The 56,870-nt window shown below is 72.7% G+C and carries 50 protein-coding genes, 1 pseudogene and 1 riboswitch (2 of these 52 only partly in view); of the genes and pseudogenes, 18 read left to right on the top strand and 33 right to left on the bottom strand.

Annotation, left to right across the window (positions count from 1 at the left end):
• From ACIF80_RS07650 to rsmH, 10 genes are all read right to left on the bottom strand, one after another.
• Window positions 1-306, bottom strand: the 5' end (the start) of a protein-coding gene (locus ACIF80_RS07650) for a cell division protein FtsQ/DivIB (RefSeq protein WP_399800627.1). 492 nt of this gene lie to the left of the window's left edge; only the first 306 of its 798 coding nucleotides appear in the window; its start codon is at window positions 304-306; its stop codon lies off the left edge, out of view.
• Between the two features lie 140 nt (window positions 307-446).
• A complete protein-coding gene (gene murG, locus ACIF80_RS07645) occupies window positions 447-1,538 on the bottom strand; it encodes an undecaprenyldiphospho-muramoylpentapeptide beta-N-acetylglucosaminyltransferase (RefSeq protein ID WP_399800625.1) in 1,092 nt (363 codons plus the stop codon).
• Window positions 1,539-1,544: 6 nt separating this feature from the next.
• On the bottom strand, window positions 1,545-2,897 hold the full coding sequence (gene ftsW / locus ACIF80_RS07640; RefSeq protein WP_399800622.1) for a putative lipid II flippase FtsW: 1,353 nt from the start codon (window positions 2,895-2,897) through the stop codon (window positions 1,545-1,547).
• Window positions 2,898-2,978: 81 nt separating this feature from the next.
• Window positions 2,979-4,436 carry a UDP-N-acetylmuramoyl-L-alanine--D-glutamate ligase gene (murD, locus tag ACIF80_RS07635; protein ID WP_399800619.1) on the bottom strand — a complete coding sequence of 486 codons (1,458 nt, stop codon included), beginning with the start codon at window positions 4,434-4,436 and terminating at the stop codon, window positions 2,979-2,981.
• Entirely contained in the window at window positions 4,418-5,509 is a 1,092-nt protein-coding gene (gene mraY / locus ACIF80_RS07630) for a phospho-N-acetylmuramoyl-pentapeptide-transferase (RefSeq protein ID WP_399801239.1), read from the bottom strand. Before mraY ends, murD begins: the two co-directional genes overlap by 19 nt.
• Complete coding sequence (murF, locus tag ACIF80_RS07625; protein WP_399800616.1) at window positions 5,509-6,915, bottom strand: UDP-N-acetylmuramoyl-tripeptide--D-alanyl-D-alanine ligase; 1,407 nt, start codon at window positions 6,913-6,915, stop codon at window positions 5,509-5,511. The genes mraY and murF overlap by 1 nt, the downstream gene beginning before the upstream one ends.
• A gap of 4 nt (window positions 6,916-6,919) precedes the next feature.
• Window positions 6,920-8,497: a UDP-N-acetylmuramoyl-L-alanyl-D-glutamate--2,6-diaminopimelate ligase gene (locus tag ACIF80_RS07620; RefSeq protein ID WP_399800614.1), complete on the bottom strand. Its 1,578-nt coding sequence runs from the start codon at window positions 8,495-8,497 to the stop codon at window positions 6,920-6,922.
• Window positions 8,498-8,765: 268 nt separating this feature from the next.
• Window positions 8,766-10,751: a peptidoglycan D,D-transpeptidase FtsI family protein gene (locus ACIF80_RS07615; RefSeq protein WP_399800612.1), complete on the bottom strand. Its 1,986-nt coding sequence runs from the start codon at window positions 10,749-10,751 to the stop codon at window positions 8,766-8,768.
• A gap of 5 nt (window positions 10,752-10,756) precedes the next feature.
• Window positions 10,757-11,257, bottom strand: coding sequence for a septum formation initiator family protein (locus tag ACIF80_RS07610; protein WP_399800609.1), 501 nt, complete (start codon window positions 11,255-11,257; stop codon window positions 10,757-10,759).
• Between the two features lie 56 nt (window positions 11,258-11,313).
• A complete protein-coding gene (gene rsmH / locus ACIF80_RS07605) occupies window positions 11,314-12,297 on the bottom strand; it encodes a 16S rRNA (cytosine(1402)-N(4))-methyltransferase RsmH (RefSeq protein ID WP_399800608.1) in 984 nt (327 codons plus the stop codon).
• 436 nt (window positions 12,298-12,733) lie between these two features.
• On the opposite strand from rsmH, the gene ACIF80_RS07600 reads away from it, so the two are divergent.
• The 4 genes from ACIF80_RS07600 to ACIF80_RS07585 all read left to right on the top strand — a co-directional run bounded on the left by ACIF80_RS07600 (window position 12,734) and on the right by ACIF80_RS07585 (window position 18,365).
• Entirely contained in the window at window positions 12,734-13,282 is a 549-nt protein-coding gene (locus ACIF80_RS07600) for a beta-class carbonic anhydrase (RefSeq protein ID WP_399800605.1), read from the top strand.
• Window positions 13,283-13,579: 297 nt separating this feature from the next.
• Window positions 13,580-14,617 carry an AAA family ATPase gene (locus ACIF80_RS07595; protein ID WP_399800603.1) on the top strand — a complete coding sequence of 346 codons (1,038 nt, stop codon included), beginning with the start codon at window positions 13,580-13,582 and terminating at the stop codon, window positions 14,615-14,617.
• Entirely contained in the window at window positions 14,617-15,981 is a 1,365-nt protein-coding gene (locus ACIF80_RS07590) for a DUF58 domain-containing protein (RefSeq protein WP_399800600.1), read from the top strand. The genes ACIF80_RS07595 and ACIF80_RS07590 overlap by 1 nt, the downstream gene beginning before the upstream one ends.
• Complete coding sequence (locus tag ACIF80_RS07585; protein WP_399800597.1) at window positions 15,978-18,365, top strand: DUF3488 and DUF4129 domain-containing transglutaminase family protein; 2,388 nt, start codon at window positions 15,978-15,980, stop codon at window positions 18,363-18,365. Before ACIF80_RS07590 ends, ACIF80_RS07585 begins: the two co-directional genes overlap by 4 nt.
• A 295-nt stretch (window positions 18,366-18,660) precedes the next feature.
• On the opposite strand, the gene ACIF80_RS07580 is transcribed toward ACIF80_RS07585, so the two are convergent.
• The 3 genes from ACIF80_RS07580 to ACIF80_RS07570 all read right to left on the bottom strand — a co-directional run bounded on the left by ACIF80_RS07580 (window position 18,661) and on the right by ACIF80_RS07570 (window position 20,948).
• Window positions 18,661-19,083 carry a DUF3040 domain-containing protein gene (locus ACIF80_RS07580; RefSeq protein WP_399800595.1) on the bottom strand — a complete coding sequence of 141 codons (423 nt, stop codon included), beginning with the start codon at window positions 19,081-19,083 and terminating at the stop codon, window positions 18,661-18,663.
• A gap of 292 nt (window positions 19,084-19,375) precedes the next feature.
• Window positions 19,376-20,146: a methyltransferase gene (locus ACIF80_RS07575; protein WP_399800592.1), complete on the bottom strand. Its 771-nt coding sequence runs from the start codon at window positions 20,144-20,146 to the stop codon at window positions 19,376-19,378.
• A gap of 187 nt (window positions 20,147-20,333) precedes the next feature.
• Window positions 20,334-20,948, bottom strand: coding sequence for an SAV_6107 family HEPN domain-containing protein (locus tag ACIF80_RS07570; RefSeq protein WP_399800589.1), 615 nt, complete (start codon window positions 20,946-20,948; stop codon window positions 20,334-20,336).
• A 180-nt stretch (window positions 20,949-21,128) separates the two neighbouring features.
• On the opposite strand from ACIF80_RS07570, the gene ACIF80_RS07565 reads away from it, so the two are divergent.
• Together ACIF80_RS07565 and ACIF80_RS07560 are read left to right on the top strand one after the other, a co-directional pair.
• Complete coding sequence (locus tag ACIF80_RS07565) at window positions 21,129-21,758, top strand: TetR/AcrR family transcriptional regulator (protein WP_399800587.1); 630 nt, start codon at window positions 21,129-21,131, stop codon at window positions 21,756-21,758.
• 471 nt (window positions 21,759-22,229) lie between these two features.
• The gene (locus ACIF80_RS07560) at window positions 22,230-23,765 is read left to right on the top strand and encodes a phytoene desaturase family protein (RefSeq protein WP_399800584.1); all 1,536 of its coding nucleotides are present in this window, start codon (window positions 22,230-22,232) and stop codon (window positions 23,763-23,765) included.
• A 97-nt stretch (window positions 23,766-23,862) separates the two neighbouring features.
• Here ACIF80_RS07560 and ACIF80_RS07555 read toward each other — a convergent pair whose 3' ends face one another.
• The 6 genes from ACIF80_RS07555 to ACIF80_RS07530 all read right to left on the bottom strand — a co-directional run bounded on the left by ACIF80_RS07555 (window position 23,863) and on the right by ACIF80_RS07530 (window position 29,156).
• Window positions 23,863-24,843, bottom strand: a complete 981-nt coding sequence (locus ACIF80_RS07555; protein WP_399800581.1) for a hypothetical protein — start codon at window positions 24,841-24,843, stop codon at window positions 23,863-23,865.
• A gap of 56 nt (window positions 24,844-24,899) precedes the next feature.
• Entirely contained in the window at window positions 24,900-25,823 is a 924-nt protein-coding gene (gene metF, locus ACIF80_RS07550) for a methylenetetrahydrofolate reductase [NAD(P)H] (protein ID WP_399800578.1), read from the bottom strand.
• 193 nt (window positions 25,824-26,016) lie between these two features.
• On the bottom strand, window positions 26,017-26,697 hold the full coding sequence (thiE, locus tag ACIF80_RS07545) for a thiamine phosphate synthase (RefSeq protein WP_399800575.1): 681 nt from the start codon (window positions 26,695-26,697) through the stop codon (window positions 26,017-26,019).
• A gap of 310 nt (window positions 26,698-27,007) precedes the next feature.
• Window positions 27,008-27,373, bottom strand: coding sequence for an Rv2175c family DNA-binding protein (locus ACIF80_RS07540; protein ID WP_109377886.1), 366 nt, complete (start codon window positions 27,371-27,373; stop codon window positions 27,008-27,010).
• A gap of 158 nt (window positions 27,374-27,531) precedes the next feature.
• Window positions 27,532-28,773, bottom strand: a complete 1,242-nt coding sequence (locus ACIF80_RS07535; RefSeq protein ID WP_399800572.1) for an NAD(P)/FAD-dependent oxidoreductase — start codon at window positions 28,771-28,773, stop codon at window positions 27,532-27,534.
• Between the two features lie 32 nt (window positions 28,774-28,805).
• Window positions 28,806-29,156: a hypothetical protein gene (locus ACIF80_RS07530; RefSeq protein ID WP_399800570.1), complete on the bottom strand. Its 351-nt coding sequence runs from the start codon at window positions 29,154-29,156 to the stop codon at window positions 28,806-28,808.
• A 49-nt stretch (window positions 29,157-29,205) separates the two neighbouring features.
• Window positions 29,206-29,317, top strand: a riboswitch (TPP riboswitch).
• Between ACIF80_RS07530 and thiO the strand changes: the two genes are divergently transcribed.
• The 5 genes from thiO to ACIF80_RS07505 all read left to right on the top strand — a co-directional run bounded on the left by thiO (window position 29,315) and on the right by ACIF80_RS07505 (window position 34,686).
• Window positions 29,315-30,493, top strand: a complete 1,179-nt coding sequence (thiO, locus tag ACIF80_RS07525) for a glycine oxidase ThiO (protein ID WP_399800568.1) — start codon at window positions 29,315-29,317, stop codon at window positions 30,491-30,493. It overlaps the preceding riboswitch by 3 nt.
• Complete coding sequence (thiS, locus tag ACIF80_RS07520) at window positions 30,490-30,726, top strand: sulfur carrier protein ThiS (protein WP_399800565.1); 237 nt, start codon at window positions 30,490-30,492, stop codon at window positions 30,724-30,726. The genes thiO and thiS overlap by 4 nt, the downstream gene beginning before the upstream one ends.
• 2 nt (window positions 30,727-30,728) lie before the next feature.
• Entirely contained in the window at window positions 30,729-31,523 is a 795-nt protein-coding gene (locus ACIF80_RS07515; RefSeq protein ID WP_399800562.1) for a thiazole synthase, read from the top strand.
• A 201-nt stretch (window positions 31,524-31,724) separates the two neighbouring features.
• Complete coding sequence (pknB, locus tag ACIF80_RS07510; RefSeq protein ID WP_399800560.1) at window positions 31,725-33,722, top strand: Stk1 family PASTA domain-containing Ser/Thr kinase; 1,998 nt, start codon at window positions 31,725-31,727, stop codon at window positions 33,720-33,722.
• Window positions 33,723-33,804: 82 nt separating this feature from the next.
• Window positions 33,805-34,686, top strand: a complete 882-nt coding sequence (locus ACIF80_RS07505) for a deoxyribonuclease IV (protein ID WP_399800557.1) — start codon at window positions 33,805-33,807, stop codon at window positions 34,684-34,686.
• A gap of 37 nt (window positions 34,687-34,723) precedes the next feature.
• Here ACIF80_RS07505 and ACIF80_RS07500 read toward each other — a convergent pair whose 3' ends face one another.
• Entirely contained in the window at window positions 34,724-35,371 is a 648-nt protein-coding gene (locus tag ACIF80_RS07500) for a sulfite oxidase-like oxidoreductase (RefSeq protein WP_399800554.1), read from the bottom strand.
• A gap of 184 nt (window positions 35,372-35,555) precedes the next feature.
• Between ACIF80_RS07500 and bfr the strand changes: the two genes are divergently transcribed.
• A complete protein-coding gene (gene bfr / locus ACIF80_RS07495; protein WP_399800551.1) occupies window positions 35,556-36,074 on the top strand; it encodes a bacterioferritin in 519 nt (172 codons plus the stop codon).
• A 12-nt stretch (window positions 36,075-36,086) separates the two neighbouring features.
• Here the strand turns inward: bfr and ACIF80_RS07490 are convergent, their stop codons facing one another.
• A complete protein-coding gene (locus ACIF80_RS07490) occupies window positions 36,087-36,323 on the bottom strand; it encodes a (2Fe-2S)-binding protein (protein ID WP_351120421.1) in 237 nt (78 codons plus the stop codon).
• A 185-nt stretch (window positions 36,324-36,508) separates the two neighbouring features.
• The gene (locus ACIF80_RS07485; protein ID WP_399800548.1) at window positions 36,509-37,861 is read right to left on the bottom strand and encodes a class II 3-deoxy-7-phosphoheptulonate synthase; all 1,353 of its coding nucleotides are present in this window, start codon (window positions 37,859-37,861) and stop codon (window positions 36,509-36,511) included.
• 343 nt (window positions 37,862-38,204) lie between these two features.
• Here ACIF80_RS07485 and ACIF80_RS07480 point away from each other — a divergent pair, with 343 nt between their 5' ends.
• Window positions 38,205-40,226: an anthranilate synthase family protein gene (locus ACIF80_RS07480; RefSeq protein WP_399800546.1), complete on the top strand. Its 2,022-nt coding sequence runs from the start codon at window positions 38,205-38,207 to the stop codon at window positions 40,224-40,226.
• Here ACIF80_RS07480 and ACIF80_RS07475 read toward each other — a convergent pair.
• The 4 genes from ACIF80_RS07475 to ACIF80_RS07460 form a co-directional block, all read right to left on the bottom strand.
• Window positions 40,178-41,173 carry a 2-hydroxyacid dehydrogenase gene (locus tag ACIF80_RS07475; RefSeq protein WP_399800543.1) on the bottom strand — a complete coding sequence of 332 codons (996 nt, stop codon included), beginning with the start codon at window positions 41,171-41,173 and terminating at the stop codon, window positions 40,178-40,180. The two genes, ACIF80_RS07480 and ACIF80_RS07475, sit on opposite strands and share 49 nt — an antisense overlap.
• 197 nt (window positions 41,174-41,370) lie before the next feature.
• On the bottom strand, window positions 41,371-42,099 hold the full coding sequence (locus ACIF80_RS07470) for a response regulator (RefSeq protein WP_399800540.1): 729 nt from the start codon (window positions 42,097-42,099) through the stop codon (window positions 41,371-41,373).
• Window positions 42,096-43,352: a MacS family sensor histidine kinase gene (macS, locus tag ACIF80_RS07465; RefSeq protein ID WP_399800537.1), complete on the bottom strand. Its 1,257-nt coding sequence runs from the start codon at window positions 43,350-43,352 to the stop codon at window positions 42,096-42,098. Before macS ends, ACIF80_RS07470 begins: the two co-directional genes overlap by 4 nt.
• 47 nt (window positions 43,353-43,399) lie before the next feature.
• The gene (locus ACIF80_RS07460; RefSeq protein ID WP_399801236.1) at window positions 43,400-44,245 is read right to left on the bottom strand and encodes a lysophospholipid acyltransferase family protein; all 846 of its coding nucleotides are present in this window, start codon (window positions 44,243-44,245) and stop codon (window positions 43,400-43,402) included.
• A gap of 210 nt (window positions 44,246-44,455) precedes the next feature.
• Here ACIF80_RS07460 and ACIF80_RS07455 point away from each other — a divergent pair, with 210 nt between their 5' ends.
• Entirely contained in the window at window positions 44,456-45,253 is a 798-nt protein-coding gene (locus tag ACIF80_RS07455; protein WP_399800535.1) for an alpha/beta hydrolase, read from the top strand.
• Window positions 45,246-45,920 carry a hypothetical protein gene (locus ACIF80_RS07450; RefSeq protein ID WP_399800534.1) on the top strand — a complete coding sequence of 225 codons (675 nt, stop codon included), beginning with the start codon at window positions 45,246-45,248 and terminating at the stop codon, window positions 45,918-45,920. The genes ACIF80_RS07455 and ACIF80_RS07450 overlap by 8 nt, the downstream gene beginning before the upstream one ends.
• Window positions 45,921-45,932: 12 nt before the next feature.
• On the opposite strand, the gene ACIF80_RS07445 is transcribed toward ACIF80_RS07450, so the two are convergent.
• The gene (locus ACIF80_RS07445) at window positions 45,933-46,691 is read right to left on the bottom strand and encodes an endonuclease/exonuclease/phosphatase family protein (protein ID WP_399800531.1); all 759 of its coding nucleotides are present in this window, start codon (window positions 46,689-46,691) and stop codon (window positions 45,933-45,935) included.
• A 301-nt stretch (window positions 46,692-46,992) separates the two neighbouring features.
• Between ACIF80_RS07445 and ACIF80_RS07440 the strand changes: the two are divergent.
• Window positions 46,993-47,792 (top strand): annotated as a pseudogene (locus ACIF80_RS07440) (SAM-dependent methyltransferase).
• Window positions 47,793-47,949: 157 nt separating this feature from the next.
• Here the strand turns inward: ACIF80_RS07440 and ACIF80_RS07435 are convergent.
• The 5 genes from ACIF80_RS07435 to ACIF80_RS07415 form a co-directional block, all read right to left on the bottom strand.
• On the bottom strand, window positions 47,950-48,903 hold the full coding sequence (locus ACIF80_RS07435) for an ROK family glucokinase (RefSeq protein ID WP_055592065.1): 954 nt from the start codon (window positions 48,901-48,903) through the stop codon (window positions 47,950-47,952).
• A 147-nt stretch (window positions 48,904-49,050) separates the two neighbouring features.
• Complete coding sequence (locus ACIF80_RS07430; protein ID WP_399800528.1) at window positions 49,051-49,707, bottom strand: DUF5304 domain-containing protein; 657 nt, start codon at window positions 49,705-49,707, stop codon at window positions 49,051-49,053.
• A 57-nt stretch (window positions 49,708-49,764) separates the two neighbouring features.
• Window positions 49,765-50,970 (bottom strand): ArsA family ATPase, encoded by a 1,206-nt coding sequence (locus ACIF80_RS07425; protein ID WP_399800526.1) that lies wholly within the window; start codon window positions 50,968-50,970, stop codon window positions 49,765-49,767.
• 60 nt (window positions 50,971-51,030) lie between these two features.
• Window positions 51,031-51,546, bottom strand: a complete 516-nt coding sequence (locus ACIF80_RS07420; protein WP_399800523.1) for an SRPBCC family protein — start codon at window positions 51,544-51,546, stop codon at window positions 51,031-51,033.
• A 121-nt stretch (window positions 51,547-51,667) separates the two neighbouring features.
• Window positions 51,668-52,465 (bottom strand): metallophosphoesterase, encoded by a 798-nt coding sequence (locus tag ACIF80_RS07415; protein WP_399800521.1) that lies wholly within the window; start codon window positions 52,463-52,465, stop codon window positions 51,668-51,670.
• Between the two features lie 311 nt (window positions 52,466-52,776).
• Between ACIF80_RS07415 and ACIF80_RS07410 the strand changes: the two genes are divergently transcribed.
• Complete coding sequence (locus tag ACIF80_RS07410) at window positions 52,777-54,588, top strand: AMP-dependent synthetase/ligase (protein ID WP_399800519.1); 1,812 nt, start codon at window positions 52,777-52,779, stop codon at window positions 54,586-54,588.
• 164 nt (window positions 54,589-54,752) lie between these two features.
• Here the strand turns inward: ACIF80_RS07410 and ACIF80_RS07405 are convergent, their stop codons facing one another.
• A complete protein-coding gene (locus tag ACIF80_RS07405) occupies window positions 54,753-55,895 on the bottom strand; it encodes a glycosyltransferase family 4 protein (protein WP_399800518.1) in 1,143 nt (380 codons plus the stop codon).
• 143 nt (window positions 55,896-56,038) lie between these two features.
• Between ACIF80_RS07405 and ACIF80_RS07400 the strand changes: the two genes are divergently transcribed.
• On the top strand, window positions 56,039-56,870 hold the 5' portion of the coding sequence (locus tag ACIF80_RS07400; RefSeq protein WP_399800515.1) for a glycosyltransferase 87 family protein. It continues 446 nt past the right edge of the window; 832 of the gene's 1,278 nt are visible here — the first part of the coding sequence; the start codon lies at window positions 56,039-56,041; the stop codon falls past the right edge of the window.

Genomic DNA, 56,870 nt, shown 5'->3' with positions numbered 1-56,870 from the left:
CTCGCGGAGTCGCGAGGCGATCGCGTCCGTGTCCACCGCGACCAGCTGGTCCCCGACGGGGACATCGGCGGCCTCACGCACTGCCCCGGGGGTCAGGACCCGGGTGCCGGACACGGACACCCGCTCCACCCGGGCCAGATCGGACCCGTACAGCAGCCAGAACGTGCCGCTGCCGAAGAAGACCAGGACGACCGCCAGGATGATGATCAGACGAAGTTGCCTCCGTCTCAACCGCCGCCGCGCAGGCGGCGGCCCGGACGACTCCCGCCGGCGTTCACCGCGCTCGGCGGTGGTCGATCCGGCCACAGCACTCCCTTTCCCGCGGCGCGGTTCGCCTCCGGGGTACCCCGGCCGGTGCCGGGAGGCCGACCGTGCTCAGCCCCTCGGGCCTCCGCACGCTCGGCCTCCCGGCACCGCCGCACCCCTTCGGCTCACTCGCCGGTGTCCTAGCGGTGACGTGAGGCGATCGCCTCGTACACCATGCCGACGAGCAGGTCGTCGGCGTCCCGGCGGCCGAACTCGGCGGCGGCGCGGGACATCTCGTACAGCCGGTGCGGGTCGGCCAGGACGGGCAGCACGTTCTGCTGGACCCACTCCGGCGTCAGCTCCGCGTCGTCGACCAGAAGTCCGCCGCCGGCCTTGACCACCGGCTGGGCGTTCAGCCGCTGTTCTCCGTTGCCGATGGGCAGCGGGACGTAGGCGGCCGGGAGCCCGACGGCGGAGAGTTCGGCGACGGTCATCGCGCCCGCGCGGCAGAGCATCATGTCGGCCGCGGCGTACGCGAGGTCCATTCGGTCCACATAACCTACCGGGATATAGGGGGGCATTCCCGGCATCTGCTGCACCTGGGGCAGTTCGTTCTTCGGGCCGACCACGTGCAGGATCTGGATGCCGGCCCGCTGGAGCCACGGCGCGACCTGCTGGACGACCTCGTTCAGCCGGCGGGCGCCCTGCGAGCCGCCGGAGACCAGCAGCGTGGGCAGGTTGGGGTCGAGCCCGAACGCGGCGCGGGCCTCGGGCCGCACGGCGGCCCGGTCCAGGGTGGCGACGGAGCGGCGCAGCGGGATCCCGATGTAGCGGGCGTCGCGCAGCTTGCTGTCCGGGGTGGAGACGGCGACCTTGGCCGCGTACCGGGAGCCGATCTTGTTGGCCAGGCCGGGGCGGGCGTTGGCCTCGTGGACGATGATCGGCACACCGAGCCGCTTGGCGGCGAGGTAGCCGGGCAGGGCGACATAGCCGCCGAAGCCGACCACGGCGTCCGCCTTGGTGCGTTCCAGGATCTGCTCGGTCGCCTTGATGGTGCCGCGCAGCCGGCCCGGGACGGTGATCAGCTCGGGGGTGGGCTTGCGGGGCAGCGGCACGGCGGGGATCAGCGCCAGTTCGTACCCGCGCTCGGGTACCAGACGTGTCTCGAGACCGCGTTCCGTGCCCAGGGCCGTGATGCCCACGGACGGATCCTGCCTGCGCAGGGCATCCGCGAGGGCGAGCGCGGGCTCGATGTGGCCCGCGGTTCCTCCGCCGGCGAGTACGACATGCACCGAAATTCACCGCTCTCCGGACGAGCGTGCCGCCGTGGCGCGCCGTCGCATCGTGTTCCATCTGTGGGGTCGCTGGGTACCCCGGTCCCGCTTTCTACCAAAGCGAGGTTGCCGCATCGCAAGCGCCGCCCGCGCAGCGGGCTCGTCACGCGCGAAGGCGATCAGCAGCCCGATGGCGAACATGGTCGGCAACAGGGCGGAGCCCCCGTAGGAGAACAGCGGGAGGGGAACACCTGCGATCGGCAGCAGCCCGAGGACCGCACCCATGTTGATCACGGCCTGGGCCGTGATCCAGGTGGTCACGCCTCCCGCGGCATACCTCACGAAGGGGTCCTCCGTGCGTCCGGCCACGCGGATACCCGCATAGCCTAGAGCCGCGAACAGGGCGAGTACCGACAGCGTCCCCGCCAGGCCCAGTTCCTCACCGGTGATGGCGAAGATGAAGTCGGTGTGGGCTTCGGGCAGTTGGCCCCATTTCTCCACACTCGCGCCGAGTCCGGAACCGAAGATCCCGCCGGACGCGAGGGCGTAGATCCCGTGCACGGCCTGCCAGCAGTCGACAGGGCCCGTCTGGGGTTCGGTGGCGCCGAGACAGGCCAGCCGGGCCATGCGGTTCGGGCTGGTCCTGATGAGGAGCGCGCCGATCAGCGCGGCGACGGTCAGCACGCCGGCGAACAGCCGGGTGGGCGCCCCGGCCAGCCAGAGCAGGCCGAAGAGGATCGCCGTCAGGATGATCGCCGTGCCCATGTCGCCGCCGAGCATGATCAGTCCCAGCAGCATGAAGGCGGCCGGAACGAGCGGCACCAGCATGTGCTTCCACTGGGACAGCAGCCGCCTCTCCTGCTTGCGGGCGAGCAGGTCGGCGCCCCACAGCACCAGGGCGAGCTTGCCGAACTCGCTGGGCTGGAGCTGGAAGGAGCCGCCGACGCCGATCCAGTTCTGGTTGCCGTTGACCTCCATCCCTATCCCCGGCACCTGCACCAGGACCATCAGGAAGACGGCGCCCGCGAGGATGGGGTAGGCCAGCGCCCGGTGCAGTTTCACCGGCATCCGGGAGGCCGCGAGCAGCAGCACGGCCCCGATGCCGGCGGCCAGGAGCTGTTTGCGGAAGAAGTACGAGCCGGGCAGCGACATCTGCAGCGCGGTGATCTGGGAGGCCGAGTAGACCATCACCAGGCCGAGCACGGTGATCAGCGCGCTGCCACCGAGGATCAGGTAGTAGGCGGTCAGCGGCCGGTCCCAGGCCTTGTAGGCCCGCGCGTGGAGGGCCCTGAGGGGGTTCTCGCGGGCCGGCCGGGGTGCGGCGGGGCGGTGGGGCGCCCGCCGCACGGGAGGCCGTCCGGTGCGGCTACCGGGCATGTCGGCCTCCGCTGTGCGCCCCATGGTGCCTCGACGGTCCCACGCGTCCCTCCCAAGGTCGCCCGGCACAGGCCGGCCGGGTCAGGCACCGAGTTCGCGCACCGCCTGTGCGAACGCCTCACCGCGCCTGTTGTAGTTGGCGAACATGTCCATCGAGGCGCAGGCCGGGGCCAGCAGCACCGTGTCGCCGGGCCGGGCGAGCCGTTTCGCCTCCTGGACAGCCTGGAGCATCGCCCCAGTGTCGGTCCGGTCGAGGTCGACCACGGGTACTTCCGGTGCGTGTCGCGCCAGGGCTTCGCGGATCAGCGCGCGGTCCGCGCCGATCAGGACGACGCCGCGCAGGCGCTTCGCCGAGCCCGCGACCAGTTCGTCGAAGGCGGCGCCCTTGGCGAGTCCGCCGGCGATCCACACGATCGACTCGTAGGCCGCCAACGAGGCCTGTGCGGCATGGGTGTTGGTCGCCTTGGAGTCGTCCACCCAGGCAACCTCGTCCACGTCGGCGACGTGCGCGATGCGGTGGGCGTCCGGGGTGAAGGCGCGCAGCCCGTCCCGTACGGCCGCCGCCGGCACCCCGTAGGCGCGCGCGAGGGCGGCGGCGGCGAGGGCGTTGGCGATGTTGTGCGGGGCGGGCGGGTCGACGTCGCCGACCTCGGCGAGCTCCTGGGCGTTCTTGTGCCGGTCCTCGACGAAGGCGCGGTCGACCAGGATGCCGTCGACGACACCGAGTTGGGAGGGGCCGGGGGTGCCGAGGGTGAAGCCGACGGCCCGGCAGCCCTCCTCGACGTCGGCCTCGCGGACCAGGTCCTCGGTGGCCTTGTCGGCCACGTTGTAGACGCAGGCGACCCGGTTGCCCTCGTAGACGCGGCCCTTGTCGGCGGCGTACGCCTCCATGGAGCCGTGCCAGTCGAGGTGGTCGGGGGCGAGGTTCAGCACCGCCGCCGAGTGCGCGCGCAGGGAGGAGGACCAGTGCAGCTGGTAGCTGGACAGTTCCACGGCGAGCACGTCGTACTGCTCGTCGCCGAGCACCGCGTCGAGGAGCGAGACGCCGATGTTGCCGACGGCCGCGGTGCGCAGGCCCGCCGCCTCGAGGATCGAGGCGAGCATCCGGACGGTGGTGGTCTTGCCGTTGGTGCCGGTGACCGCGAGCCAGGGCGGGGCGTCGGGGCCGCGCAGCCGCCAGGCCAGTTCGACGTCGCCCCAGACCGGGACGCCGGCCTGTGCGGCGGCGGCGAACAACGGCTTGTCGGGCTTCCAGCCGGGGGCGGTGACGACGAGTTCGGTGCCCTCGGGGAGGGTGCTCGCGGCCTGCTCGCCGAGGCGGACGGTGACACCGAGCCGTTCCAGCTCGGCCGCCTGGCTCCGGGCGCGCTCGTCGTCGCCGTCGTTGACGACCGTGACGTGCGCGCCGAGGCCGTGCAGCGCCCTGGCCGCCGGGACGCCGGAGACGCCGAGCCCGGCGACGGTGATGTGCCTGCCCCGGAACCGGTAGGGCTCCGGGGACTGCGATGCCACTGGTGCGGTCACTTGTCCGCTGCCCATCCCGCGTAGAAGATGCCGAGTCCGACGATCACGCAGATGCCCTGGATGATCCAGAAGCGGACCACGACAAGGACTTCGGACCACCCCTTGAGTTCGAAGTGGTGCTGGAGCGGCGCCATCCGGAAGACGCGTTTCCCGGTGAGCTTGAAGGAGCCGACCTGGATGACCACCGACATGGTGATGAGGACGAACAGGCCGCCCAGGATGGCGACCAGCAGCTCGGTGCGGGAGCAGATCGCGAGGCCCGCGAGGACGCCGCCGAGGGCGAGCGAACCGGTGTCGCCCATGAAGATCTTGGCCGGCGAGGTGTTCCACCACAGGAAGCCCAGGCAGGAGCCCATCAGCGCGGAGGCGACCACCGCGAGGTCGAGGGGGTCTCTCACCTCGTAACAGGCACCCGGGTTGGTCAGGGTCGTCGCGTTGGCGCAGGACTCCTGGAACTGCCAGACGCCGATGAAGGTGTAGGCGCCGAAGACCAGGACGGAGGCGCCGGTGGCCAGACCGTCCAGACCGTCCGTCAGGTTCACGCCGTTCGACATCGCGAGGATCATGAACAGCGCCCAGATGACGAACAGCACCGGGCCGATGGTCCAGCCGAAGTCGGTGATGAACGACAGCTTGGTGGACGCCGGGGTGTTGCCCCGGTTGTCCGCGAACTGCAGGGCGAGCACGGCGAAGGTGATACCGACGATCAGCTGGCCGGACATCTTCGCCTTGGCCCGCAGGCCCAGCGAACGCCGTTTGACGATCTTGATGTAGTCGTCCAGGAAACCGACCAGGCCCATGCCCACCATCAGGCCGAGCACCAGCAGACCCGAGAAGGTCGGCGACGCGTCGGCCTTGGGGTCCAGGGAGACCGTGACCAGTTTCGCCAGGAAGTACGCGGCGACCGTCGCCAGGATGAAGGCGATACCGCCCATCGTCGGCGTACCGCGCTTGCTGGCGTGCTCGCGCGGGCCGTCGTCGCGGATGTACTGCCCGTACCCCTTGCGTGCAAGCAGCTTGATCAGCAGCGGGGTGCCGACCAGCGTCAGGAAGAGGCCAATGACTCCTGCGAACAGGATCTGCTTCATCATCGGGCGACGACCTCACCCTCGGTACCGGTCGCGAGCAGCGCCTGCGCCACGCTCTCGAGACCGACCGACCGGGACGCCTTCACGAGAACGACGTCTCCCTGGCGCAATTCACTGCGCAACAGGTCGACAGCCGCCTGTGCGTCGGACACGTGCACCGACTCCTCACCCCACGAACCCTCGTTATATGCGCCCAGTTGCAGCCAGGCGGCTTCCCTGCCCCCGACCGCGACGAGCTTGCTGACGTTGAGCCGGACGGCGAGCCGTCCGACCGCGTCGTGCTCGGCGAGCGCCTCGTCCCCGAGCTCGGCCATCTTGCCGAGCACCGCCCACGTACGACGTCCTTTGCCCATGGCCGCGAGCGCGCGCAGGGCGGCTCGCATGGACTCGGGGTTCGCGTTGTAGGCGTCGTTGACGACCGTCACGCCGTCCGGGCGCTCGGTGACCTCCATCCGCCAGCGGGAGAGGGAGCCCGCTTCGGAGAGCGCGAGTGCGATCTCGTCTGCGGACATGCCCAACTCGTGGGCGACGGCGGCCGCGGCGAGCGCGTTCGACACGTGGTGCTCACCGTACAGGCGCATGGTCACATCGCTTGCACCGGAGGGTGTGTGAAGCCTGAACGACGGCTGTCCGCTGTCCGTGAGTCGCACGTTCTCGGCCCGAACGTCCGCTTCGTCGCTCTCTCCGAAGAGGAGCACCTTCGCCTTCGTGCGGGACGCCATGGCGCGTACGAGCGGGTCGTCCGCGTTGAGGACCGCGGTGCCGTCCTCGGGGAGGGCCTCGACGAGTTCGCCCTTGGCCTGGGCGATCTGCTCCCGGCCGCCGAACTCGCCGATGTGCGCGGTGCCCACGTTGAGCACGAGGCCGATCCTCGGCGGGGTGAGACCGGCGAGGTAGCGGATGTGGCCGATTCCGCGGGCGCCCATCTCCAGTACGAGGAACCGGGTTTCCTCGGTGGCGGTGAGCGCGGTCAGCGGCAGCCCGATCTCGTTGTTGAGGGAGCCGGGGGTGAAGACGGTCGGTGCCTTGCGCCGCAGCACCTGCGCGATGAGGTCCTTGGTGCTGGTCTTGCCGGCCGAGCCGGTCAGTGCGACGAGGGTGGCGCCGAGACGCCGCACGACGTGCCGGGCGAGGGCGCCCAGCGCGCTCTGGACGTCCTCGACGACGATCGCGGGCACCCCCACGGGCCGGGAGGCGAGCACGGCGGCCGCGCCCGCCTCGACGACCGCGGCCGCGAAGTCGTGGCCGTCCACGCGTTCACCGGCGAAGGCGACGAACAGGCTGCCCGGCACCACCTCCCGTGAGTCCCGCACCACCGGCCCGGTGACCGGGACGGACGGATCCGGTATGTCGTACGTCTGCCCGCCGACGACTTCTGCGATCTCGGCGAGGGAGAGGGCGATCACAAGTTCATCCCTGGGTCTGCTGAATAGCTTCGCGAAGCACCTGGCGGTCGTCGAAGGGACGCACCACCCCGGCGATGTCCTGTCCCTGCTCGTGGCCCTTGCCGGCGACCAGCACGGCGTCGCCGGGCTGTGCGCGGGCGACGGCGGCGGCGATCGCCGCGGCCCGGTCCTCGAAGACCTGCACCTCGCCGCGTTCGTGGGCGGGCACGGAGGCCGCGCCCTCCAGCATGGTGGCGAGGATCGCGAGGGGGTCCTCGGAGCGGGGGTTGTCGGAGGTCAGGACGGCGGTGTCGGCGAGCCGGGCCGCCGCGGCGCCCATCGGCCGCCGCTTGGTGATGTCCCGGTCCCCGCCGCAGCCGAGCACCACGTGGACCTTGCCCTCGGTGACCCTGCGCAGGGCGCGCAGCACCGATTCGACGGCGTCGGTCTTGTGCGCGTAGTCGACCACCGCGAGGTACGGCTGGCCCGCGTCCACGCGCTCCAGCCGGCCGGGCACGCCGGGGACGGCGGCGACGCCGTCGGCGGCGGTCTGCGGGTCCAGTCCGGCGGCGGCGAGGGCGACGATCGCGGCGAGGGTGTTGGCCACGTTGAAGGGGCCCGGCAGCGGCGAGCGGGCGGTGATCCGCTCGCCCTCGGGACCGATCACGGTGAACGTGGAGTCGGTGGGGCCGACCACGACGCCCTCGGCGCGCCAGTCGGCGTCGGGGTGGCCCTCGGCGGAGTAGGTGATGACGGGGACGCCGGCCTCCTTGGTGAGGCGGCGGCCGTACTCGTCGTCGGCGTTGACCACGGCGAGGCGGCTGCGCAGCGGGGTGAACAGCTGCGCCTTGGCCCCGAAGTAGTCCTCCATGTCGGAGTGGAACTCCATGTGTTCCGGGCTCAGGTTGGTGAAGACGGCGATGTCGAAGACGCAGGCGTCCACCCGGCCCAGTACCAGGGCGTGGCTGGAGACCTCCATGGCGACCGCGTCGACACCGCGTTCGCGCATGACGGCGAACAGGGCCTGGAGGTCGGTGGCCTCCGGCGTGGTGCGTTCGGACTTGATGCGCTCGTCGCCGATGCGCATCTCGACGGTGCCGATCAGCCCCACCCGTCGCTCACCACCGCCCTCGGCCGGCGGCGTTCCGCCCCGGCCCTCCTCGTCCGTGCCGCGGACGGTCTTCAGGCCGCCCTCGACGAGGTAGGCGGTGGTGGTCTTGCCGGAGGTGCCGGTGATGCCGATCTGGAGCAGGTCGCGGCCCGGGTGGCCGTAGATCGTGGCCGCCAGTTCGCCCATGCCCGCGCGGGGGTCGTCGACCACCAGGGCGGGCAGGCCGGCCGCGGCGACGCGTTCGGCGCCGCTCGGGTCGGTGAGCACGGCGACCGCGCCGAGGCCCGCTGCCTGGTTGACGAAGTCGGCGCCGTGCACGCGGGCGCCGGGGAGGGCGGCGTACAGGTCACCGGGGCGCACCGCGCGCGAGTCATGGGTGATGCCCGTGACGTCGGCGGTCCGCTGCGGCACGGTGGTACCCAGTTGACGGGCGAGTTCCGCGAGGGGGGTGGCGGTGACCCGCGCCGGCCGGGGCGGCCCGGGGAATGTCACGGGGTGGCCCTTCTGAGTGGTTTGGGACTGATCAGCGTGTGGCACGGCGGTGAGCGTACCGGGCTCCCCCGCCGCGGAGCGAAAGAGGGGGCCGTGCGCGGTGCCGTCCGGCGGGGAGCCGTGTCCGGCGGCGGGGTCCGCTACGGGGTGGGGGGTGTTCCGTTTCCCGGGGTCGGGAGTATTCCGTTTCCCGGGGTCGGGGGTGATCGTTGTCACGGGCTGTTCCTGGGTGGTTCCGTGCGGGCCGGACGCGAGGGTTCGCGTCCGGTCAGCGCTTGAAGGTGACCGGGAAGTTGGCCGGTTCGGCACCGGTCGGCGGCACCTGGAGGGTCTTGAGGGCGAACTCCATGACCTGCTTGTAGACGGGTCCGCAGATCTGGCCGCCGAAGTAACTGCCCTCGGTGGCGTTCTGGATGACGCAGGAGACGGTGACCCGGGGCTGGTCGGCGGGTGCGAATCCGGCGAAGGAGGAGGTGTAGCCGTGGTACTTGCCGGTGGCCGGATCCACGCGGTTGGCCGTACCCGTCTTCCCCGCCACCCGGTAGCCGGGGATGCGCGCCTTGGTGCCGGTGCCCTCCTCGTCGTCCACGACCGACTCCAGCATCCGGGCGAGCGTCTTCGCCGTCTTCTGGCTGACGACCCGTGTCTTCTCGGGCTTCGGGGCGGGGGTGAAGCTCCCGTCGGGCTCCTTGGTGCCGCGCACCAGTGCGGGTTCGACGCGTACGCCGCCGTTGGCGATGGTGGAGTAGACGGACGCGGCCTGCATGGCGTTGACGGACACGCCCTGGCCGAAAGGAATCGTGTACTGCTGGGAGGTCGACCAGGTGCCGGGCGGGGCGAGGATGCCCTTGGTCTCGCCGGGGAAGCCGAGTCCGGTGTGGCTGCCGAGGCCGAAGGCGCGCAGGTAGTCGTAGAGCACCTTGTTGGCGGCGGCCTGGGTCTTGCCGAGCTGGCCGGTGGCCAGAATGGTGCCGATGTTGCTGGACTTGGCGAGCACCCCGTTGAGGGTGAGGTACCAGGTCGGGTGGTCGACGTCGTCCTTGAACAGGCGGTCGCCGCGGTGCAGCCGGTTCGGCACGACGACATGCGTCTGCGGGGTGGCCGCTCCCTCCTCCAGCACGGCTGCCATGGACATGACCTTGGCGGTGGATCCGGGCTCGAAGGCGTCCTGGAGGGCCGCGTTGCCGAGGGCCGCCGGATCGGCCTCGGAAAGGTCGTTGGGGTCGAAGCCGGGCGCGTTGGCCATGGCGAGGACCTCGCCGGTGCGGGTGTCCTGGACGATGACGTAGCCGCGGTCGGCCTTCGACTTCTCCACCTGCTCGCTGATGGCGTTCTGCGCGGCCCACTGGATGTCGCGGTCGATGGTGAGCTCGACGTCGCTGCCGGGGACGGCCGGCGTCTCGCTGGAGTCCAGGGTCGGCACCAGACGGCCGCCGGACTGGGCGTAGCGGATCTTGCCGTCCTCGCCGGCGAGCCGCTTGTCCAGCTGGAGTTCGATGCCGCCGCCGCCCTTGCCCTCGGCGTTGACCCAGCCCAGTATCCCGGCGGCGAGTTCGTTGTTGGGGTACACCCGCTTGCTGGTGGGCACGGACAGGACGCCGGCCAGGACGTTGACGGAGGACGTGTCGGTCTCCGCCTTCTTGGCCAGCGCGGACTTCAGGTCCTTGATCTGCTGCCACACCTGGGGGGTCTGGCGGCTCGCGAGCTTGACGTAGCGCAGGGCCTTGTTGTCCGGCCGCAGCTTGTCGACCAGCTGGTCCTGGTCCTGGCCGAGGATCGGGGCGAGGAGGGCGGCGGCCTGTTCGGGACCGTCGGCGATCTCCAGTTGGTCGGGGGCGAACATCGTGGGGTCGGCGGTGATGTCGTAGGCGTCCTCGCTGGTCGCCAGGGCGACGCCGTTGCGGTCGGTGATCCTGCCGCGCTCGGCGTCCAGCACCTGGCCGACGTAGAGGCTCTGTCCGGCCTTCGCGGCATAGGTGTCGGCCTTGACGGCCTGCACCTGGAGCAGGCGTACGACGAAGACGCTCAGGACCAGGGCCAGCGCCAGGCCGATCAGGCGCAGCCGGGGGCGCGGGCTGCCCAGCCGGATGACCTTCGGGGCCGCCGGGCCGCCCGGCGGCCGGGGGCGGGGGCGGGAGGCCGGCCGGGGGTCACGGGCCTGCCGGGCGCCGGGACCGGGGCGCTGCCCGGCGCCCGGGCGGGCGGGCCGGGCGGGGCCGGGCACGCGGCGGCGGGGCGGTTCCCTGTCGGACACTTCCGTCACCTGCCGGGGGTCGATGCGGGGGTGGACGTGGGGTCTGCCGCCGCGCCCGGTACCGCGCCGGGCGCCGTGCCCGGGAGCGTGGCCGTCACGGTGGCCAGCGCCTCGGGGGCGAGCACCAGGGGGGCCCGGGAGGCGGCGGCGGGGCTGGGGACGCCCCTGACCTTGCCGTCGGGGTTCAGGAAGGCGGGGTCGCCGCCGGGCACCATGCCCAGCTCGCGGGCCCGGCGCTGGAGGGCGTCGGGGGCGGAGTAGGCGTCGATGTCCCGCTGGAGTGCCTGTTCCTCGTCGGTGAGGCTCTTCGTCTCCCGCTTGAGGTCGTCGAGCCGGAACGCGCCCTCGCTGAGGGCCGAGTTCAGCACCAGCAGCACGATCAGGCCGCCGCCCAGGAGGAGGACGACCAGCAGCACGAAGGGGGTACGGGCCGCCTGGGCCCGTCCCGTGGGGAGGAGCTGCGCGAGACGGGCCGCCCTCCCCCTCAGTTCGGGTTTCCTGCTCACTCACACTCCCCTGGGTTCGCCCGAAGCCTGCCTTCCGTGCCCGAGTGTCCCGCACGTCATTCGAGGTGCTCCCGGACGCGCTGGGCGCCCCGCAGCCGTGCGGGTGCCGCTCGCCGGTTCTCGGCGATCTCCTCCTCGGTGGGAAGTTCGGCACCGCGTGTCAGCAGCTTGAGCCGGGGCTGGTAGCGCTCGGGGACGATCGGCAGCCCGGGGGGCGCGGTGGTGGCGGCACCCGCCGCGAGTACCTGCTTGACCAGCCGGTCCTCCAGGGAGTGGTACGACAGCACGGCGATCCGGCCGCCGACGTCGAGCGCCCGCACCGCGGCCGGGATCGCCCGCTCCAGCACGGAGAGCTCGCCGTTGACCTCGATGCGCAGGGCCTGGAAGGTGCGCTTGGCCGGGTTGCCTCCGGTGCGCTTGGCGGCCTGCGGCAGCGCGTCCCGGATCAGCTCGACCAGGCGTGCGCTGGTGGTGAACGGTTCCTTCTCCCGCTCGCGCACCACCGCGGCCACGATCCGCTTGGCCTGCTTCTCCTCGCCGTAGGCGCGCAGGATGCGGACGAGGTCGCCGGGCGGGTAGGTGTTGAGGACCTCGGCGGCGCTGATGCCGGCCGACTGGTCCATCCGCATGTCGAGCGGGGCGTCCTGGGCGTAGGCGAAGCCGCGGTCGGCCTCGTCGAGCTGCATGGAGGACACGCCCAGGTCGAACAGGACGCCCTGCACGCGTGGGACGCCGAGCCGGTCGAGCACGTCGGGGAGTTCGTCGTAGACGGCGTGGACCGGGGTGGCGCGCTCGCCGAAGGGGGCGAGCCGCTCGCCGGACAGGCGCAGCGCCTCCTTGTCCCGGTCCAGGGCGATCAGCCGCGCCTCGGGGAACCGGGTCAGCAGGGCCTCGCTGTGGCCGCCGAGGCCGAGGGTGCAGTCGACGACCACGGCTCCCGGCTGCTCCAGGGCGGGTGCCAGCAGGTCCAGGCACCGCCGGAGCATCACCGGAACGTGCCGGGCCTGCCCGCCCGTGTTCGCATGCGCTTCGCGCCCCATGGGTTCTGGGCCCTCTTCTCAAGGTCCGGCGCGGCCGTGACGCACCGCCGGGTCCCCGCCCCTCCCCCGGTGTGGACGGGGCGGCCTGCCGGCGCCGGAGGCGACAGCCGGCCGGGAACGGGAGGAGGCCGAGCCGTACGTACGCGCAGCGCACGCGGGGAGATCTCCGGGACGCTGCCCGGTTCTCCGGGGGAAATCAGTGCAGCGGGGAGTCTCGCCTCCCGCTTCGCGTCACTTTAGTCCACGGTGTCGCCCGGTCAATCAACCGGCCTGTGCGGCGCGGCCCTCGGCGTGAGGACAGCCGCATCGCAGGCGAACCACTCGTGCGAGAGGACTCACGCCCCTCTTGTGGGTCATCTCACACCAAAGATGGATGACGTTCTTTGTCCTGTCTCACAGCGAGCCCCGACGGCAGGTGACCAGTACCGTCATGACTATGACGACTTCTGCATCGGTTCCCGCGGGTCCGGAAAGCGCGACAGTCGGCCAGGGCACGGTCACCGACCGTCTGGTGGACGCGAACGAGCAGTACGCCGGCGCGTTCGTCGATCCCGGGATGGACGCCCGGCCCGTCCTCCGTGTCGCCGTGGTGGCCTGCATGGACGCCCGGCTCGACCTGCACGCCGCGCTCGGTCTCGAGCTCGGCGACTGTCACACCGTCCGCAACGCCGGAGGTGTCGTCACCGACGACGTGATCCGGTCCCTGACCATCAGCCAGCGCGCACTCGGCACCCGCAGCGTGGTGCTCATCCACCACACCAACTGCGGTCTGGAGTCCCTTACCGAGGAGTTCCGGCACGACCTGGAGATGGAGGTCGGCCAGCGGCCCGCCTGGGCCGTGGAGGCCTTCCGGGACGTGGACCAGGACGTACGGCAGTCGATGCAGCGGGTGCGCACCTCGCCGTTCCTGCTGCACACCGACGACGTGCGCGGATTCGTCTTCGATGTGAAGACCGGTCTGCTGCGCGAGATCGACCCCGCCTGACCCGTCGGCCCGCTCCGAGGACGCCCTTCGCCGGGGATTCGCGCGCCCGTTCTCCGGATTTCACAAGGTCGAACGACATTCACAAATGTCGCACGACCTGACGTATCGCCGCCAGTTGTCCACAGGCGAGTGACACGAATCGGTAACGGCGGCAAGAATGCGGGAGTGGTGCCGTGTGGAACTTTTCCCGCACGGTGTCCGTGATTCGGGGTGGGCCGGTCCACACAGCAAGGCGTCGGCCCGGACATTTGGGGCCCCCGTTCCTTCGGAGCGGGGGGAAAGGCCGAGGAGGGCCGGGTGACGACCTATGACGATCGAGCGAGCCTCACTGATCTGACCGCCGTGGTCGAGCGCGTGCGGAGTTCGGTGGAGGGCGTGATCGAGGGCAAGCCCGAGGTCGTACGGCTCTCGCTGACCGTGCTGCTCGCCGAGGGACATCTGCTCATCGAGGATGTCCCGGGCGTCGGCAAGACGATGCTGGCCAAGGCGCTGGCGCGGTCCATCGACTGCTCGGTGCAGCGCATCCAGTTCACACCGGACCTGCTGCCGTCGGACATCACCGGTGTGTCCATCTGGGACCAGCAGCGCCGCGACTTCGAGTTCAAGCCGGGTGCCATCTTCGCGCAGGTGGTGATCGGCGACGAGATCAACCGCGCGTCGCCGAAGACGCAGTCCGCGCTCCTGGAGTCGATGGAGGAGCGCCAGGTCACCATCGACGGCACGACCTACCACCTGCCCAGCCCCTTCATGGTGGTGGCGACGCAGAACCCGGTCGAGATGGAGGGCACCTATCCGCTGCCGGAGGCCCAGCGCGACCGGTTCATGGCCCGTGTCTCGGTCGGCTATCCGAGCCCCGAGGCCGAGCTGGAGATGCTGGACGTGCACGGTGGTGTCTCCCCGCTGGAGGACCTCCAGCCGGTGGCGCACGCGCACGAGATCCTGAAGCTGATCGAGGCGGTGCGCATGGTCCATGTGGCCGAGCCGGTCCGCCGGTACGTGGTGGAGCTGGTCGGCGCCACCCGCACGCACCCCGACCTCAGACTCGGTGCCTCTCCGCGCGCGACGCTGCACCTGCTGCGCGCCGCGAAGGCGTCCGCGGCGCTGAACGGCAGGGAGTACGCGCTGCCGGACGACGTGCAGGCGCTCGCCGGGGCCGTCCTGGCACACCGGCTGCTGCCCACCGCCCAGGCCCAGCTCAACCGCCGCACGGCCGAGCAGGTGGTGCAGGAGATCCTGCAGCACACGCCGGTACCGGCCGCGGCCCCGCAGGAGACCGGCATCGGCGTGGGCCGCGGCGGCCCCGGGTACGGCCGGCAGCAGCCGCGGAGGCTGTGATGACGACCGCGGGATCGGTCCGCGCGGAGGGCGACCACAGTGACCGGGGCGGCCTGCGCACGGCTCTGGCCGGGCTGACCACCCGCGGGCGCTCCTTCCTGGCCGCCGGTGCGGCCGCCGCGGTCTGCGCCTACGTGCTCGGGCAGAGCGATCTGCTGCGGGTCGGGCTGCTGCTGGCGGTGCTGCCGCTGGTGTGCGCGGGCGTGCTCTACCGGACCCGCTACCGGGTCGCCGGCAGCCGCCGGCTCTCCCCCCCGCGGGTACCGGCCGGCTCCGAGGCCCGGGTGCATCTGCGGATGGACAACGTGTCCCGGATGCCCACGGGCCTGCTGATGCTCCAGGACCGGGTGCCCTACGTGCTCGGGCCGCGGCCCCGGTTCGTGCTGGACCGGGTGGAGGCGGGCGGGCGCCGCGAAGTGTCCTACCGGGTCCGCTCCGACCTGCGCGGCCGCTACCCGCTGGGCCCGCTGCAGCTGCGCCTGTCCGACCCGTTCGGGATGTGCGAGCTGACCCGGTCCTTCTCCACGTACGACACGCTGACGGTGATCCCGCGCGTGGAGCCGCTGCCGCCGGTGCGGCTGAGCGGTGAGGCCAAGGGGTACGGCGACGGGCGGCAGCGTTCGCTGGCGCTGGCCGGTGACGACGACGTGATCCCGCGCGGCTACCGGTACGGCGACGATCTGCGCCGGGTGCACTGGCGTTCCACCGCGCGCTACGGCGAGCTGATGGTGCGCCGCGAGGAGCAGCCGCAGCGGGCCCGGTGCTCGGTCCTGCTGGACACCCGGGCCGTCGCCTACGACGGCGCGGGCCCGGACTCGGCGTTCGAGTGGGCGGTGTCGGGTGCGGCGTCCGTGCTGACGCACATGCTGGAGCGGGGTTTCTCGGTGCGGCTGCTGACCGACACCGGCACGTCGGTGCCGGGCGAGGGCTCCGACGGGTTCGTGGGCGCGAGCCAGGAGTCGGCGGACGCGGCCGGGCTGCTGATGGACACCCTCGCGGTGGTCGACCACTCCGACGGGGCGGGTCTGTCCCTGGCGTACGACGTGCTCCGCGGCGGGAACGAGGGGCTGCTGGTGGCCTTCCTCGGTGATCTCGACGAGGAGCAGGCGGCGGTGCTCGCCCGGATGCGGCAGCGCAGCCGGGGAGCGGTCGCCTTCCTCCTGGACAGCGGGGCCTGGCTGCGGGAACCGTCGGGCGTGCCCGGTCCGTTGGACGGTGGCGGGGAGCGGCCGCGGATGCTGCGCGAGGCGGGCTGGACGGTGGTGAGCGTGCCACGGGGTGCCTCCCTGGAGGAGCAGTGGCGGCTGGCGGACCGGGAGCGTTCCGGCCTGGCGGCCGCGAGCGGTGGGGAGGGAGCAGGGTGAGTGGACGACTGCGGCTGACGGTTGCCTCGTGGGCGGCCACGCTGCTGGCCGCGTGCGCGCTGCTGCCGCTGGTCGAGCCGCCCTTTTGGATCGTGCAGGCGGCCTTTCTGCTGGCGGTGCAGTCGGGCGTGGGCGCGCTGGCCCGGCGGGTGCCGCTGGCGCGCCCGCTGACGGTGGCGGTGCAGGCCCTTGTCGCGCTCGTGCTGCTGACGCTGGTCTTCGCGCGTGAGCACGCGTTCGCCGGCCTGCTGCCGGGACCGGACGCGTTCCGCTTCTTCGCCGGGCTGCTCGACCAGGGCGGGACGGACGTCGGCCGTTATGCGATACCGGCGCCGCTGTCCGAGGGCATCCAGTTGATGCTGATCGGCGGCGTCCTGGTGATCGGGCTGCTGGTGGACGCCCTCGCGGTGACCTTCCGCAGCGCGGCACCGGCCGGGCTGCCGCTGCTCGCGCTGTACTCCGTCGCCGCGGGTCTGTCCGACGGCGGGGCCGACTGGCTGTGGTTCCTGCTGGCGGCGGCCGGCTATCTGATGCTGCTGCTCGTGGAGGGGCGCGAGCGGCTCTCCCAGTGGGGGCGGGTCTTCGGCGGGGTGGCGCAGGGCTCGCCCGGCGAGCCGGGCGGGGCCCGTGCCCCGGTGCGCACCGGCCGGCGGATCGGGGTGCTCGCGGTGGGCATCGCCCTGGTGGCACCGCTCGCTCTGCCCACCATGAACGGCGGCCTGCTGGACCCGGCGGGTTCGGGGGCCGGCCCGGGTTCCGGCGGGGGCGGCACGATCTCCGCGGTGAACCCGCTGGTGTCACTGCGCGACTCGCTGAACGTGAACGAGGACCGCCAGGTCCTGTCGGTGCGCTCCGAGGCGGAGAACGTCTCGGACCTGTATCTGCGGATCGTGTCCCTGGACGACTTCGACGGCACCACCTGGAAGCCGTCCAAACGGTCCATCACCACGGTGCCCGACGGTGCCTTCCCCACCCCGGCCGGTCTCGGCCCGGACGTCGAGCGCGAGGAGATCGGCACGACGATCTCGACCGCCGACTGGTACGGGCAGGACTGGCTGCCGATGCCGTATCCGCCGAGCGGCGTGGACATCAGGGGCAACTGGCGTTACGAACCGGTCGGGATGACGCTGGTCGGCGACCACGGCCAGGACACCCGGGGACTGACCTATCAGGTACGCAGTCTGAACGTGCGGCCCACGCCGGAGCAGCTGGCCGACGCGTCGGCGCCGCCGGCCGCCCTGGAGCGGGACTACACCGAGCTGCCCGACTCGCTGCCCGCGGTGGTGTCCCGGACCGCCCGCGAAGTCACCGAGGGGGCGACGAACGCGTACGACCAGGCGGTCATGATCCAGGAGTACTTCACCCTGAGGGGCGGCTTCGAGTACGACACCGAGGTCGACGTCGGCAGCGGCTCGGATGCGATCGCCCGCTTCCTGAGGGACAAGGAGGGCTTCTGCGTCCACTTCTCCTTCGCCATGGCGTCGATGGCCCGGTCCCTGGACATACCCGCCCGGGTCGCGGTGGGCTTCGCGCCCGGCACCCCGCAGGCGAACGGCACGGTGGCGGTGGGGCTGCGGGACGCGCACGCCTGGCCCGAGCTGTACTTCGAGGGCGTGGGCTGGACCCGTTTCGAGCCGACGCCCACGCGCGGTTCGGTGCCGGCCTACACCGTGCCGGACACCCCGGAGAGCACGCTGCCCGACCCGGCGCGGCCGTCCGAGGCGGAGCCCTCGGAACCCTCGGCCGCCCCGTCGGAGAGCGAGAGCTGCTCGGTGCAGCAGCGGCAGCTGGACGGCTGCGCGAGCGAGGCGCCCCTGGCGACGCTGCCCACGGACGGCGACGGGCCGAAGTGGTACGTGGTGCTGGCGTGGGCGCTGGGCGGTCTCGCCGTCCTCGTGCTGCCGCTGGCACCGATGCTGTGGCGGCTGCGGGCCCGTTCGGTGCGCCTGGGCGCGCACGGCCGGTCCGAGGCGGGCACGGCGGCGCACACCCTGGCCGTCTGGGACGAGCTGACGGACACGGCGTGGGACGTCGGTATCTCCCTGGACGAGTCGCTGACCCCGCGCAAGGCGGCGGCCCGGATCGTCCGGCTCGGCCGGCTCGACCCGGAGGCCGCGGCCTCGGTGCACCGGGTGGCGGATGCCGTGGAGCAGGTCCTCTACGCGCCGCGGCCGCGCCCGACGGCGGGCCTCGCGGACGACGTGCGCCGGGTGACGGACGGACTGAGGTCCGGGGCCGGCCGGGGCATGCGGCTGCGCGCGCTGTTCCTGCCGCGTTCCACTGTGCGGGTGGTCTGGGCGGTGTCGGCCCGGTGGGCCGCCGTGCGGGACCGCGTCCTCGCCCTGCGGCCGGCATGGCGCAGGCCCTCGCGGCAGCAGGGCTGACGGGCCTGGTCCGGGCCGGTCGGCGCCGGGCCCGGACCCTGCCGGGCAGGTGACCTGCCGGGCAGGTGATCCCGGCTGAACGGGTGCGCGGTGAGGGGCGGGACGACCGGAGGCCGTCCCCCGCCCCTCACCTTCGTAACGGTGCTCCTTGCCATGACCGGCGCCCGGCGTCGATCCGGGCGCGGAGCGGCCACGCGTGGGCCCGGGTGCGGACACGCGTCAGGGGGTGACCACCGAGCTGGTGGTCACCCCCTGACACATGCTCTTCGCGCAGGTCCTGGAGTGGGGTGGGGAGCTACTGCCCGCCGCCCTGTTCGTCGCGGCGGCGCTGCCAGCGCTCCTCTATACGGTTCATCACGGAGCGCCGCTGCCTGCCCTGCCGGCCGGACTGCGGCACGCCGGTGGAGCCGACGGCGCCGGCGACGTCGGCCGCCTGCTCACCGGGCTTGGGCGCCTTGCGCCAGCCGGTCACCGCGAGAACCGCGCAGCCCAGCATGACGAGGAAGCCCACCACACTGAGCCAGACCTGCTGGGCGACCATTCCGGCCATGAGGAGCGCAATACCTACGAGGAAGCCCACGATCGCCTGGTAGACCCGCCGACGGGTGTACGTACGCAGGCCACTTCCCTCGAGCGCCGACGCGAACTTGGGATCTTCGGCGTACAGCGCTCGCTCCATTTGCTCGAGCATGCGCTGCTCGTGCTCCGAGAGCGGCACGGCGTCCTCCTCATCGTGCAGTCGCCGGGGGCGACCCGGGGGGTCACTTCAGGATAGGCAGGGATTCGCCCCCATGAAACCCGCCCCTCTGCGCCAATCGGCCAACCGGCACCCGCCATGGGCGTCCCGGACCTCTCGAGGCTTCTCATTCCCCGATGGCCAGGCCGTCATGCCGGACGGTCTCCCTCGATCATACGGTGCCCAGCCGCCATTCGGGGGGCCTGTGGCGGACTCCATGCGCTGCGCGGCCGACGGACGCGTCGCTGATCAGCGACGCGTCACAGGCGGCTGCTCAGGCACCTTCGGCCCCCGGTGCCTCACCGAGCACATGGAGCTGGGTGGCCACGGAGTGGAAGGCGGTGAGTTCGGCCGCCGCGGCCTCCAGCTTCAGCAGCGCGTCGAGGGCGCCGGGCTCGGTGTCCACCAGCCCGCCGGGGACGAGGTCGGCGAAGACCCGTACGCCGTGCACGGCGCCGACCCGCAGGCCCGCTCCCTCGACCAGACCGCTGAGCTGCTCGGCGGTGAAGCGGTGCGGCACGGGGTCGCCGGTGCCCCATCGGCCGTTCGGGTCGTCGAGCGCCTGCCGGGCCTCCTTGAAGTGACCGGCCAGGGCGCGGGAGAACACGGCGCCCCCGAGGCCGGCGGCGAGCAGGCTGAGGACGCCTTCGGGGCGCAGGGCGGCCACGGTGTTGCGCACGCCCTCGGCCGGGTCGTCGACGTACTCCAGGACTCCGTGGCACAGCACCACGTCGTAGCCGCCGCGCTCGGCGACGTCGAAGAGGCCGTGGGCGTCGCCCTGGACGCCGCGGACCCGGTCGGCGACGTCGGCCTCGGCGGCGCGGCGCTCCAGGGCGAACAGCGCGTTGGGGCTGGGGTCGACGACGGTGACCCGGTGGCCGAGGCGGGCCACGGGCACGGCGAAGTTGCCGCTGCCGCCGCCGGTGTCGAGGACGTCCAGCGCCGGCCGTCCGGTCGCCTTGACCCGGCGCTCCAGGACGTCCTGGAGGACCTCCCAGACCACGGCGGTACGGAGAGCGGCGCGGGGGCGCAGGGTGTCCGACACGGCAGTTGACTCCTCGGCGCGGCACCGCCTCGTTCACGGCGGAGCGATCGGGCTGCCTCCCCGGTCCGGACAGGGAGCGCGGAGGCTTCAGGCGTCTTCCACCCTATTGCCTGCGCCGCATTGCCCGCGCCGCGCTGTCCCGCCACCGCCGGACGGGGCAGCGCGGCGCGGGGGCCGGGAGGAGCGCTCAGCCCGCGTCGGGCATCTCGCGGCCCAGGCCGCCGCCCGGGTCGTGACCGTCCGGGTGGCGGCCGCCAGGGCCATGGCCGTCCGGGGGGTCGGGGTGGTCCGCGTCGGTGCGGGGCTGCGGGAGGACGGGCTGGAGGACGAGCATCCGCTCGACCAGGCGCAGGAACATCGCCACGTCCCGTATCAGGTCGTCGGCGTCCCGCCCGCCGGCCGCGCCCCGGATGCCCGCTTCGGCGCGGGCGCGGCGCTGGGCGCCCGAGGCGAACAGGGCGCTCCATTCGGTGAGTTCGGGTGCGATCTCGGGAAGCACTTCCCAGGCGCTCCGGATTTTGCTCCGGGCCCTGGGCGAGGCCTCGGGCCGCCCCCGTGCGGCGAGCACGGCGGCGGCGGTGCGCAGGGCGGCGAGGTGGGCCGTCGCGTAGCGCTCGTTGGGGGTTTCGAGGACGGTGGCCTCGTCGAGACCGGCACGGGCCTGGGCGAGCAGGTCGAGGGCGGCGGGCGGGGCGGTGGCGCGGCGCAGCACGGGGTGGACATCGCTCGCGGGGCCGGTCAGTGAGGGGGCAGGGCCGGTGGCGCGGCGCCGGCGGGCGGCGGCTGCGGACGAGTGGGCCATGACGAACCTCCTGTCGTCTTCGTGACGGCTCTGTGGCCGTATGGGCTCATCGTGCGGTATGCCACTGACAATCCGTTCCGACCTGGGCTTTTGCTTCGATCGACTGTTCGGTGCCGGGCGGGCCCGCCACGGGGCGGAGCCTGTGGCGGGGCGGGCCGGCGGTGCTGTGAGAATCAGGGCATGGAACGCAGCAGCACCACGTCGGGCGGCAGCACCCGCCGCGAGGCCACCCGGCAGAAGCTCTACGAAGCGGCCGTCACGCTCATCGCGGAGCAGGGCTTCTCCGCCACCACCGTGGACGAGATCGCCGAGCGGGCGGGGGTCGCGAAGGGCACGGTCTACTACAACTTCGCGAGCAAGTCGGTCCTCTTCGAGGAACTGCTGCGGCACGGGGTCGGGCTCCTCACCGCCTCTCTGCGGGAGGCGGCCGAGCGGACGGCCGGGGCGGGCGGCAGCAAGGTCGACGCCCTGGACGCGATGGTCCGCGCGGGGCTGGTCTTCATCGACCGTTACCCGGCCTTCACCCAGCTGTACGTGGCCGAGCTGTGGCGCACCAACCGGGCCTGGCAGTCCACGCTGCTGGTGGTCCGGCAGCAGGCCGTGGCGGTCGTCGAGGACGTGCTGCGCGAGGGCGTGGACAACGGGGAGTTCAGTGCGGAGATCGACATTCCGCTGACGGCGGCGGCGCTGGTCGGCATGGTGCTGGTGGCCGCGCTGGACTGGCAGGCCTTCCAGCCGGAGCGCTCCCTGGACGACGTGCACTCGGCGCTGTCCCGGCTGCTGCAGGGGCGCGTGAGCGGCCACCGCTGAGACGGCGGACGGCCGTACCCGGCGGCCTGCGGCAGCCTGCGGCCGGCGGCCGGCCCGGGACACGAAAAGTGCCGGTCCGACGGTGGCTGCGTCCCCCGCGAGCCACTGCCGGACCGGCGCCTTCCTCGCTCCCCCGTACGTTCTCCCGTGGAACCCCCGTTGCGGTCGTTCCCCGGGTTCCCCCGTGCCTCGCTCCCGCCGACACGGCCGGCGGAAGGAGCGGATCGCGGGCCCGGACCGTTCCGGCGCCCCGTGTCGCCGGTTCCGGAGCCGTGCCCCTCTCCGTGGTCTCCACTCTCTCGTTTCCGCAGGTCGTGGCCCATCCGCGCGCGTACTCATCTCGGGCACTGGGTACGGGTACTCACTCCTGCGCACCCGGCCCCACACGGCACGGCCGCCGGCTGGTCACCGGGGCGTGGGCGACGGTACTCGGGTCCGGGGGCGGCCGTGGGGGCGGATAAAGTCCCTGACATGGCACGGATTGCGGTGATCGGCGCCGGGCTGGGCGCGATGGCGGCCGCTGCCCGGCTGGCCGTCGCGGGCCACCGGGTGACGGTGTACGAGCGGACGGACACGTACGGCGGCGCGCTGCGCCGGCTGGAGCGGGAGGGCTTCGCGTTCGACACCGGCCCCGGTCTGCTCCCGCTGCCGGCGGTCTACCGCGATCTGTTCCTGAAGACGGGCAAGGAGCCGCTGGAGGCCTGCGTCGAGCTGGTCCAGGTCGACCCGTCGTCGCACCACGTGTTCGCGGACGGTACGCGCGTCCCGCTGCCGAACGCGTCCCGCGCGGGTGTCGTCTCCGCCCTGGACGCGGCCCTCGGCCCTGCCGCCGCCGAGCGCTGGGGCGACTTCCTGGTGCGGGCCCGCGAGACCTGGGACAGGACCCGCAGACCGCTCCTGGAGGAGCCGTTGTGGCCCAACTGGCAGGTGCTGGCCGGGCGCGAGCCCTACCCGGCCGTCCCCCACAGGAGGCTGCTGCGCACGCGCACGGCGGGCACGCTCGCCGAGGTCGCCGCCTGGGAGCTGCGCGATCCCCGGCTGGTCTCCCTGCTGGAGGGCTACGCGCTCGAGCAGGGCCTGGACCCCCGGTCCACGCCGGCGAGCGCGGCGGTGCTGCCGTACATGGAGCACGCCTTCGGCACCTGGTACGTCCGCGGCGGCATGCGGGAGCTGGCCCGCGCGGTGTACGAGCGGTGCCTGGCCCGCAGGGTGGAGTTCCGTTTCGGCGCCGAGGTCACCGGGGTGCTGGAGAAGGACGGCCGGGTGGCGGGCGTGGAGTTCACCGAAGGTGCCTCCCCCGGCTCCGACGGCGGGGGCGGGGGCGGGGCGGTGGCCGAGGCGGATCATGTGATCGCCGGGGTGACGCCCGGCGCGCTGGACCGGCTGGCCCGGGGGGCGCGGGTGCGGGGCGAGGGCGAGGTCGCGGGCCGCCTCGGGACGGCGAGCCGTCTGACGGTGCTGCTGGCACTGCGCGGCGGACGTCCCGAGGGGACACCGCACCGGACGGTCGTGCACACCCGGGACCGGGAGGCCGAGCTGGAGTCCCTGTTCGGCTCCCCCGCGGGCCTGCCCGCGCACCCCACGGTCACGGTTCTGCGCCCCGACGACCCGGCCCTGGTCCCCGACGCGGACCATGAGGCGGTCACCCTCACCTCGGCGGTGCCCGCGGGGTCCGCGGGGCCGGGTCTGGACGAGCACGCGCACAACATGATCACCGCCGCCGAGCGGGCCGTGCCGGGCCTGCGCGACCGTCTTCTGCACAGCGAGGTCCGCACCCCGGACGACGTCGCGCAGGTGACGGGCGCGGAGGGCGGAGCGGTGCCCGTCCCGGCGCTCGCCGCGGCGGACGGGCGCCTGCTGCACCCGTCCAACAGCACCGGCATACCGGGGCTGTTGACGGTGGGCGGCTGGTCGCACCCCGGCGGGGGCCTCCCGCACGCCGGGATGTCGGGCGCGCTGGTCGCGGGCCTGATCGTGGAGGGGCCGGGGTTCCGCGGGTCCCAGTGAGCGGCGGCGGACCGGGGCGGCTCAGCGGCCGGAACGGATCACCGGCCGGGACCGACGGCCGCGGCAGGCCTGGTCGGACCGGGCCGGGCCGGCCGGGTCAGTAACGGTACTGCTGCTCGTCGTACCCGTTGCCGTTGCCGTTCCCGTTGCCCGGGGTCTGGCCCTGCTGGCCGTTGTCCTGGTACGGGTACGGCTGCTCCTGCGGGAGTTCGCCGCCGTACAGGTCGTCGGTGCTGCGCTGCTGCGGCACCCACAGGCCGCCCGCCGGGGTCTCCCCGCCGTAGCCGCCGCCGTACTGGTCCTGGCCGTAGCCCTGCTGGCCGTACTGCTGCTGTTGCTGCGGATCGGTGTATCCGGTGTCGTACGAGGTCCCGCCGTAGGTCGGGTTGCCGATGTACGGGTCGGAGTAGGCGGCGTACTGCTGCTGTTGGCCCGTGGTGTCGTAGGACTGCTGCTGGCCGTAACCGGAGTAGTCGTAGGCGTAGTTCTGGCCGGTGTCGTAACCCTGGTCGGTGCTCTGGGCGGTGGCCGCGTACTGGTCCTGGGCGGGGGTGCCGTACCCGTTGTCGCCGTAGACGCCGTAGGAGCCGGTGTCGTCGGGCATGGGCTGCGGCTCGTAGACGGCCGTGGTCTCGGCGGCCGTCTGCTGTTCGCCGCGCACCGGCGTGAACACGTCGTCGCGGTCGTAGTCGTCGGCTCCGTAGGAGTCCCGGTCGCGGCTCCGCTCGGCACCCTCGTCGCCGTTGGCCTCCAGGCCGGAGACCTCCAGGGTCGGCTCCTCCCGCCCGCGGTCACCACGGCCGCCCTTGACGGCGGACAGCAGTGGGGCGTTGACCGCCCAGCCGGCCGCGAAGCCGCGGCGGAACGACAGCGTGACGTAGGTCTGGCCGATCGCGAAGGCGATGGCACCCAGGCCGATCACGACGACCGACGGGATCAGCACACCGAGCACGACGCCCAGAAAGCCCGCGAAGGCGAGCAGCCGCCAGCGCAGACGTGCCTTGTACTGCAGCAATACCTCGCCGAGCAGCCACAAAGCGACCACACCGAACGCGATGTAGAGGACCGTCCAGCCCATGTACGCCCCTCTCCCAGTGGCCGCTACGCAGTGTGTCGTACGCCGGTGCGACCGGTCTAGGCCCGCGGTGGGTGATGCAGGCCCAGGTTCTCGTAGATTTCCAGCGTCGCCGTGGAGTTGTTCAGCGTGATGAAGTGCAGTCCGGGCACTCCCTCGGCCAGCAGCCGTGCGCAGAACTCCGTGGCGAACTCGATACCGATGGAGCGTACCGCCGCCGGATCGTCCGCCGCTGTGAGGATCCGCTCTTTCAGGGCATCCGGGAACGACGCGTTACTGAGCTGCGGCAACCTCTCCAACATCTTCACACTGGTCACCGGCATGACCTCCGGAATCACCGGTGTTCCGCAACCCGCCGCATCGACCCGGTCACGCAGGCGCAGATAGGACTCGGGGTGGAAGAACATCTGGGTGATCGCGTAGTCGGCACCGGCCCGGCACTTGTCGACGAAGTGCGCGACGTCCGTGTCCCAGTCGGACGAGCGCGGATGCATCTCCGGGAAGGCGGCGACCCCCACGCAGAAGTCGCCCGACTCCTTGATGAGCCGGACGAGTTCGGCGGCGTAGGTCAGGCCCTGCGGATGCGGGATCCAGTCGGCCCTCGGGTCGCCGGGCGGGTCGCCCCGTACGGCGAGCATGTTGCGGATCCCGGCGTCGGCGTACTGGCCGATGATGTTGCGCAGTTCGGCGACGGAGTGGTCGACCGCCGTGAGGTGGGCGACCGGGGTGAGGGTGGTGTCGGCGACGATCTGCTCGGTCTCGTGGACCGTGCCCGCGCGGGTGGACCCTCCGGCGCCGTAGGTGACGGAGACGAAGTCCGGAGCGACCGCCTCGACCCTGCGCAGCGCGCTCCAGAGGTTCCGCTGGCCCTTGGGGGTCTTGGGCGCCGAGAACTCGAACGAGTACGTCGTCTTTCCGGCAGCGAGCATGTCACGCACGGTGCGCGCGTGATCAGTCCTGACGGATGCTGTTCCGAGGGCCATACCGGCAGGTTAGCCAGGGGGCGCCGGTCCCCCAACCGGATGCGGGAGATTTGCCGGAATTGCCGACTTGTTGTCCACCCTTTGGACATGTGGTGACGAACAAGGGATGGGGGGCCGGGGTGGCGGGCGACGGGCCAGGCCGGCGGGCGGCGGGAGCGGTGCCGGCGGCGGACGACGGGCGCCGGCGGCGGTGTCAGGGGCGGACGCCCGGTGCCGTCTGCCGCAGCCGCCTCGCGAACTCGGCCGCCGCCGCGCCCGGGTCGTCCGCCTCGGTGATGGCCCGTACGACGACGACCCGGCGGGCGCCGGCCTCCAGGACCTCGTCGAGGTTGCCGAGGTCGATGCCGCCGATGGCGAACCAGGGGCGGTCGGTGCCGAGGCCGGCGGCGTACCGGACCAGGCCGAGGCCGGGGGCGTGGCGGCCGGGCTTGGTGGGGGTGGGCCAGCAGGGGCCGGTGCAGAAGTAGTCCACGCCGTCCTGCACGGCGGCCGCGGCGGCCTCGGACTCGGCGTGCGTGGAGCGGCCGATCAGGATGTCCTCGCCGAGGAGGGCCCGGGCCGCGGGGACGGGGAGGTCGCCCTGTCCGAGGTGCAGTACGTCGGCGCCGGCGGCGTGGGCGACGTCCGCGCGGTCGTTCGCCGCGAGCAGCTTGCCGTGCCGGGCGCAGGCGTCCGCGAGGACCTCCAGGTGCTCCAGCTCCTCGGCTGCCTCCATGCCCTTGTCCCTGAGCTGGACGATGTCGACACCGCCGGCCAGGACCGCGTCCAGGAACTCCGCGAGGTCGCCCTGCCGCTTGCGGGCGTCGGTGCAGAGGTAGACCAGGGAGTCGGCGAGGCGGGCGCGCGGGGCGGTGCCTGCGGCGGTGTCGGGCATGCGGGAGTCCCCCTGTGTGTAGGTGGCGTCCGGGCCGGCCGCGCGCGGGGCAGGCCCGGTGGGTCGTCGGCGGATGCCCCACGGCCCGTCGGGGCCGGCGGAGCACACGCCGCAACGGACCCTATGCCGCCGCGGCGACCGGGAGACCGGCCGCGGGCGGCCCGGCGGCCGCCCGGACCGCCGGGCCTTCCCGGCGCCCTGGGGCAGCGGCGCCGGGTGGCGGTTTCATGGCCGGCTGTACCCGCACGGGCGCGGCACGCGAAGAGGTGCGTACCGGTGCTTGTGCGGGTCCCGGCGTGCCGTCCCGGGGTCAGACGGCGAGCGCCTGGGCGCGGCGCTTCACCTCCGTGCCGCGGTTCTCGCTCAGTGCCTGCGCGGGCGTGCCCGGCAGGCTCTCGTCGGGGGTGAAGAGCCATTCCAGCATCTCTTCGTCCGTGAAGCCGTCGTCCCGCAGGAGCGTCAGGGTCCCGGAGAGGCCCTTGACGACCTTGTCCTCGTCGATGAAGGCGGCGGGGACGTGCAGTGCGCGGTTCTCACCTCGGCGTACGGCGATGAGCTGGCCTTCCTTGACCAGTTGCCGGACGCGCGTCACCTCGACGCCGAGCATCTCGGCGATGTCGGGAAGGGTGAGCCAGGCGGGGACGAGAGCATCGATCTTTGCGTCAATCTCGGTCACGGGACAAGCCTGCCATCTGGCACCGACAGCCGGAAGCCGGACCCCTCCACCTGGGCGGACGTTCAACCCGGACGACTGGATCCTCGGACTGCCGGCCGGGTGACCGGAGGCCGGGAGACCGGGAGACCGGGAAACCGGGAAACCGGGAAACCAAAAGCTCACGCCTTCGCCGACTTCAGGGGTCGTGCCGGGTCGGCCAGCAGCGTCTCGTCCATCACCGTGCCCGCCTCGATCAGCCGGCGCCCCTGGGCCAGGTCGCGGGGGCGGCCCACCGCCAGCAGCGCGACCAGCCGGGACGCGCGGAGCCAGCAGACCGTCCACGCCGGGCCGTCGGCCTCCCCGCGCCACACCGTCCGGTCGGCGTCCGCGTGGTGTCCGGCGTACTGGACGAAGCGTCCGAACTGCTCGGACCAGAAGTACGGCACCGGGTCGTACACCGCCGGGGGCTCACCGGTGGCCGACCCGATGATGTTCGCCGCGACCGTGCGCGGGCCCTGGAGGGCGTTGTCCCAGTGATGCACCAGCAGGCGTTCGCCGTACCGCCTCGAGGGGAAGGACGCGCAGTCGCCCACCGCGTACACGTCCGGCACGGAGGTCGTCAGGCGGGCGTCGGCGACCACCTCGCCGTGCTCGCCGAGCTCGACCCCCGAGCCGGCCAGCCAGGCGGTGGCGGGGCGGGCGCCGATACCGACGACGACGGCGTCCGCGGGCAGCCGCGAGCCGTCGTCGAGCACCACCGCGCCGGGTTCGACGCGCTCCACGCGCGCGTGCGTCCGCAGCACCACTCCCGCGTCGTCGTACCAGGCGGTCATCGGGGCGGTCGCCTCGGCGGGCAGCGCCTCGGCCAGCGGCCGGCCGGCGGCCTCCACGACGGTGACCGCGCAGCCCGCCTCGCGCGCCGCCGTGGCGAACTCCGCGCCGATCCAGCCGGCGCCGACGACCACGATGTCCTGCCGGCGCGCGAGCACCGGCCGCAGTCGTTCGACGTCGTCCAGGGTGCGCAGCAGATGGACGCCCGGAACCCCCTCCGCGCCCGGCAGCCGGACCGGTTCGGCGCCGGTCGCGACGACCAGGACGTCGTAGGGGACCGGCCCGGCCTCCGTGTCCAGCTCGTGGTCGGCGGGGCGCAGCCCGAACACCTCGCAGCCGAGCCGCAGTTCGATGCCGAGCGCCTCGAAGTCGACGTCGAAGGCGGAGTTCTCCGCCGTGCCGAGCAGCACCGCCTTGGACAGGGGCGGCCGGTCGTACGGCTGGTGGGGTTCGGCGCCGATCAGTGTCACGGTGCCGGTGAAGCCCTGCTCCCGGAGGGCGACGGCGGTCTGTACGCCGGCCATCCCGGCCCCCGTCACCACCACGCGCCGCGGTCCGGACGGTCCCCGTTCCTGCGTCTGCTCACTCACCTGATCACCATAGACACCCGTCCGGTGGCCGGTCAGTCCTCGGGAGCCGTGAGCTGTTCCACCACGCTGGTGCCGCTGCCCGGCTGCGACTCCCACTCCCAGGTCTCCTCCAGCCGCACCCGCCCGTCGGGCAGTTCCACGACCGTGGACCCGCAGTGTCCGCAGGAGGTGGTGCCGTCGCGCTTGAGCTGCACGTACCGGAAGTCCAGCCGGTCCCCCTCCCGGGTACCCACCAGGTGTCCGCGGACGACGTCACCGCCCGCGTACTCGGCCCAGATCTCGCCGTCCCGCTCGTGGTACGCGAACCGGGTGCGGGTTCCGACCTGGCCCGGCGCCTGGTCGGCGACGGGGGCGAGGACGAGACCGTCGAGCGAACCAGCCATGCGAAGACTCCCTACACGTTCGTTGATCCGGAGGCTAGGGTGGCCAACGTAAGACACTCGCGGGAGCCCGGACGCACCGGGCTGAGAGGGAGGCTGGCGGCCTCCGACCGTATGAACCTGATCCGGGTCATGCCGGCGAAGGGAGGGGCTGGACGCCCATGCCGCCCACACACACCTCGCAGCGCTCCCCCGACGTCCTCGTCGTCGGGGGCGGGATCATCGGCCTGGTCACGGCCTGGCGGGCCGCGCAGCGCGGGCTGTCCACGACCGTGCTGGACCCCGAGCCGGGTGCCGGCGCCGCCCGGGTGGCCGCCGGGATGCTGGCCGCCGTCACCGAACTGCACTACGGCGAGCAGACCCTGCTCGGTCTGAACCTCGCCTCCGCGCGCCGCTATCCCGACTTCGCGGCCGAGCTCACCGAGGCCGCCGGCCATGACCTCGGCTACCGCCGCTGCGGCACGCTCGCGGTCGCGCTGGACGCCGACGACCGCGCTCACCTGCGTGAACTGCACGTCCTGCAGCAGCGGTCCGGGCTCGACGCGCAGTGGCTGTCCGGACGGGAGTGCCGACGTCTGGAGCCGATGCTCGCACCGGGTGTGCGCGGCGGGCTGCGGGTGGACGGCGACCACCAGATCGACCCCCGGCGCCTGGCGGCCGCGCTGGTGACCGCCTGCGAGCGGGCGGGAGTGGAAGTGCGCCGCGCGTGGGCCGAGCGGCTCACCGTCGCCGGGGAGCGGGCCACGGGTGTGGTCACCGCCGACGGCACCGGGCTGAGCGCCGGGCAGGTGGTGCTCGCCGGGGGCAGCCTCAGCGGTCGGCTCGCGGGGATCCCGGCGGACGTGCTGCCTCCGGTACGTCCCGTGAAGGGGCAGGTGGTCCGGCTCGCGATGCCGGACCGGTTCGGCCCGTTCCTGAGCCGGACGGTACGCGCGGTGGTGCGCGGCAGCCATGTGTACCTGGTGCCGCGCGAGAACGGGGAGCTGGTGATCGGGGCGACCAGCGAGGAACAGGGCTGGGACACGACCGTCACCGCGGGCGGGGTGTACGAACTGCTGCGCGACGCCCACGCACTCGTCCCCGGGATCACCGAACTGCCGCTCACCGAGACCCGGGCCGGGCTGCGCCCCGGCTCCCCCGACAACGCGCCGCTGCTCGGCCCGTCCGCGCTGGCGGGGCTGGTCCTCGCGACCGGGCACCACCGCAACGGCGTACTGCTCACGCCGGTCACGGGCGACGTCCTGGCCGAGGTCCTGACCACCGGTGGGCTCCCGGCCGAGGCCCGCCCCTTCACCCCCCTGCGGTTCACCGCCGCCGCACTCACGGAGCAGCCCGCATGAACGATCCGGCGAATGCCACGACCGGCACCACCGTCACCGTCTCCGTCAACGGGGAGCCGCGCGAGGTGGCTTCCGGCACGGCGCTCGACGCGCTGGTCGCCACCCTGACCCCGGCTCCCTCCGGGGTGGCCGCCGCCCTCAACGAAACCGTCGTCCCGCGCGCGCGATGGCCGCTCACGTCCCTCTCCGAGGGGGACCGGGTGGAAGTCCTGACCGCCGTCCAAGGAGGCTGACCATGGCCGACGATCCGTTCGTTCTCGGCGGTACGTCCTTCACGTCCCGGCTGATCATGGGGACCGGCGGGGCGCCCAGCCTCGACGTGCTGGAGCGGGCGCTGGTGGCGTCCGGTACGGAGCTGACGACCGTCGCGATGCGGCGGGTGAACCCCTCGGTGCACGGCTCGGTCCTGTCGGTGCTGGAGAAGCTGGGCATCCGGGTGCTGCCGAACACGGCGGGCTGCTACACCGCCGGCGAAGCGGTGCTCACCGCGCGTCTCGCGCGGGAGGCGCTCGGCACCGACCTGGTCAAGCTGGAGGTCATCGCCGACGAGCGCACCCTGCTGCCGGACCCGATCGAGCTGCTGGAGGCGGCTCAGACGCTGGTCGACGACGGGTTCACGGTGCTGCCGTACACCAATGACGACCCGGTGCTGGCGCGGAAACTGGAGGACGCCGGCTGTGCGGCGATCATGCCGCTCGGGTCACCGATCGGGTCGGGGCTCGGCATCCGCAACCCGCACAACTTCGAGCTGATCACGCAGCACGCGCGCGTGCCGGTGATCCTGGACGCGGGCGCCGGTACGGCGTCGGACGCGGCGCTGGCGATGGAACTGGGGTGCGCGGGGGTGATGCTCGCCTCGGCGGTGACGCGGGCGCAGGAGCCGGTGCTGATGGCTGCCGCCATGCGCGGTGCGGTGGAGGCGGGGCGGCTGGCCCGGCGGGCGGGGCGGATCCCGCGGCGGCACTTCGCCGAGGCGTCGTCTCCCGCGGAAGGCCTCGCCGCGCTGGATCCGGAGCGGCCCGCGTTCTGAGGGGGCCGCCGTCGCCGGGTCGTTCTCCGCCCACGCACCGCCCGTTTCCGGTCGGCCGGGAGGCCGGGGCTTCTCGTGGGGGTGCGCCCGTGATCGCACCCGTCCCGGGCTGCGTGGGTTGCGTCACAGGTCGGCTGCAGTCGCGGACCGATCCGCGACGAAGCGGTCGGGGGTGTCGGCGGCTGCTCGTAGACTCGCTGCGTGGACACGACCCTTCAGGACCCTCTGGTCGGGCAGGTGCTCGACGGTCGGTATCGCGTCGAGGCGCGTATCGCGGTCGGCGGGATGGCCACGGTCTACCGGGCCGTGGACACCCGCCTCGACCGCGTGCTCGCGCTCAAGGTGATGCACCCGGCGCTCGCCGCCGACGGCTCCTTCGTCGACCGGTTCATCCGCGAGGCGAAGTCGGCGGCCCGTCTGGACCATCCGAACGTGGTGCAGGTCTTCGACCAGGGCACCGACCGGGGGTACGTGTACCTGGCGATGGAGTACATCGCCGGCTGCACCCTGCGGGACGTGCTGCGCGAGCGCGGGGCGCTGCAGCCGCGCGCCGCGCTGGACATCCTGGAGCCGATGCTGGCCGCGCTCGGTGCCGCGCACCGGGCCGGTTTCGTGCACCGTGACATGAAGCCGGAGAACGTCCTGATAGGGGACGACGGCCGGGTCAAGGTCGCCGACTTCGGCCTGGTCCGGGGCGTGGGCACGGTGACGAACACCACCGGCTCCGTGCTGGGCACGGTCTCCTACCTGGCACCGGAGCAGATCGAGAGCGGTACCGCCGACCCCCGCGTGGACGTCTACGCGTGCGGCATCCTGCTCTACGAGATGCTGACCGGCGAGCGGCCGCACGAGGGCGACTCCCCCGCGATCGTGCTCTACAAGCATCTGCACGACGACGTGCCGCCGCCGTCGGCCGTCGTCCCCGGTCTGGCGTACGGGCTGGACGAGCTGGTCGCGTCGGCGACCGCGCGCAACCCGGAGGTCCGTCCGTACGACGCGGTGGCGCTGCTCGCACAGGTCCGCGAGGCCCGCGGCGGCCTCGACGCGGCCGAGCTGGACGCGGTACCGCCCCAGGCGCTGTCGTCGGAGCACCACAACGCGGACGACCGTACGAGCGTCATCCCGCGCGCGCTGACCTCCCCCACGCCCGGCTTCGCCCGCGCGGGGGGACCCCCGTCCCGCCCGCTGCCCGTCGACGAGGACGACGGGCAGCGGGGGCACGGCGGCGGTGCCGACCCCCGCCACCGCACCAGCCGGCTCCGGACCCCGGCGCCGCTGCCGCCCCGGCGCGGACCGGGGCTGCGCGCTCCGGCGCTGCTGCGCGGCCCGATGACGATCGTCGTCGTGGTGCTGCTGGTCCTGGGGGCCGGAGCGGGCGTCTGGTACATCAACTCGGGCCAGTTCACCAAGGTCCCGCCGCTGCTGGCGAAGACCGAGAAGGAGGCCCGGGACCGGCTGGCGGAGGCCGGGCTGGACGTCGGCCGGGTCGAGGAGGCGTACAGCGACTCCGTGAAGCGGGGCACGGTGGTCCGTACGGACCCGGAGGCGGGCGCCCGTATCCGCGGCACCGACTCGGTCTCGCTGACCCTCTCCAAGGGGCCCGAGACCGTGAAGGTGCCCGATGCGGACGGCGTCGCGCTGGACAAGGCACGGTCCGCGCTGAAGAACGCGGGCCTGGAGCCGGGCATGGTCACCCGGGAGTTCAGCGAGGACGTGGCCAAGGGCTCCGTGGTCTCCACCCGGCCGGCGGGGGGCACCGAGGTCCGTGCGGGCTCGGCGGTGGCGCTCACCGTGAGCAAGGGCAACCCGGTGGACGTCCCCGACGTGACCGGCCAGGACCCGGCGGACGCGCGCGCCGCGCTGGAGGAGGCCGGCCTCGAGGTGGAGGTCGCCACCGGGCGGATCACCTCCGAGCACGACGCGGGCCGGGTGGCCCGGCAGAGCCCGGAGGCGGGCGACGAGGCCGTCGAGGGGGACACCGTGACGCTGACGCTGTCCAAGGGACCCGAGATGATCGAGGTTCCCGACGTGGTCGGCGACAGCGTGGACGAGGCCACGGAGACGCTGGAGGCGGCCGGGTTCCGGGTCGAGGAGGACCGCGGGCTGCTCGGCCTGTTCGGCGACACCGTCAAGGGTCAGTCCGTGGCGGGCGGGGACACCGCGCCCGAGGGCTCGACCATCACCCTCAAGATCCGCTGAGCCGTTGAGCCGCCGGCCCGGTGAGCTGCCGTTCCGTCGGTCCGGCGGCGGTCGCCGGGCGGCGGCATGACACCCTGGAGGGGTGAAGAGTCACCTGTCCGGCCCTGTCCGCAACCCGGTCGGCGGTCATGTCCCCGTCGCCGGCGGTCTGCATTCCGTCGGTCTGCCCTACGCCCGTGAGCTGCGCGCGGAGGCCGTTCAGGTCTTCGTCGCCAACCCGCGCGGCTGGGCGACGCCGACCGGCAGCCCGAAGCAGGACGAGGCCTTCCGCGAGGCGTGCGCGGCCGAGTCGATCCCGGCGTACGTGCACGCCCCGTACCTGATCAACTTCGGGTCCCACACCCGGGCGACCGCCGAACGGTCCGCCGAGTCGCTGCGGCACTCGCTGCGGCGCGGGCGCGAGATCGGGGCGCTGGGCGTGGTGGTCCACACCGGCAGCGCGACGGGCGGACGGGAGCGGTCGGTGGCGCTGGCGCAGGTACGGGAGTACCTGCTGCCGCTGCTCGACGAGCTCACCCATGACGACGACCCGTTCCTGCTCCTCGAGTCGACGGCCGGCCAGGGCTCCTCCCTCTGCTCGCGGACCTGGGACTTCGGGCCGTACTTCGAGGCGCTGGACGCCCACCCGAAACTGGGCGTCTGCCTGGACACCTGCCATGTCTTCGCGGCCGGCCACGACCTGACCGGGCCGAGCGGGATGCATCAGACGCTGGATCTGCTGGTGGACACGGTCGGCGAGGGACGGCTGAAACTGATCCACGCCAATGACTCCATGGATGTGGTCGGCGCCCACAAGGACCGTCACGCGAACATCGGCGACGGCCATATCGGCGAGGACCCGTTCCGCGCGTTGATGACGCACCCCGCGACCGAGGGCGTCCCGCTGGTCATCGAGACGCCCGGCGGCAAGGAGGGCCACGCGGCGGACGTGGAGCGGCTGAAGAAGCTCCGGGAAACGCCGTAGTCCCCTGCGGTCCCGAAAGGACGCGCGCCGGACCGGCTCAGAGCTCGGGCCCCTCCCCGGGCTCCTCCTGGTACGAGTAGCGCTGTTCCTTCCAGGGATCGCCGACGTTGTGGTAGCCGCGCTCCTCCCAGAAACCGCGGCGGTCGGTGGTCATGTACTCCACTCCGCGGACCCATTTGGGTCCCTTCCAGGCGTACAGATGGGGGACGACCAGACGGAGCGGAAACCCGTGCTCGGCGGTCAGCAGTTCGCCGTCCTTGTGGGTGGCGAAAAGGCTCTGCTCGGACGAGAAGTCCGCCAGGCGCAGGTTGGAGCTGAATCCGTACTCGGCCCAGACCATCACATGGGTGGCCTCTGGCGCGGGCGGGGCGAGCTCCAGGAGGGTGCGGGCCGGAATGCCGCCCCATTCGGCGCCGAGCATGCTGAACTTGGTGACGCAGTGCAGGTCGGCCACGACACTGCGGTACGGCAGGGCCGTGAACTCCTCGTGGTTCCAGCAGTGCTTGTCGCCGTCGGCGGTGGCGCCGAACACCCTGAACTCCCAGCGCTCGGGCCGAAACCTGGGCACCGGCCCGTAGTGCGTGACCGGCCAGCCCCTCTGCAGCCGCTGTCCCGGCGGGAGCTCGAACCGTGCCCCCTCCTCCGCTGCGCGCTCCCCCGATTCGCGTTCCGCCGGCTGACCCATGCTTCCATCCTGACAGACCCGGTGTAATGCATCGGACCGGGACCCCACGAAACCGGGCAATACAGCTCAAATAGCAGTAAGTGCACCCTTACTTACTAAGTCCATGCTTACTGGACGATCTTCTCCACCGGTGGAATCATGCGGCGCATCTGGCCCGTTCATCCGTACGGAAGGAGCCTCTGCGATGCAGGGCGACCCCGAAGTCATCGAATTCCTCAATGAACAGCTGACCGCCGAGCTGACCGCGATCAACCAGTACTTCCTGCACTCGAAACTGCAGGACCACAAGGGCTGGACCAAGCTCGCCGAGTACACGCGCGCCGAGTCCTTCGACGAGATGCGGCACGCGGAGGTCCTCACCGACCGCATCCTGCTGCTCGACGGCCTGCCCAACTACCAGCGGCTCTTCCACGTGCGGGTCGGGCAGACGGTGACGGAGATGTTCCAGGCCGACCGGGAGATCGAGGTCGAGGCCATCGACCGTCTGCGCCGGGGCGTGGAGGTCATGCGCAACAAGAACGACATCACGTCCGCCAACGTCTTCGAGGCGATCCTCGCCGACGAGGAGCACCACATCGACTACCTGGACACCCAGCTGGAACTCATCGAGAAAATGGGCGAGGCGCTGTACCTGTCGACGGTGATCGAGCAGTCCCAGCCGGACCCCTCGGGCCCGGGGACGGGCGGGTTCTCCACCCACTAGCCCGACAGGGGCTCACGCGGCTTCGGGGAGCTCCGTCGCGAGGGGTGGCCGGCCCTGGTCGGCCAGCTCCCGGCGGGGGCAGGCCCCACGGCCGAGCAGTGCCTGGATGCGTCGCACGCAGCCGCCGCAGTCGGTGCCGGCCTTGCAGGCGGAGGCGATCTGCCGGGGAGTGCAGGCACCGGCATCCGCGTGACTCCTCACCTGTTCCTCGGTCACTCCGAAGCAGCTGCAGACGAACACGCGGTTCACCTCCCGACGTAGCGTGGGTCGTGCCGTCCCGACCCCTGATCGGTGAGGCAAACCTAACCTTACCCGTCACCCGGAGGGCACAAAAGCGGGTGGGGACGGATTTCGTGTGATCCGCACCCCACCCCTCGCCGTTCCGGCAGGTGAGCGGCGGGTGACCGGTACCGGTCACCCGCCGCTGCCGGTGCCTACTGGTCCCGGTACATCTCGGCGACGAGGAACGCCAGGTCCAGCGACTGGCTGCGGTTGAGCCGCGGGTCGCAGGCGGTCTCGTAACGCTGGTGCAGATCGTCGACGAAGATCTCGTCGCCACCGCCCACGCACTCGGTGACGTCGTCGCCGGTGAGCTCCACGTGGATGCCGCCGGGGTGGGTGCCGAGCCCCTTGTGGACCTCGAAGAAACCCTTCACCTCGTCGAGCACGTCGTCGAAGCGGCGGGTCTTGTGGCCGGAGGCCGCCTCGAAGGTGTTGCCGTGCATCGGGTCGGTCACCCAGGCGACGGTGGCGCCGGAGGCGGTGACCTTCTCGACCAGCTCGGGCAGCTTGTCGCGGATCTTGTCCGCGCCCATGCGGACGATGAAGGTCAGCCGGCCGGGCTCGCGGTCCGGGTCGAGACGCTCGATGTACTGCAGCGCCTCCTCGGCCGTCGTCGTCGGGCCGAGCTTGATGCCGATGGGGTTGCGGATCCGCGAGGCGAACTCGACGTGCGCGTGATCCAGCTGCCGGGTGCGCTCGCCGATCCACACCATGTGCGCGGAGACGTCGTACAGCTGTCCGGTGCGCGAGTCGACGCGGGTCAGCGCCGACTCGTAGTCCAGCAGCAGCGCCTCGTGCGAGGAGAAGAACTCGACGGTCTTGAACTCCTCCGGCTCGGCCCCGCAGGCCTGCATGAAGTTCAGCGCCTGGTCGATCTCGCGGGCGAGCTGCTCGTAGCGCTGGCCGGACGGGGACGACTTCACGAAGTCCTGGTTCCAGGCGTGCACCTGGCGCAGGTCGGCGTAGCCGCCGGTGGTGAAGGCGCGCACCAGGTTCAGCGTGGAGGCCGAGGCGTTGTACATCCGCTTCAGCCGCTCGGGGTCCGGGACACGGGCGGCCTCGGTGAAGTCGAAGCCGTTGACGGAGTCGCCCCGGTAGGTGGGCAGCGTCACGCCGTCGCGGGTCTCGGTCGACTTGGAGCGCGGCTTGGAGTACTGGCCGGCGATCCGGCCCACCTTCACCACGGGCACGGACGCGGCGTACGTCAGTACGGCGCCCATCTGGAGCAGTGTCTTCAGCTTGGCCCTGATGTGGTCGGCGGACACCGCGTCGAAGGACTCCGCGCAGTCGCCGCCCTGGAGGAGGAACGCCTCTCCCTTGGCGACGGCCGCCATCCGGGCGCGCAGCTGGTCGCACTCGCCCGCGAAGACGAGCGGCGGATACGACTCGAGGTCCGCGATCACTGCGCGCAGAGCCTCGGTGTCGGGGTACTCGGGCTGCTGCGCCGCGGGCAGGTCTCGCCAGGTGTTGCCAGCGCTCGGGCTGGTCTTAGCGTTCACGGTCACGTCTCAACATTACGGGGTGGGATGGTGCCTTCCGGGCGATGCCCAGCAAGTGAGACGCAGAACGTGTTCCGTGACCGGACGGCGGGCGCGCCGGGGCCGTGCGCGGGGCCTGTGCTCGCGGGACATGCGCTAGGGTGCGTGCCATGTCCGCGCTCTCGACCCGGAACGGTTCGGCTCAGAACCCTTCCGCCCCGAACTGGTGGTGGCCCGCTTCTCCGGCGGCCCACTGACCTTGTAGCGCGTACGCAAGACTTCGCGAAGGCCGCCCGAGGGGCGGCCTTCTGCGTTCGCGGACCGCGCGACGCGTGCGGGTCGGCCCTCCCACACCGAGGGACCACGACCGATGAACCGACCGATGGACCGGCCGACGAGCCTGCTCGGCCTGCTGGACGATCCCCGCCCGTTCGCCCTGCTGCGCCGCCGCACACCCGGCCACGACGACGCCGTGGTGGAGCTGTTGCTCGGCCCCGTCACTCCCCGTGACCGTCTGGCCGACCTTCCCGACGAAGGGCTGGCGCTCATCCCCTTCCGGCAGATCCGGGAGCGCGGTTTCGACGTGCGCGACGACGGCACCCCGCTGCTGGTGCTCACCCCCGAGGAGCGCCACGAGATCCCGCTCGCCGAGGCCCTGGAGCAGCTGCCCGCGCACGACGTACGGGTGGAGGGCGGTGGCTTCGACGTCGACGACGACGAGTACGCCGGGATCGTCGGGCGGGTGCTGCGCGAGGAGATCGGGCGGGGCGAGGGCGCCAACTTCGTGATCCGGCGGACGTACGAGGGGGAGATCCCCGGGTTCGGCCGGGCCGACGCGCTGGCGCTGTTCCGGCGGCTGCTGGTGGGCGAGCGGGGCGCGTACTGGACGTTCGTGGTGCACACCGGGCAGGAGGCGGGAGGGCGGACGCTGGTCGGGGCGAGCCCCGAGGTGCATGTGCGGGCGTCCGGCGGGACGGTCGTGATGAACCCGATCAGCGGCACCTACCGCTACCCGGCCGGCGGACCGACCCCCGAGCATCTGCTGGAGTTCCTCGCCGACCGCAAGGAGACCGAGGAACTGTCGATGGTCGTCGACGAGGAACTCAAGATGATGTGCACCGTCGGCGACATGGGCGGGGTCGTGGTCGGGCCCCGGCTGAAGGAGATGGCGCACCTCGCGCACACCGAGTACGAGCTGCGCGGCCGGTCCTCGCTGGACGTGCGGGAGGTGCTGAGGGAGACCATGTTCGCCGCGACCGTCACGGGGTCGCCGGTGCAGAACGCCTGCCGGGTGATCGAGCGGCACGAGTCCGGCGGGCGCGGCTACTACGCGGGGGCGCTGGCGCTGCTCGGCCGGTCCGCGGGGGGCGGGCGGGACGGGGCCGTCGGGGCGCAGACCCTCGACTCCCCCATCCTCATCCGCACCGCCGACATCGACGCGGCCGGGCGGCTGCGGGTGCCGGTCGGCGCCACCCTGGTGCGGGGCTCCGACCCGGCGGGCGAGGTCGCCGAGACCCACGCGAAGGCGGCCGGGGTGCTGGCCGCGCTGGGGGTGCGTCCCGGGCGGCCGCGCGAGGAGTCCGTACGGCCGCGGCTGGCGGACGACCCCCGGGTGCGGGCGGCACTGGACGGACGGCGGGCCTCGCTGGCCCCGTTCTGGCTGCGGATGCGGGAGCAGCGGCCCTCGCGCGGCCCGGTCGGCCGGGCCCTGGACGGTCAGGTCCTGGACGGTTACGCGCTGGACGGCCGGACGCCGGACGGTCATGCGCCGGACGGTCATGCGCTGGTCGTCGACGGGGAGGACACGTTCACGGCGATGCTCGCGCATGTGCTGCGCGCGTCGGGGCTCGCGGTCACCGTCCGACGGTACGACGAACCCGGGCTGCGGGAGACGGTGCTCGGGCACGACGGCCCGGTCGTGCTGGGCCCCGGCCCCGGTGACCCGTCCGACACGCAGGACCCGAGGATGCGGTTCCTGCGCGGTCTGACCGCCGCGGTGATCGGGGCGGACCGGTGCCACGGCGTCCTCGGTGTCTGCCTCGGCCACGAGCTGATCGCGGCCGAGCTGGGTCTGGAGACCGTCCGCAAGGAGGTGCCGTACCAGGGGGCGCAGACGGAGATCGACCTGTTCGGGCGGCCGGAGACGGTCGGCTTCTACAACAGCTTCGTCGCACGCTGCGACGACGAGGCGGCGGCGGAGCTGGCGGCGCACGGCATCGAGGTGAGCCGCACGGCGGGCGGCGAGGTGCACGCGCTGCGCGGACCCGGCTTCGCGGCGCTGCAGTTCCACCCCGAGTCGGTGCTCACCCTGAACGGCGCGGCGATCGTCGCCGAACTGATCGGTCAGCTGCGCGGGACCAGGACGTTCTCCGAGCGGCGGCCCTCGGTGTAGTCGAGGACGTTGGCCACCGTGGTGTCGATGATCTGGCCGACGGCGTCCACGGTGTAGTACGCCTGGTGGGAGGTGACCAGCACGTTCGGGAAGGTGACGAGGCGGGCCAGGGTGTCGTCCTCGATGGCCTCCAGGGACTTGTCGAGGAAGAACAGGCCCGCCTCCGCCTCGTACACGTCCAGTCCGACGCCGGCGAAGCGGCCCGCGCGCAGTTCGGCGACGAGGGCCGCGGTGTCGACGAGTCCGCCGCGGCTGGAGTTCACCAGGATCGCGTCGTCCCGCATCGTCTGCAGGGCGGCTCCGTCGATCAGGTGGAGGGTCTCCGGCAGCAGCGGGACGTGCAGGCTGACCAGGTCGGACTCGGCGAGCAGCTGTTCCTTGGGGACGTAGGTCATGCCGAGGTCCCGGCAGGCGGGGTTCTCGGCGACGTCCCAGCCGAGCAGCCGCATGCCGAAGCCGTGCGCGATCCGGGTGAACGCCTCGCCGATCTTGCCGGTGCCGATGACGCCGGCGGTGCGGCCGTGCATGTCGCGGCCCATCAGCCCGTCGAGGCGGAAGTCGAAGTCGCGGGTGCGGGTGGAGGCGCGGACGATACGGCGGTTGACGGCCATGGCGAGGGCCCAGGCGAACTCGGCGACCGAGTGGGGCGAGTAGTACGACACCCGGGCGACCGTCAGGCCGAGCCGCTCGGCCGTCTTCAGGTCGACGTTGTTGAAGCCGGTGGACCGCTGGGCGATCATCCGGGTGCCGCCGGCCGCCAGGCTCTCCAGGACTCCGGCGCCGAGGTCGCAGTTGACGCTGGTGGAGATCACCTCGTGGCCCGCCGCGATGGGGGCGGTGTCCTCGTTGAGGAAGACATGCAGGCCGCGCACCTCGTGGTGCCCTTGGAAGGCCCGCTCGATCAAGGGCTTCTCGTCGGCCTGCACACCGAACGCGAGGATCTCCACAGGGTCCCTCCCAGGGTCGTGCCGGGAACTCTCCGTACGCGACAGCTGCCGCATGCGCGAATATACGGGGCCGGGGGCGGGCGCGCCCGGGCCGGACGGGGCAGGCGCGGCGCGTTTCCGGCCCCCGGGTCCCGGGTCCGGCCGGAAGGGCCGACCCCGGGGGGACCGGGGGGACCGGGGGGACCGGCCGGCCGGTGCTACGCGTCGTCCAGGCCGCGTTCGATGGCGTAGCGGACGAGTTCCACGCGGTTGTGCAGCTGGAGCTTGCCGAGGGTGTTCTGCACGTGGTTCTGCACCGTGCGGTGGGAGATGACGAGCCGTTCGGCGATCTGCTTGTAGCTGAGGCCCTTGGCGACCAGGCGCAGCACCTCGGTCTCCCGGTCGGTCAGCCGGGGTGCCTTGGACGCGCCGCTGTCCGGAGCGGGTGCCGGGTCGGAGGCCAGCCTGCGGTACTCGCCGAGGACCAGTCCGGCCAGGCCCGGCGTGAACACCGGGTCGCCCACGGCCGTGCGGCGCACCGCGTCCTGCAGGTCCTGGGTGGAGGCGGACTTCAGCAGATAGCCGGTGGCGCCGGACTTCACCGCCTCCAGGACGTCGGCGTGCTCGCCGCTCGCCGAGAGCACCAGCACCCGCAGCGCCGGGTTCGCGGCGACGACCTCCTTGCAGACCTGGACGCCGGGCTTGCCGGGCAGGTTCAGGTCGAGGACGAGGACGTCGGGGGCGACGGCCTTGGCGCGGCGCACGGCCTGGTCGCCGTCGCCCGCGGTGGCGACCACCTCGAAACCGGACTCGGACAGGTCCCGGGCGACGGCGTCGCGCCACATGGGGTGGTCGTCGACCACCATCACCCTGACCGGGGCCTGTCCGCCCCCGCCCGGCGCTCCGCCCCGCTCTCCGCCCGTCTCTCCGGCTGCCGTGTCGGTCATCGCTGCTCCGCCTTCCCCCGTACGTCCTGTTCGTCGCTGTGGCGCTTGGGCACCTTCAGCTCGACCTCCGTGCCCTGGCCGGGCACCGAGATCAGTTCCGCGCTGCCGCCGAGGTCGCGCAGCCGCCCCCGGATCGACAGGGCCACCCCGAGCCGCCCCTCGCCCTCGGCCTGGGCGAGCCGGCCCTCGGGGATGCCGGGCCCGTCGTCGCGGACGGTGACGATCACCTCGTCCGGTTCGTCCTCGACCAGGATCCAGGCGCGCGCGTCGGGCCCCGCGTGGGTGCGTACGTTGTCCAGGGCGGCCCCGACAGCGGCGGCGAGTTCCCGCGCGGCGGCCGGCGCGAGCGGCACCGGAGCCCCGGGTTCGGCGAGGCTGACGAGGGCGCCGGCGTACGGGGCCAGCAGGGTGCGCAGGTCGACGGGGACGGCACCGGTGCCGTCCCCGTCCTCGTCGGCGGTCCCGTCCGCGGTGCGCGGGTCCGCCGCTCCCCCGGCCGCGTCCTCCGCCCCTCGGGGGAGGGGCACCAGGCCGCCGGAGACCAGGGTGCGCAGCGCCACCTCCTGTTCGCCGGCCATCCGGCCCAGCTCGGCCGCCTCGCCGCCGATCACCGCGCCGCGCCGCTGCACCATCGCGAGCACCTGGAGCACGCTGTCGTGGATGTCCCGCGCGAGCCGCTCCCGCTCCCTGGTCGCGGCCTCGATCTCCAGGGCGCGGGCGAGGGTGCGCTCGGAGGCGCGGGCGACCTCGACGACATAGCCGATGGCGATGGACGCGACCCAGACGAGGATCACGTTGTGCACGGTGTCGCGGGCGGGGCCTCCGCGCTCGATCAGGTTGGCGACGGCGACCAGCGTGGAGGCGAGGGCGGCCCAGCGCCAGCCGCCCTTGATGGCGAAGGCGAGCACCGCGCCCGCGGTCCATATCGACGGCATGGTCGGGCCGCCGGCCGCGATCCGCTCCGGGGCGTCGGCGACGGGGGTGAGCAGGATGCCGGTGAGCGCGACGGTCAGGTCGGCGGCGAGGAAGCGTCTGGTGCAGGCGGCCGCGTTGGCGACCCGGGGCAGGGTGGCCAGTGTCCATACGGCCAGCAGGGCGAAGTAGGCGACGGCGAGCCAGGGACGCTCGAACCTCTCGTAGGCGGTGGCGAACAGGCCGACCGCGTACACCATGGTGAGGACCCGGTAACCGGCGAGCGCGCGCCACAGCGGCTGCTCGACCGACATCCTCATGACTCTCTCGCGCCTGGGCATGTCTCCCCCACCCTTCGACCCCCGGCCCCCGCCCCCGCCCGCAGGCCCTAGGGGTCGGACCGCCGCTGCTCGGCAGCCTGCTCCCTCTGGGCTTCCTTCTCCGCTTCCTCGCGGAGTTCCTTCTGAAGTTCCTTCGCCGCTTCTTTCGCCGCTTCCTTCTCCGCCTTCTCGGCGCGGGCGAGTTCGGCCTTCTCCGCCTTCTCGGCGTCCTTCTCGGCCTTCGCCGCCTCCGCGAGCTGCCGCTTCATGGCGGTCGCGTACATGTCGACGTACTCCTGGCCGGAGAGCTTCATGATCTCGTACATGACCTCGTCGGTCACCGCGCGGAGCACGAAACGGTCGTGCTCCATTCCCTGGTAGCGGCTGAACTCCAGCGGCTTGCCGATGCGGATGCCCGGCCGGATCAGCTTCGGGACGACCTTCCCCGGCGGCTGGACCTTCTCCGTGTCGATCATGGCGACGGGGAGCACGGGCGCGCCGGTGGCGAGCGCCACGCGTGCGAGGCCACCCGGCTTGCCGCGGTAGAGACGTCCGTCGGGCGAGCGGGTGCCCTCCGGGTAGAGGCCGAACAGCTCGCCGCGTTCGAGGACCTCTATGCCGCTCCTGATCGCCGCCTCACCGGCTCCGCGCGCGCCGGAGCGGTCCACCGGGAGCTGCCCCGCGCCCTTGAAGAAGGCGGCCGTCAGCCGGCCCTTCACCCCCGGTGTGGTGAAGTACTCGGCCTTGGCTATGAAGGTGACCTTGCGGTCGAGGACGGCCGGCAGGAAGAAGGAGTCGGAGAACGACAGGTGGTTACTGGCCAGGATGGCGGGACCCTCGGCGGGGACGTTCTCCAGGCCCTCCACCCAGGGCCTGAAGGCAAGCTTCAGCGACCCTCCGACGGTGACCTTCAGCGCGCCGTACAACAACCGAGTGCCTTCCTCTTTGTGTGGGTCAGACCCTAACCCGGAGTCCCGTCAATGGCTCCGACGACCCTGGTCGGTGTCAGTGCGGTCGCGTACGGTGAAGGTCCTGCAACCCGTGTGCAGCCCGTCGACTCCCTCGACTCCTTTCTTTCCACGATGTCCACGACTCCGAGGACTCTTACGACCGGGAGGCCGAAAGTGCCGCTCCTGACCGGAGCCGAGCCGTATCGCCACGAGGGCGGGGAGACCGCTGTCCTCCTCTGCCACGGCTTCACCGGTTCGCCTCAGTCGCTGCGCCCGTGGGCGGAGCATCTCGCCGAGCACGGCCTGACCGTCTCGCTGCCCCTGCTCCCGGGGCACGGCACCCGCTGGGAGGATCTGCGGACCACCGGCTGGCAGGACTGGTACGCGGAGGTGGACCGCGAGCTGCGACTGCTGCGGGACCGCTGTTCGCGCGTGTTCGTGGCCGGCCTGTCCATGGGCGGCGCGCTGGCCCTGCGCCTGGCCGCGCGGCACGGCGACGCGGTGAGCGGCGTCATGGTCGTCAACCCGGCGAACCGGGTGCACGGCGTGGCCGCGCACGCCCTCCCGGTGCTCCGTCATCTCGTCCCGGCGACGAAGGGCATCGCGAGCGACATCGCCAAGCCGTCGGTCGAGGAACTGGGCTACGACCGGGTGCCGCTGCACGCGGCGCACTCCCTGCGCACCTTCCTGCGCCTGCTCGACGGCGAGCTTCCCCAGGTCACCCAGCCGCTGCTGCTCCTGCGCAGCCCGCAGGACCATGTGGTGCCGCCCGCGGACTCGGCCCGGATCCTCGGCCGCGTCTCGTCTCTCGACGTGACGGAGGTCCTGCTGGAACAGAGCTACCACGTGGCGACGTTGGACCACGACGCGGAGCGGATCTTCCAGGAGAGCACCGCGTTCATCGGGCGGCTCGCACCCGGCACCGTCAAGGAGCCCGGTCTCGGCAAGGAAGGGACGACCACAGGTGGCTGAGCACGACTCCGACCGCGAGGACCGCGAAGGGCGTGAGGACCAGGAGGCCCGCGAGGCGCGCGAGGCGCGTGCGGGCCGGGGGCGTGACGGCAGCGGCCCGGAGCGTCAGGACCAGGACGTCCCCTTCGACGAGGACGCCGCGTGGGAGGCGATCGTCGCCGGATACGGTGACGAGCCGCAGGACCCGGCGGGTGCCAAGCCGTTCAAGTCGGTCGAGGACCTGGCACTGCTGGAGTCCGACACCAACACCGACACACGGACCGAGGCCGCCGACGACGGGGCGCCGGCCGAGGCGCCGACGCGGGCCGGGGACAAGCCGGTCAAGCCGCTGGGCGGTTCGGTCGCCTTCGCCCCGGGCGTGGGCGGCCCGCGCGACTACAGCGTGTCCGAGCCGTCGGAGAGCGACTTCGACGACGGCGACGAGGGCCACTTCGTACCGCCGGAGCCCCCGCCGCTGCCCGAGACCGACGTCACGTCCAAGTTCGCGTGGCTGGGGGTCCTGGGCGGTCCGGTGCTGCTCCTGCTGGCGGTACTGCTCGGCTGGGAGATGACCTGGTGGCTGACCACGCTGTGCATCGGCGGCTTCCTGGGCGGCTTCGGCACGCTGGTGATGCGCATGCGCACGGACGACGAGGACGACGACCCGGGCCGGGGCGCGGTGGTCTGAGGGCGCCCGGGATCAGGCGGCCGGGACTCTGAGGGCGGCCAGGACCGGAAGGTGGTCCGTGGCCGCCCTCAGGTCGGTCCCGGTCACCCCGGGCTGACCGTGCGGCACCCCGCAGCCCAGGACCTCGACGCCCTTGGTGGTGAAGAGCGCGTCGATGCGCTGGTGCGGATCGGCGGGGGTCGAGGTGTACTCGCCGCCCCAGGGCGCCGCCGCCCAGCAGTCCGTCAGCTGCTCGCCCGCCAGCCGACGGAAGGTACGGCCGTCCGGCCGCTCGTTCAGATCGCCGCCGGCGACCGCGTGCTCCACGCCCATCTTGGCGAGCCGGTCCAGGAGCATGCCGCCCTGTGCGTACCGCTCGTCCTTCTGCAGCGACAGATGGCAGCTCAGCACGCCCAGCCGGGCCCCGCCGAACCGTACGACGGCGGTGGCGAAGCCGCGCCGGTGCAGTCCCGGGGTGAGCGGCAGCAGCACGTCCTCGGTGCGCTCGACGGTCCCCCGCAGCGAGCACAGGATCGCGGGACCGGCGGCCGTGGCGCCCCCGGAGAGGACCACCAGCCCGGTGGCGGAGGCCAGCCGGGCCAGTTTCTTGCGCCAGCGGAAGAACCGCGGCGCCTCCTGGATCAGGACCAGATCGGGGGCGCACGCGGTGATCACCCGGGCGAGGGCGTCCGTGTCGTCGTGCATCGACCGGATGTTGTAGCTCAGGACGCGGATCACGGCCGAACCGTCGGACTCGGTCCGGGAGTCGGGCAGCAGCGGGGTCGTCGCCATGCGGGTCAAGATACGCCGACCCGCACGACCGGAAGCGCCCTGCGGGCCGGCACCGGCACGAAGTGAACCGGTCGGCGACCCGCGCACCCGGGGGGATCACGCCACGCGGACGAGGGGAGCGCGGACCGCTGCCCGCCCTTCTCCTTGAAGGCGCGCACGGTCCCGGCGCGCAGGGAACGGCTGCCGGGAGGGCTGCCCGGCGCCCCGGGCCGATCGGGCCCTGGCTATCGTGACGGTCACGATCGCAGGTCAACTCCCGGGCGCGACAAGGGGAATCACGGTGGAGCAGCAGGACGCGGGCATGGACACCTCCTTACGGATCGACACCGGCAAGCCGCATCCCGCGCGGATGTACGACTGGTTCCTCGGCGGCAAGGACAACTACCCGGTGGACGAGGAGCTGGGCCGGCAGCTGGTGGGGTTCGCGCCGGTCATCCCGGTCATGGCGCGGATGAACCGGGCTTCGTGCACCGTGCCACCCGCTGGGCGGCCGGCCAGGGGGTGCGGCAGTTCCTCGACGTCGGGACCGGTATCCCGACGGAGCCGAACCTGCACCAGGTGGCCCAGGAGGTCGCTCCCGACGCACGGGTCATGTACTGCGACAACGACCCGATCGTGCTGGCCCACGCCGGAGCGCTGCTCCGGGGCGCCCCCGAAGGGGTCGTCGACTATGTGCAGGCGGACGCCCATGACACCGCCGGCATCCTGGAACGCGCCCGCGGAACACTGGACTTCGGCCGGCCCGTCGCCCTCTCCCTGATCGCGCTGCTGCACTTCATCGGCGACGAGGACGGGGCCCACGAGCTGGTGGAACGCCTCAAGGAGGCTCTGGCGCCGGGCAGTTACCTGATCATGTCCCACCTCACCCCCGACTTTCACCCGGAGGAGGCCTCGCGGAAGGTCAGCGACCTGTACAAGGCGGGTGGACTCACCATGGACATGCGCAGCCGGGAGAGGTTCGCCCGCTTCTTCGAGGGGCTGGAGCCCGTGGAGCCGGGCATCGTGGCGGCCGAGGACTGGCATCCGGAGCTGAGGGAGCCGGTCCCCGGCCAGGAGAACGTCCTCAGCGGGTCCTACGTGGCGGTGGCACGCAAGGAGTGATCCCGGCACGGGGACGCCCTCCCGGGCGGGGACGGCGTCCCGTGCGAAAGTGCGCGGGCACCCGCGCACCGGGCTCGCCCTCCTCCGAGAACGGCGGCGCCCGCCGTCCCCGGAGGGGTCGGGCGGGCGCCGCCGTGCACGGGGGTGGGTGGGGAGGTCACATCACCGGATCGGGTTCCCGGGCCAGGTCCGCCGCGCCCACCAGGCCGGCCTTGTTGCCGAGCTCGGCGGCCCGGACGTCGGCGACCGGGCGCCAGTTGCCGCCCACCAGCCAGCGCTTGTACGACTTGCGGATCGGGTCGAGGAGCAGTTCCCCCTCGTCGGAGAGGCCGCCGCCGACGATGAAGGCGGAGGGGTCGAAGAGGGAGGCGAGGTCGGCCAGGCCGGCGCCGACCCAGCGGGCCAGCTCGCGGTAGGAGTCGACGGCCACCGGGTCGCCCTGCCGGGCGGCCATGGAGACGTGCTTGCCCTCGATGCCCTCGGGGGTGCCGTCGCCGAGGGCGAGCAGCGTCTCCGCGTTCTCCGGGGTCGCGTTGGCGCGCTGGGTGGCGTACCGGACGAGGGCGCGGCCGGAGGCGTACTGCTCCCAGCAGCCCTGCGAGCCGCAGCCGCACAGCAGGCCGTCCGGGACCATCCGGATGTGCCCGAACTCGGCGGCCACGCCGAAGTGGCCCCGGCGCAGCTTGTTGCCGATGATGACGCCGCCGCCGAGGCCGGTGCCGAGCGTGATGCAGATGACGTTGCGGTGGCCCTTGCCGGCGCCGAACTTGTACTCGCCCCAGGCGGCCGCGTTCGCGTCGTTCTCCACGACGACCGGGAGCCCTACGCGGGCCTCGACCTTCTGCTTCAGCGGCTCCTGGCGCCAGTCGATGTTGGGGGCGAAGTACACCGTCGAGCGCTGGCGGTTGACGTATCCGGCCGCACCGATTCCCACGCCGACGATCTCGTTCCCCGCGCGTGCTCCCTCCACCGCGGAGGCGATGGCGTCCACGATGCCGTCGGGCGTGCCCGGGGTCGGCACCTTGTGGACCGAGAGGATGTTGCCGTCCTCATCGACCACGCCGGCCGCGATCTTGGTGCCGCCGATGTCGACGCCGATGGTGAGTCCCATGAATCCCTCAGTTCCGGTCGAGCCCCGCTACCGCCCACGGTACCCGAGGCCCTGAGGTCGGCTTCCCTGTACGGGACACCTGCGCGGGCCTCCGGGGCCCTTCCGGAGGATCTTCGCCGGCCCGGGTCCCCGGGCCGTCACCGTTCCTCAGTCCAGGTCGATGCGCTCCCCGCCGGGGCCGGACTCGTCGCCCCGGTCACGGCGGTGGTCCCCGCCCGTGCCGCCGCCGTCGCCGCCGCGCTCGCGGCTCCCGTCCGCGGTGCCCGTGGTCCCCTCGGTGCCCTCGGCGTCCTTGGCGTCGTCCGGGTCCCAGGGGCGGGTGTCGCGGGTGGTCCAGCGGCGCTCCTGGTCCTGGACCGCGGAGCGGTAGGCGGCGAGGAGTTCGTTGCCGGCGGCGGCGAGGTGGTCGAAGACGTCCGGGTTGCGTTCGACGACCGGTTCCACGGCCGCCTTGGCCTGCTGGACGACCTGACGCACCACCTGCTGCGCCGCCGGTCCGGCGACCGCGCCGAACAGCGGCGACCCGAGCCCGGTGAGCCGGTCGAGCTTCTCCGCGACCACGTCCGCGAGCTTGCGCAGTTCCTCGGCGGCCGACGCGGGGGGCGGTCCGTACTGAGCGCGGCGGCGGGCCTGCTCCGCCTCGAGGTCCTCGGCGCACGCCGTCGCCCAGGCGTCCGCGTCGACGGACCGTACGTCGGAGTCACCGGGCCGTCCGTCGTCGGTGGCGGCCGTGCGCGCGTCGGACGCGGAATCGCCCACGGGCTCGTCCCCGGTGTCGTCGGGCGGGGGGAGCTGTTCGCTCATGACGGACTCCTGACTACGGTCGGCCCCTCCGACGGTACCCGAACGGGGGTACCTGCTTCACGGGGTGCGCGGCCACAGCCGCGGATCCGGCCGGAACCGGATGCGCAGTTCGTCCTCGCGCAGGGCCGCGCCGTCGACGGTGCAGCGGCGCAGCGCGGAGGGCAGCGGGACCGTCCGCCGGAACGGTCCGGCGGTGACGGCGATCTCGTCGCCGTGCCGGATCAGGTCCAGTTCCTCGCGCCGGGCGCCGGGCAGCGGGATGTGCCAGACCAGGACGCCGTCGTCGGCGAGCCGGTCGATGACGGGCCACTCGGCCGTCACGGGCCCCGCCTTGTCGCCGGAGGCAGCGGATGCGACGGGTGCGGCGGGCACCCCGGGTACGGCGAGCGCGGTCAGGTCGTCCGGGCCGCGCGGGTCGCGGCCGAGGTGGGCGACGGGGCGGACGTCGTACGTCTGGCGCCACTCGTCCAGCGTCTTGCGCTGCTGGGCGACCGGACCGGCGAGCCAGCTGTCCTCGACGCTCTCGGGCAGCACCCGGCCGGCGACCAGCACGTCGGTGCGCAGTGTGCGCAGGGCGAGGCCGAGTCCCGCGGTGCGTACGGCGGCGGCGCCGGCGGGGCCGGGTTCGGCGACCAGCCGTACGGTGGTGTTCCGGTCGGCGAGGACGGCTTCGACGGCGGCCAGTTCGGTGTCCCACCGGGCGGCCGTCCCGTACAGCCATTCCGCGGGCATCGGGACTCCGGCGAGGCGGCCGAGCACGGGGCGCAGGGCGCGGGCGGCCTGGCGTTCCGGCGGGAGCAGCCTGCGCATGGCGCGGCGGAGGTCCTCGGGGAGGGCGAACAGGGCCAGGGCCCGCTCGGCGGGCGGCAGGTCGACGACGAGCAGGTCGTACGGCCGGGACAGCGCGGCGTCCCGCAGGGCACGCAGCACGGAGAGTTCCTCGGCGCCGGGCAGCGGGCCGAACTCCTCGGGGTCGAGCCGGGACGCGCCGAGCAGGTCGAGCGCCGAGGCGGCCCGGTCCTGCAGTGCGGCCAGGTCGGCACGGAAGTCCTCGCCGGCGTCGACCCGTCGCGCGGTGAGGCCCGGGGCGACCTCTACGGGCGCGGCGCCGACGGGCGTGCCCAGCACCGCTCCCAGCGTGTCCGTCCGGTCGGTGCCGAGCAGCAGGACACGGGTGCCCGCACGGGCGGCGGCGAGCGCGGTGGCCGCCGCGACGGTGGTACGTCCGCTGCCGCCGGGGCCCGTGATCAGGAGGGTACGCATGAGGGTGAACGCTACCGGTGCACGCACCCGCCCCCGACCGGCCGGAAGGGCGACAGCGTGCTACTCGGCGCCCGGCTTGCCGCCGGATCCGGTCCCCGGCTCGGTACCGGACCCGGTCCCGGCGTCGGTGCCCGGTTCCTCGCCGGCCTCCACCCGCTTCTTCAGCCCCGCCAGGGCCCGGTCGATGATGACCTTCTCGGCCTTGCGCTTGATCATGCCGAGCATCGGGATCTTGACGTCGACGGTGAGCCGGTAGGTGACCTCGGTGGCGCCCGCGCCGGCCGGCTTCAGGAGGTAGGAGCCGTCCAGGGAGCGCAGCATCTGGGACTTCACCAGCGTCCAGGACACCTCGTGCTCACCGGTCCAGGTGTACGCGAGGGTCTGGTCGTCCTTGATCGCGCCGGCGTCCATGACGAGGCGCACCTGCTCCGCACGGCCCTGGCCGTCGGTCTCGAGGACTTCCGCCTCCTTCACCTCGCCGGTCCAGTCCGGATAGCGGGCGAAGTCGGCGATCACCCCCATGACTTCGGCCGGTGCCGCCTCGATCGTGATGCTCGAGCTGGTGTGTTCCGCCATCGCCGTGGCTCCTCCAGATGCGGGCCGTAGTCGGATCGCCGTGCGCGGCCCACGCGCACGCCCGTGCAGCGGAAGGCTATCGCGCGCCCTGCCGGCGCAAGTCACCCGACCTGGGACATCCTCACCATTCGAGGGCCCAGGGCCGGCCGCGGCTCGCGAAGTGCCCCACGTTCACGCACTCGGTGGCCCCGATCCGCATGCGCCGGGCCAGTGGCTGGTGCACGTGCCCGAACAGCGCGTACCGGGGCCGGGTGCGGTGGATGGCGTCCAGCAGGGCGCGGCTGCCGCGCTCGAAACGGCGGGCGACGGTGTCGTACACCAGTTCCGGGACCTCCGGCGGGATGTGCGTGCACAGCACGTCGACCTCGCCGACGGCCTCGATCTTCGCCGCGTACTCCTCGTCACTGATCTCGTACGGCGTGCGCATGGGCGTGCGCAGTCCCCCGCCCACGAAGCCGAAGACCCGGCCGCCGATCTCCACCCGCTCGCCGTCGAGGACGGTGGTGCCGGGGCCGGCGTACTCCGGCCACAGGGCCGGTATGTCGACATTGCCGTACGTGGCGTACGTGGGGGCGGGAAAGGCGGCGAACAGCTCGGCGTACTGCTTGCGCACCGCTTTCCGGATCGCCGAGGCGCGGTCCGCGCCGATGCCCGCCCACAGCCGGGCCTGGAAGTCGCGCGCCTCCTCGAAGCGGCGGGCGGTGCGCAGTTCCACGATGCGGTCGGCGTTCTCCGTGCCGAACAGGTCGGGGAAGATGCCGCGCGAGTGGTCGGCGTAGTCGAGGAAGAGCACCAGGTCGCCCAGGCAGATCAGGGCGTCGGCGCCGTCACCGGCCGTGGCCAGGTCACGGGCGTTGCCATGGACGTCGCTGACCACGTGAACGCGCGTACGGCGGTTTCCGGCCGGTGTGGATGCCATGGCGATCAAGCGTAACCAGAGTGCGGCCCTCGTGAACAGTGGCGGCCGGACCTGCGGTTACTGGCTCCCGCTCAAGGCGGTGCACTACTGTGCGCGATGGCAATCAACCCGTCCACCTACTTGTGTGACGCAGCGAACATCTCGCGGGACCCCCCTGTCGTTCCGGCCATACCGGCGGGTAACGTCCGGGCAGTCCACTCGTGCTCAGGGTTTCAACAGGTGAATCCTCGAGCACCCGCCCGAGCCTTGGACCGCGCTGTCGTCGCATCCCACACCGTCGTGGCGCCGGCGCCCTAAGAGGAGCAGCAGTCTTGCGCGAGTTCAGCCTTCCGGCTTTGTACGAGGTCCCTGCGGACGGCAATCTGACCGACATAGTCCGCAGAAACGCCGCGCAGCATCCCGATGTCGCCGTCATGGCCCGCAAGGTCGCCGGCGTGTGGCAGGACGTGACGGCCACCGCCTTCCTCGCCGAGGTGCGGGAGGCCGCCAAGGGACTCATCGCCTCCGGCGTCCAGCCCGGCGACCGGGTCGCCCTGATGTCGCGCACCCGCTACGAGTGGACCCTGCTCGACTTCGCGATCTGGAGCGCCGGCGCGGTCACGGTGCCGGTGTACGAGACGAGCTCGGCGGAGCAGGTGGCCTGGATGCTCGGCGACTCCGGTGCCACCGTCTGCGTGGTGGAGTCGGACGGCCACTGCGCCATCGTCGAGTCGGTGCGCGACCGGCTGCCCGCGCTGAAGCACGTGTGGCAGATCGACCGCGGCGCGGCCGGGGGCGGCGCGGTGGAGGAGCTGGGCCGCCTGGGCCGGGACGTCGCCGACGAGACGGTCGAGGAACGCAGCTCCGTCGCCGGTGCCGACGACCCGGCGACCATCATCTACACCTCCGGGACCACCGGCCGCCCCAAGGGCTGTGTGCTCACCCACCGCAGCTTCTTCGCCGAGTGCGGCAACATAGTGGAACGGCTGCGTCCGCTGTTCCGCACCGGTGAGTGCTCGGTCCTGCTCTTCCTTCCGCTCGCGCACGTCTTCGGCCGGCTGGTGCAGATAGCGCCGATGATCGCGCCGATCAAGCTGGGCTGCGTCCCCGACATCAAGCAGCTCACCGACGAACTGGCCTCGTTCCGGCCGACGCTGATCCTGGGCGTCCCGCGGGTCTTCGAGAAGGTCTACAACTCGGCGCGCGCCAAGGCCCAGGCCGACGGCAAGGGCCAGATCTTCGACAAGGCCGCGGACACCGCGATCGCGTACAGCAAGGCGCTGGACACGCCGTCGGGGCCGTCCCTCGGCCTGCGGATCAAGCACAAGGTGTTCGACAAGCTCGTGTACGGCAAGCTGCGCGCGGTGCTCGGGGGGCGCGGCGAGGCCGCCATCTCCGGCGGCGCCCCGCTGGGCGAGCGCCTCGGCCACTTCTTCCGCGGCATCGGCTTCACGGTGCTGGAGGGCTACGGGCTGACCGAGTCGTGCGCGGCCACCACGTTCAACCCCTGGGACCGGCAGAAGATCGGCACGGTCGGCCAGCCGCTGCCCGGTTCGGTGGTCCGCATCGCCGACGACGGCGAGGTCCTGCTGCACGGCGAGCACCTGTTCAAGGAGTACTGGAACAACCCGGGCGCGACCGCGGAGGCGCTCGCCGACGGCTGGTTCCACACGGGTGACATCGGCACCCTCGACGAGGACGGGTACCTGCGGATCACCGGCCGCAAGAAGGAGATCCTCGTCACGGCGGGCGGCAAGAACGTCGCCCCGGCGGTGATCGAGGACCGGATCCGCGCGCACGCGCTGGTCGCGGAGTGCATGGTCGTCGGCGACGGGCGGCCGTTCGTGGGCGCGCTGGTCACGCTCGACGAGGAGTTCCTGGGCCGCTGGGTGGCGGAGCGCGGGAAGCCCGAGGGGTCGACGGCGGCGTCGCTGAGCGAGGACCCCGAGCTGCTCGCCACGATTCAGGCGGCCGTCGACGACGGGAACGCGGCGGTCTCCAAGGCGGAGTCGGTGCGGAAGTTCCGGGTGCTGCCCTCGCAGTTCACGGAGGAGTCGGGGCATCTGACTCCGTCGCTGAAGCTGAAGCGGAACGTGGTGGCGAAGGACTTCGCCCATGAGATCGAGGCGATCTACTCGAAGTAGGGTTCGGGGCCGGCCGGTGGCCGGCGGCCGGCGGCCGGTCATGGCGCGGGCTCCCTGTGGTGCGGGGGCCCGCGTTGTGGTGTGGGGCGGGGAGGCAGGGCTTCTTCCGCCCCGGGTCCCCGCGGCTCCTCCGGCGCCGAAGGGGCTGATCCTCCCGGAGCCGGTTACAGCAGGGTCTTCAGGGTTTCCGCCAGGAGGTCCCAGCGCCATTTCTGCTCGACCCAGGCCCGGCCCCGTTCGCCCATGCGGTGGCGGAGTTCGGGGTCGGCCAGGAGGGTGATGATGCGCTCGGCGGACTCGGCGGGGGTGTCGCCGCGGACGACCCAGCCGGTCTCGCCGTCGAGGACCGCGTCGGGGGCGCCGCCGGAGTCGCCGGCGACGACGGGCAGGCCGGTCGCGGAGGCCTCCAGGTAGACGATCCCGAGCCCCTCGACGTCCAGTCCCCCGCGCCGGGTCCTGCACGGCATCGCGAAGACGTCGCCGGCGCCGTAGTGGGCGGGCAGCTCGGACCAGGGCACGGATCCGGTGAAGCGGACGGAGCCGGCCACCCCGGTGTCGTGCGCGAGGCGGCGCAGGTCCTTCTCGTAGGGCCCGCCGCCGACGATCAGCAGGACGGCGTCCGGCTCGGCGGCGAGGACCGCGGGCATCGCGCGGATCAGCGTGTCCTGTCCCTTGCGCGGCACCAGCCGGGAGACGCAGACGACCACCGGGCGGTCCGTCAGGCCGAGCCGGGCCCGGACCTCGTGGCCGCCGGATCCGGGGTGGAACGTCTTCTCGTCGACCCCGGGCGGCAGTTGCACCATCCGCGAGGCCGCCTCGGGCGTGAGCGCACCGGCGATCCGCGAGCGCGTGTACTCGCCGAGGTAGGTGATCGTGTCCGTGGACTCCCCGATCCGGCGCAGCAGTTGCCGGGCCGCGGGCAGCTGGGCCCAGCCGGCCTCGTGGCCGTGGGTGGTGGCCACGATCCGCTCGGCGCCCGCCCGGCGCAGCGCCGGTGCCATCAGTCCGAGCGGCGCCGCCGCCCCGAACCAGACCGAGGTGCACCCGTGTTCGCGCAGCAGCCCGACGGCCTGCCGGGTCGTCTGCGGGGTCGGCAGCAGCATCGGCGTACGGGCGCGTACGACGGTGAAGGGCTGTTCGGCGTCGAAGGCGGCGGTCGCCCGGACGCCCTCCCGGGAGCGCTTCCAGGTCGAGGCGTACACGACGAGTCGCGCGGGATCGAGGCGCAGCGCCATGTTGTGCAGAAACGCCTGGATACCGCCCGGCCTGGGCGGGAAGTCGTTGGTCACGATCAAGGTCTTGTGCATCGTGGCAGACCCTACCGAACCGGTGTGTCCGGACCGTGGGCGCGGCGGGCCACTGTGGCACTCTCTCAGGGGCGCGGGACATCATGGCCCCTCGAGGCCCTCACAGGGCCGCACACGGACGCGCAGGGACGGGCAGGGATCACGTGGACACGACGGGCTCGCGCGGGTACCCGGCTCGGCTGCCGGCGCACCGGCAGGCGGTGTTGCGGCCCCTGCTGGTGTGGGGACTGACGAGAGCGCTGCTGCTGTCGTTCGTCCTGAAGGTGATCATTTTTCCCGGGCCGGACGTCACCAGCGACGTGTCCGTGATCTACCAGGGCTGGTACGACGTCCTGCGCGCCGGAACGTTCCCGCTGGACGACGTCACCTGGCAGTACCCGCCCGCGGCGGCGCTGGCGATCCTCTCCCCCGGCCTGCTGCCGTTCCTGGAGTACGCGACGGCGTTCTTCGTCCTGGTGTTCCTCGCCGACCTGGCCACCCTGGCCCTGCTGCTGTACGCGGGCGGGCGGCCGGGCCGGACCCGGCTCGGTGCCTGGGTGTGGGTGGCGGGCGTGCCGCTGCTCGGGCCGACGGTGTACGCCCGCTACGACGTGATGGTGACCGCGGTGGCGGTGGCCGCGCTGCTGGCCGGGTCCCGGCGTCCCCGGCTGCTGGGGGCGCTGGCGGCGTTCGGCGCGCTGCTGAAGGTGTGGCCGGCGATGCTGCTGCTCGGTGTCCGCCGGCGTTCCGCGTGGGTGTCGGCCGTGGTGACCGGGGCCGGCGTGGCGGCCGTGTTCGCGGCGCTGATGCCGGGGGCGTTCGCGTTCCTGGGTTTCCAGCGCGACCGGGGCACGGAGGTGGAGTCGCTGGGCGCGCTGGTCTTCCATGTCGCCCGGCATCACGGCTGGGACGGTGAGGTGCTGCTGAACTACGGCTCGGTGGAGTTCCTCGGCCCGTACGTGGACGGGGTCAGCGCGGGCGCGATGTTCCTGAGCG

This window comes from Streptomyces sp. NPDC085927 (genome assembly GCF_044540975.1).
Taxonomy (GTDB): Bacteria; Actinomycetota; Actinomycetes; order Streptomycetales; family Streptomycetaceae; genus Streptomyces; species Streptomyces hirsutus.
This window is presented reverse-complemented; position numbering and strand designations above follow the sequence as displayed.

Bases quoted from the DNA above. Each gene is read 5' to 3' on its own strand.
- ftsW (WP_399800622.1), bottom strand. From the start codon at position 2,897: ATGCCCGGTAGCCGCACCGGACGGCCTCCCGTGCGGCGGGCGCCCCAC.
- murD (WP_399800619.1), bottom strand. From the start codon at position 4,436: ATGGGCAGCGGACAAGTGACCGCACCAGTGGCATCGCAGTCCCCGGAG.
- mraY (WP_399801239.1), bottom strand. From the start codon at position 5,509: ATGAAGCAGATCCTGTTCGCAGGAGTCATTGGCCTCTTCCTGACGCTG.
- rsmH (WP_399800608.1), bottom strand. From the start codon at position 12,297: ATGGGGCGCGAAGCGCATGCGAACACGGGCGGGCAGGCCCGGCACGTT.
- ACIF80_RS07600 (WP_399800605.1), top strand. From the start codon at position 12,734: ATGACGACTTCTGCATCGGTTCCCGCGGGTCCGGAAAGCGCGACAGTC.
- ACIF80_RS07590 (WP_399800600.1), top strand. From the start codon at position 14,617: ATGACGACCGCGGGATCGGTCCGCGCGGAGGGCGACCACAGTGACCGG.
- ACIF80_RS07570 (WP_399800589.1), bottom strand. From the start codon at position 20,948: ATGGCCCACTCGTCCGCAGCCGCCGCCCGCCGGCGCCGCGCCACCGGC.
- ACIF80_RS07565 (WP_399800587.1), top strand. From the start codon at position 21,129: ATGGAACGCAGCAGCACCACGTCGGGCGGCAGCACCCGCCGCGAGGCC.
- ACIF80_RS07560 (WP_399800584.1), top strand. From the start codon at position 22,230: ATGGCACGGATTGCGGTGATCGGCGCCGGGCTGGGCGCGATGGCGGCC.
- ACIF80_RS07555 (WP_399800581.1), bottom strand. From the start codon at position 24,843: ATGGGCTGGACGGTCCTCTACATCGCGTTCGGTGTGGTCGCTTTGTGG.
- metF (WP_399800578.1), bottom strand. From the start codon at position 25,823: ATGGCCCTCGGAACAGCATCCGTCAGGACTGATCACGCGCGCACCGTG.
- thiE (WP_399800575.1), bottom strand. From the start codon at position 26,697: ATGCCCGACACCGCCGCAGGCACCGCCCCGCGCGCCCGCCTCGCCGAC.
- ACIF80_RS07530 (WP_399800570.1), bottom strand. From the start codon at position 29,156: ATGGCTGGTTCGCTCGACGGTCTCGTCCTCGCCCCCGTCGCCGACCAG.
- thiO (WP_399800568.1), top strand. From the start codon at position 29,315: ATGCCGCCCACACACACCTCGCAGCGCTCCCCCGACGTCCTCGTCGTC.
- thiS (WP_399800565.1), top strand. From the start codon at position 30,490: ATGAACGATCCGGCGAATGCCACGACCGGCACCACCGTCACCGTCTCC.
- ACIF80_RS07515 (WP_399800562.1), top strand. From the start codon at position 30,729: ATGGCCGACGATCCGTTCGTTCTCGGCGGTACGTCCTTCACGTCCCGG.
- ACIF80_RS07500 (WP_399800554.1), bottom strand. From the start codon at position 35,371: ATGGGTCAGCCGGCGGAACGCGAATCGGGGGAGCGCGCAGCGGAGGAG.
- bfr (WP_399800551.1), top strand. From the start codon at position 35,556: ATGCAGGGCGACCCCGAAGTCATCGAATTCCTCAATGAACAGCTGACC.
- ACIF80_RS07480 (WP_399800546.1), top strand. From the start codon at position 38,205: ATGAACCGACCGATGGACCGGCCGACGAGCCTGCTCGGCCTGCTGGAC.
- ACIF80_RS07470 (WP_399800540.1), bottom strand. From the start codon at position 42,099: ATGACCGACACGGCAGCCGGAGAGACGGGCGGAGAGCGGGGCGGAGCG.
- macS (WP_399800537.1), bottom strand. From the start codon at position 43,352: ATGCCCAGGCGCGAGAGAGTCATGAGGATGTCGGTCGAGCAGCCGCTG.
- ACIF80_RS07445 (WP_399800531.1), bottom strand. From the start codon at position 46,691: ATGGCGACGACCCCGCTGCTGCCCGACTCCCGGACCGAGTCCGACGGT.
- ACIF80_RS07435 (WP_055592065.1), bottom strand. From the start codon at position 48,903: ATGGGACTCACCATCGGCGTCGACATCGGCGGCACCAAGATCGCGGCC.
- ACIF80_RS07430 (WP_399800528.1), bottom strand. From the start codon at position 49,707: ATGAGCGAACAGCTCCCCCCGCCCGACGACACCGGGGACGAGCCCGTG.
- ACIF80_RS07425 (WP_399800526.1), bottom strand. From the start codon at position 50,970: ATGCGTACCCTCCTGATCACGGGCCCCGGCGGCAGCGGACGTACCACC.
- ACIF80_RS07420 (WP_399800523.1), bottom strand. From the start codon at position 51,546: ATGGCGGAACACACCAGCTCGAGCATCACGATCGAGGCGGCACCGGCC.
- ACIF80_RS07415 (WP_399800521.1), bottom strand. From the start codon at position 52,465: ATGGCATCCACACCGGCCGGAAACCGCCGTACGCGCGTTCACGTGGTC.
- ACIF80_RS07405 (WP_399800518.1), bottom strand. From the start codon at position 55,895: ATGCACAAGACCTTGATCGTGACCAACGACTTCCCGCCCAGGCCGGGC.